The organism is Brevibacillus centrosporus, from assembly GCF_003710815.1.
In the GTDB taxonomy this organism is placed as follows: domain Bacteria; phylum Bacillota; class Bacilli; order Brevibacillales; family Brevibacillaceae; genus Brevibacillus; species Brevibacillus centrosporus.
The window spans coordinates 115,343-172,688 of the sequence record NZ_RHHP01000023.1; the positions used below are offsets into that span (position 1 = coordinate 115,343).

Sequence of the window (57,346 nt, forward strand, 5' to 3'; positions counted from 1 at the left end):
TGTCTGCGGAGGAAGCAAAAAAGATTCACGGCGAAATGATTCCTTTGCAGGCGACAGAAGGCTCAGAGAACCGTCTGGGCTTTACGATCCGCGTACCAAAGGGCGTGATCGGTGCGATTACCCCGTTCAACTACCCGCTTTTGCTTAGCACGCACAAGATCGCTCCTGCTATCGCTGCAGGAAACACTTTGGTCGTCAAACCGGCTACCGTGACGCCGATTGCCACATTCCTGCTGCTCGAGGTCTTGGAAGAGGCGGGATTGCCTAAAGGCTACATCAACATCGTGACCGGAGCGGGCAGTCAGGTAGGAGAGTGGCTGCTCGACGAAGAGCGGATCGCGATGTACACCTTTACCGGATCAGGCGAGGTTGGCCGCCATATTAAAGAGCGCAGCGGTATGCGTCCAGTAGCGCTGGAGCTGGGGAACAACTCTCCGAATATCGTTCATCTGGATGCCGATCTGGGGCTTGCTGCCCGTCAAACAGCGGCGAGAAGCTTCCACAATGCAGGGCAGGCTTGCATCGCCGTTCAGCGCATTTACGTGCACGAGTCTGTCTTCCAGGAGTTTTCCGAGCTGTACATCGCTGAGGTAAAGCAGCTGAAAGTCGGGAATCCGGAAGACCCGGACACGGATGTAGGTCCAATGATCAGTGAAAAAGAGGCAATTCGCACAGAGGAATGGGTAAACGAAGCCATCAGCGAGGGAGCGACATCACTCTTGCCAGTGAAGCGGGAAGGCGCCTTGTTCTATCCAGCGGTTCTGGTGGACACCAAGCCAGAAATGAAAGTCGTCTGCCGAGAAGTGTTTGCTCCTGTTGTAACGATCATTCCGTACAATGATCTCGAAGATGCATTTGCACAAGCCAACGACTCTGAATACGGCCTGCAGGCTGGCATTTTTACCCGCGACCTGAACATTGCGATGAAAGCTGCCCGCGTCCTGGAGTATGGCGGAGTCGTGATCAATGACGTTTCTACTTATCGCAACGACGTCATGCCGTATGGCGGTGTGAAAAACAGCGGTTTGGGCAAGGAAGGTCCTCGCTATGCAGTCGAGGAAATGACAGAAGAGAGGATGGTGGTTATCAATCTATGAACGGACAACTATTGGCAGGAAAAACCGCAGTGGTAACAGGTGCCGCATCGGGCATGGGAAAAGCGATTGCTACGCTGTTTGCCGAACAGGGAGCGAGCGTAGTACTTGCTGACTTGAACAAAGAAGCAGCAGAGAAGGTCGCGCAGGAGCTGCCAGAAGGAAAGGCTCTGCCTGTTCAAACAGATGTATCCGATGATCAGAGCGTGGCAGCGATGATTCAGGAGGCCGTTTCGACATTTGGCTCTGTGGATGTACTGGTCAACTGCGCGGGTGTACCGCAAGCTTTTACCCCGATCGAGGAGCTGAGTCTGGAGCAGTGGGATCGGACCTTGAACGTGAACACGAAATCGATCTTCCTGACTACCAGACATGCAGTTCCCCATATGAAAGCGGGCAATAAAGGAAGCATCATCAACATTGCCTCGATTGCTGGCATCCGTGCGCGTCCAGGGCTGAATGCGTACTGCGCGTCCAAAGGGGCGGCGATCATGCTGAGCAAAGCGCTGGCTATCGAGCTGGCTCCGTACAAGATTCGAGTAAATGTCATCAATCCAGGTCCTGCTGAGACACCGATGCTCGGCAAATTCATCAATGGTGACGAAGCCGAAGTCGAAGCGGGCAAAAAGGATATTTTTATCAGCAGTGTGCCGCTCGGTACGTTGATTCAACCGGAGGATATTGCGCAAGCCGCTCTGTATCTGGCTTCTGATCTGTCCAAGATCGTGACAGGTGAAGTGATGAATGTAGACGGTGGAAGAGGCATCTAGCCAAATCGATAAAATTTTCATATTATTAAATGAATTCAATGTAATAAAAATAGAGTAGACAATCAGGGGGAATTAGAGAGATGTTGCGAAAAAAATGGGGTTTTCTATTATCGGGCATGCTGTCTGTTTCGATGCTGCTGACAGCATGCGGAGGGGGCGGAGGCGGTCAAGCTGCTCAGCCTTCCGGACAAAACACCGGCGGTCAAGCAGCACCGACAGAAGCGCCGAAAAGTGATGGACAAACGTTTGTCTTTAAAGCAGGTCACTCTTTGACAGAAGACCACCCGTATAACCTGGCTCTGAAAAAGATGGCAGAAGATGTGGAGAAGCGCTCCAACGGAAAAGTGAAAATCGAAGTGTACCCGCTGAGCCAGCTGGGTGCGGAACGCGAATTGACGGAAGCGCTTACGCTTGGGACAGCAGATATGTCCATTACGTCTACGGCACCTGTAACCAACTTCTATTCGAAGCTGGGCGTGCTCGACCTGCCGTTCCTGTTTGAAAGCCGGGACCAAGCTTACAAGGTTCTGGACGGAAAAGTGGGACAGGACATTCTGAAAGACTTGAGCAGTGCAAACCTGGTTGGTCTGGCATGGGCTGAAAACGGTTTCCGCCACATCACAAATGGAACAAAAGACATCAAGACTCCTGCCGATATCCAAGGCATGAAGATTCGCACGCAGGAAAATCCGATTCACCTGGCAGCCTTTGAAGCTTTGGGAGCGAAACCGACGCCAATGGCATGGACGGAAGCACTGACTGCTCTGCAGCAAGGGGTTGTAGATGCTCAGGAAAACCCAGCCATCGTCGCACAAACGTACAAGCTGTACGATTCCAAGCAGACGCATATGTCTTTGACTGGTCATGTGTACTCCGCTGCATTAATCCTTTTTAGTAAGCCAGTGTGGGATAAGCTCCCTGCAGATGTGCAGCAGCTGATTTCCGAAGAGGCAACAAAAGCGGGTCAATATGAGCGCGAGCTGATGATCAAGATGGAAGAGGAAGCGATCAAGGATATCAAATCGAAAGGCGTGACCATCACGGAGGATGTAGACAAGCAAGCGTTCCGTGATGCGATGAAGCCAGTCTATGACAAGTTTTCCGGTCAGTTCGGCAAAGAACTGGTTGATGAGATTATGAATACGAAGTAAAGGCAGAAGGGAGACGGGCAGCAGAAGCTGCTCTTCTCCCCCGTTTTCCCTGCGAAAGGAGAAACCGTTGTGGGCACTGTTATTACCAAACTCAATAAATTGACTCGCTTCGTCGTCATTCTCATGCTGTCCGTTCTGATCGTGGCTGTTTTTCTCCAGGTACTCTTTCGGTTCTTCCTTGATCAGCCGCTCGCGTGGACAGAGGAGCTGGCGCGCTATTTGCTGATCTGGATTACTTTCCTCGGCTCAGCCTATGCAATGGCCCTCAAAGCCCATATCGGTACCGAGTATATTCAGAAGTTTTTGTCGCCGTTGATGAATAAGATCGTTTTGAGTATCGCGGCGCTGCTCAGCATTTTCTTTTTTGTGGTCATGGTTCAACAGGGATATGCTCTGGCCGCGCGAAGCATGACACAGACATCTCCCACTCTGCTCGTTCCCATGGGCTACGTCTACATGGTGATTCCGATCAGCGGTGTACTGCTCATCATGAACGTACTCCATGTCACTTGGAAAGACATCACGGGGAAGGAGTGAATCGATTGTGGGGACTGTTCTCTTTTTAACACTATTGGTTCTCCTGATCATTAATGTGCCGATTGCCGTCGCGTTAGGGCTCTCGGTAGTTGTGGCCTTTATGGTTGAGGGAAATATTCCTTTGCTGGTCGTCATTCAAAAAATGTTCAACGGGACCGACTCTTTCCCGTTGATGGCCGTTCCGTTCTTCCTGCTGGCAGGTAAGCTGATGGAGACAGGCGGGATTTCTGCGCGCCTGATCAAGTTTGCGAACACGCTCGTCGGTACTTTGCCGGGAGGATTAGCGATTGTAGCGGTTATGGGTTGTACCTTTTTTGCAGCGATATCCGGTTCCTCGGCTGCGACCACGGCAGCAGTAGGGGGCATTCTCATCCCGCACATGGTCAAAAAAGGGTATGACGTCCGTTTCTCGGCTGCTCTGCATGCAGCGGGCGGTACGATTGGGGTCATGATTCCGCCAAGCGTCCCGATGGTATTGTACGGGGTGGCAGCGAGTACTTCTATTAACGATTTGTTTATTGCCGGTATTGGACCGGGGATTCTCGTCGCTATTTCCCTGATCGCCTATTCTTTCTGGATCAGTAAGAAAAATGGTTGGGGCGGTGGAGAAAAGCATTCCCTGTTAGACGTTTGGAAAGCTTTTAAAGACGCGATTTTGGCAATATTGATGCCGGTCATTATTTTGGGCGGTATTTACGGTGGGATTTTTACCTCCACAGAAGCGGCAGTAGTAGCCGTTGTATACGGTCTGGTGGTAGGCTTGTTCGTCTACCGGGAAATCAAATGGAAAGACTTGGGTGAAATTTTTTCAAGCTCCGCTACTATGACAGCGGTCATCATGCTGATTATCGCGACAGCCAATGCATTTGGATTTATCATGACCAGGGAAAATATTCCTCAGGAAATTGCCCAATTCATGCTGGGGATTACTGATAGCGCCTTTATTACGCTGTTGATCATCAACGTTTTGCTACTCATTTTGGGTACGTTTATGGAAACAGCGGTGACCATCATCCTGATGACGCCTATTCTGTTGCCGATTACGAATGCTTTGGGGATTGATCCAGTTCTGTTCGGGGTCATCATGGTCGTCAACTCCGCGATTGGGATGCTGACGCCACCGGTGGGACTGAACCTCCTGGTAGCCGGAAATATCGCGAAGCTGTCCAACTCGGCGATTGAGCGGGCAGCCATACCGTTCCTGGTTCTCTTGTGTGTCGATTTGATGCTCATCACCTATGTACCGGAAATCAGCTTGTGGCTAGTCAACTTGAGTAAGTAAAGGGAGGAGGCATTACCGTGGATTACGTCCAACAATTAAAAGAGTGGCTGGGCAGCGAGCGAGTCACGACGAACCCGACGGTACTTGAGCACCACAGTCATGATGAATCGTACCATACACCGCACCTGCCGGATGTCGTGGTGTTTCCGCAAAGCGCCCAAGAGGTAAGTGAGATCATGAAGCTGGCAAACGAGCAGCATATAGCAGTCACACCATTTGGGCTGGGGAGCAGTCTGGAGGGCCATGCTATCCCGTATCAGGGCGGGATCAGCTTGGACTTCTCGATGATGAATCAAATTTTGGAGGTGCGGCCGCAGGATTTCCTGGTTCGCGTACAGCCGGGAGTGACGAGGACTCAGCTTAACAAGGAATTGAAAAAGCACGGGCTGTTCTTCTCTGTCGATCCTGGAGCTGATGCAACTGTAGGGGGGATGGCTGCCACCAATGCGAGTGGTACGACATCGGTACGCTATGGCGTCATGCGCGATCAAGTGCGCGATCTGGAAGTCGTGCTGGCAGATGGGCGAATCATCCACACAGGCAGCATGACCGCAAAGTCCTCATCGGGCTACCATTTGACCGGGCTGTTTGTCGGCTCGGAGGGAACGCTCGGTGCCTTCACGGAATTGACCTTGCGCGTGTACGGGATTCCGGAGGCGACGATGGCGTCACGTGCTTGCTTCCCGACCGTCCAGGATGCAGTAGATACCGTGGTTGATATTCTTTCCGCGGGTGTGCCGGTGGCGAGGATTGAGCTGGTTGATGAACGCTCGATCCGTCAGGTCAATGCATACAAAGAGACAAGCTATCCAGAATACCCTACGCTGTTCATCGAATTTCACGGCAGTGAGCAAGGGCTTGCACATGATATCGATTTCGCTCAAAGCATTGCTGGTGAGCATGGCTGCACGGAGTTTCTGTTTGAGACAGATTCCAAGGCACGTGCCCAGCTGTGGGATGTGCGGCACAACATGGCGTATGCGTTTATTCACAAGTCTCCTGGCAAGAAAATGATGGTGACAGACGTTTGCCTGCCCTTTTCCGAGCTGGCGGGAGCGGTCGTCGATGCCAGAGAGGCGATAGACCGTTCGGATTTGGACGGTGCGATCTTAGGCCATGTAGGGGACGGCAACTACCATGTCATCCTGATGATCGATTTGAACAACCCAGACGAAATTGCCCGAGCAGAAGCCTTGAACGCACATCTCGTAGAATACGCCCTGAGTCGAGGGGGAACGTGCACGGGTGAGCATGGTGTCGGTGTCGGAAAAGCGAAGTACCAGCGCATTGAGCATGGCGAAGCACTCGATGTCATGCAGTCGCTGAAGCAAGCGCTTGATCCAAGGGGAATCCTCAATCCTGGGAAAATCTTCGGAGCGTAATTTCGTTGATCTACTAAGCCTGTATTCTGTGTAACCTACAGAGTGCGGGTTTTTTCCTTTTTCCACGACAAAAGCAGCTCGGGGGACAGGAGAAGCGACTAGAATGTGGAATGTAGAAGTTGGTCATGAAACAACGAATTTACCGATTGCAGGGAGGCACGGAATGAAGCCGATTGTCGAGATTGCCAAAGCAGCAGGTATCGAAGAGCAGGATCTGGAACTGTACGGAAAGTTTAAGGCCAAATTATCGGATGAACTATGGGAAAAGGTAAAGGATCGTCCAGACGGTAAACTGATTCTCGTGACAGCAATGAATCCCAACCCGGCGGGAGCAGGAAAAACGCTCACGACGATCGGGTTGTCCCAATCGCTAAACGCTTTGGGGAAGAAAACCATCGCTGCACTGCGGGAGCCTTCTCTCGGTCCATGTATGGGAATCAAGGGGGGAGCCACCGGAGGCGGTCAGGCGCAGATTCTCCCAGCAGACGAAATCAACCTTCACTTTACGGGGGATATCCACGCGATCACTTCCGCCCACAATCTGTTGGCTGCCATGATCGATAATCATATATTCCAAGGAAATCCGCGTCGCCTGAATCCAAAGAAAATCGTATGGAAACGGGCGATGGACATGAACGACCGCGCATTGCGAAATATCGTGGTCGGTGTAGGCGATGGAAACGGTATGGTACGGGAAGATGGATTCATGATTACCACAGCCTCCGAAATCATGGCCATTTTGTGCTTGAGCGAAAATCTGGCAGATTTGCGGGAGCGTCTGAACCAGATCATCATTGGCTACGACTTTGATGATGAGCCGGTGCGTGCCGAAGAAATTCATGCCGTAGAAGCAATGTGCGTGCTTTTGAAGGAAGCTATCAAACCAAATCTCGTGCAAACTATCGAAGGAACACCCGTTTTGGTTCATGGTGGGCCTTTTGCCAATATTGCGCATGGCTGCAGCAGTGTCATCGCAACGAAAACGGCACTCAAGCTGGCGGATTACGTGGTGACAGAGGCGGGCTTCGGTGCAGACCTGGGAGCAGAGAAGTTTTTTGATATCAAGTGCAGAAAGGCCGGACTGACCCCTGCAGCAGCTGTCGTCGTGATCACCGTGAGGGCCTTGAAATACAACGGCGGAGTGAAAGTATCTGACCTGTCTGTAGCTAATTTGGAAGCGCTGGAGCGTGGGTTTGCCAACGTTCGCCGTCATATCGAGAACCTGAAAAAATTCGGAGTGCCTACCGTGGTGGCTATCAATCATTTCACGACAGACACGCAAGAAGAAATAGATGCAGTGGTGGCCTTCTGCCAACAGCTGGGCGTGGAAGCGGCACTCTCAGATGTTTGGGCTGAGGGCAGCAAAGGTGGAATCGAGCTGGCTGAAAAAGTGGCTCGTGCAGCTGAACAGCCATCGACCTTCCGTTTTCTTTATGAGGAAAACCAAACGACCAGGCAAAAGATGGAAACGGTCGTAAAAGAAATCTATCGAGGCTCGGACGTCGTTTTTTCGCCGTCTGCACTCAAGACCTTGCAAAAAATCGAGGAAATGCGTCTCACGCATTTCCCTGTCTGCATGGCAAAGACACCGTACTCTTTTACGGATCGGGCCGATATAATGGGTGCTCCTACCGATTTCACCATCTCCGTCAGTGAAATCCGCATTTCGGCAGGGGCTGGTTTCATTGTGGCACTCACGGGAAGTCTGGTTACGATGCCTGGTTTGCCGAAAAAGCCTGCAGCGGAATCGCTCTACGCCGACGAGGATGGCAACATAGTAGGACTGAGCTAAGTCAAATGAAGAGTGTGGAGAAGCTGGGGGCGCATCATGGCCTTCAGCTTTTTTGATTGGGGAGGGAAACGGGTGAGAGCCAACTGGGCAAATGGGCGAACGTCCTGTCAGCCGATATCATACGGATATGGAGTAGGGAAATTTGCAGTGAAGTGGGGCTGAAGCAGGCATGACGCTTTATCTTGATTATAAATCGCCTTCTATCCAATACTTCGATGATGTCAATCGCAACAGGCTCTTTACGAAGGATGGGCAAAACTACATTAATGTGCTATCTACACAAACGTTAAATTCCTTGGACAATGTCTCCCTTCTAGATATATTTCTAAGTCAGGGAAACGTGGTAGAGCCGCATTATCATCAGAATGCTGCGGAGCTCGTGTACTGCGTGTCAGGTGCTGCGAATGTCTCGCTCATCAATCCGTTTACGAATGAAGTATCTACTTACCACATCATGCCTGGTCAAGTGACGAACATCCCGCAAGGATGGTGGCACTGGGAGATGGCAACAGCAGATAATACGCACCTGATCGCCATCTTTAATGCTCCGATCCCTGAGGTAATCTTGGGCTCGGATATATTGCGTTTAACGCCAAGCGACGTCATGGCTCATACGTACTGTCTGAACGAAGGGCAATGGAGGGAGACAGTGTCGCCGATCCAGACATCGACTTTCATTGGGCCACCCGTGAATTGCCATCAAGGACATATTCAAGGTCAGATGCAGCAACAGCCGCAAGTATACGGTTACCAGCTTCCCTATCCCCAACCGCAGCATCAGATGATGCAGCCCCAGATGATGCAGCCTCCCTACGGACAAACGCAGGGAATGCATCCATCTGCCCAGGGATACCCCCAGCAATATTGGTAAGTTTTTGTGCAGCCGCCTGAAAACTAGGCGGCTAGTCTCTTTTCTTTTTCATGCAAAGAGTGGTAATTTAATCCATATACATATGGCGAATGTGACAGGGACGGAGGGCGAGAAGAATGGGTTTGTTTGATGGGTTGATGGGAAATGCGTCGGAAGTCAGCGTCGCAGAGGCGCAGAACGAGTTTGGGCATCTGCTTGGGAGAAATGAACGAATCGAAAAGGCCTACAAACTGATCAGGGATCTTTTTCTGTTTACGGACAAACGATTTATCCTGATCGACAAACAGGGACTTACAGGGAAAAAGGTGGAGTATCATTCCATTCCCTACAAAAGCATCACGCATTTCAGTGTGGAGACAGCAGGCAGCTTTGATCTGGATGCCGAACTTACCATATACATCTCGGGTAGCCAAATGCCGATTCAACGCCAGTTTAACAAAAACCTAAACATATTTGAGGTGCAAAGTGTCCTGGCTGATTATGTGCTGAAGTGATGGGTTTGGGTGAATTTGGCTAGTCTTGAAAAGGCAGTCTGCTATTTGCAATTTCATAAGATCCGTGTTACGATTACAGCTATGTTCTTTGTGGGGTGCTTTTGTACAATCGGGGATAAGAGGGCATGTTCCGGATCGTAAGGAATAGTGCCCTTTTTTAGTGAGATATTTATAGAAGAAGGTTTTTGAAAAAGGAGACTGAAAAGCATTGAGTACTTTTTTTGATTTTGGTTTACATCACTCTATCGTTAGAGCGTTGAGCAATATGGGATTTGAAGAAGCTACAGCCATTCAGGATCAAACCGTTCCGGTTGCTCTGCAAGGACGGGATTTGATCGGGCAAGCCCAGACTGGTACCGGGAAAACAGCCGCGTTTGGTATTCCGTTGGTCGAAAGATTGGATGAAGAAAACGGCAATATCCAAGGTGTGGTACTGACACCAACTCGTGAACTGGCTGTGCAAGTAGCTGAGGAAATCAACAAGATCGCTCAATTCAAGAAGATCACAGCTTTGCCGATCTACGGTGGTCAAGACATCACTCGTCAGATCAAGGCATTGAAAAAACGTCCACAAATCATCGTAGCTACACCAGGCCGTTTCATGGATCACATGAGAAGAAGAACGATCCGCCTGGATGCGATCGAAATCGTTGTATTGGACGAAGCAGATGAAATGCTGAACATGGGCTTCATCGATGACATCAAGGAAATTCTGAAGGAAGTGCCAGAAAACCGTCAAACGCTGTTGTTCTCGGCGACAATGCCACGTGCGATTCAAGAAATCGCGCAGCAATTCATGACGGATCCTACCCTCATTTCCGTAAAGCCGAAAGAAGTAACTGTTCCAAACATTGAGCAGCAATATATGGAAGTAGCGGAGAAGCAAAAATTTGACGTGCTCTGCCGTCTGCTCGATATCCATTCCCCTGAGCTGGCGATTATCTTTGGTCGCACCAAGCGCAGAGTGGATGAGCTCTCCGAGGCTTTGACTAAGCGTGGCTACGGAGCAGAAGGAATTCACGGCGACTTGAACCAAGCGAAGCGCGACAGTGTTCTGCGCAAATTTAAAGAAGGCACCATCGAAGTGCTGGTAGCAACAGACGTTGCTGCTCGTGGTTTGGATATCAGCGGGGTTACCCACGTATTCAACTTCGATATTCCGCAAGACTCCGAAAGCTATGTTCACCGTATTGGCAGAACGGGTCGCGCAGGGAAAACAGGCCTTGCGATCACCTTCGTTTCTCCTCGTGAAATCGACCATCTGCGTCTGATCGAGCGTGCAACAAACCGTCGCATGGAGCGTCGTTCTGTTCCATCGATGTCTGAGGCAATGGAAGGTCAACAACGCATGGCTGTGGAGAAAATGCTGGAGGCAGCAGGCAGAGAAAATCTGCAAGCCTACAAAACATTGGCTGAACAGCTGCTGGAGGACGTTGATTCCGTAACACTCGTGTCCGCAGCCCTGAAGCTCTTGACGAAGGAACCAGATATGACGCCAGTTCGCCTCACAGAAGAAGCACCGCTTCGTGTCAGCAAGAAGAAGTTCCCTCCAAAAGGAAAAGGTACTTCCGGTGGTTATGGTGCGAAGAGACCGCAACGCCCACGTACGGGAGAATCCCGCCCACGCAGCGGCGAGTTCCGCCCTCGTTCCGGTGAATCCCGTCCACGTACAGGAGATTCTCGCCCACGCAGTGACAGACAGCGCTAATTGAAAAGATGATGACAGGCAAGGCCTCCGCTAAAGCGGGGGTCTTTTTTACTGAATCAGAAAGTATAAACGACGTGAGCCATCCCTTTTCCTTCTTCTCCACCACAGCTTCACCGACCACTTAACCTAAGGACGCGGGCGCACTTCAACTTCCCGCGTTTTTTTTATTCATTTCTTCACTTGAATGGGACATCCTTTGATTTTTTCAATTAACTTTTGTCAACATTAATCGAGACAACATAGCCTTTTGATTTTGTTGTGGCGCAGATGTAAACGCTTTATATTTGAAGCAAGCAAACATACTTTTTAATTCTGTCATGAACAAATAGATTCAGGTAAAGGAGGGTCCTGTATGGGGAAAGTAGCCACAAACAATCAGGGTTCAGGTGGATTGCGAGTCTCGGTACAAAAATTTGGCCGCTTTTTGAGCGCGATGGTCATGCCGAACATTGGAGCATTTATCGCGTGGGGTCTGATTACTGCGCTCTTTATTCCGACGGGCTGGTTACCAAATGAAAGTCTGGCAAAATTGGTCGATCCGACGATCAAGTATCTCCTGCCGCTGCTGATCGGGTATACAGGCGGTAAAATGATTCACGATGTCCGAGGCGGTGTCGTCGGGGCAATTGCAACAATGGGTGTCATCGTCGGTACAGACATCCCGATGTTTATGGGAGCCATGATTATGGGTCCGATCGGCGGTTGGGTCATGAAAAAAGTGGACCAGTCGCTGGAAGGAAAGATTAAGTCCGGATTTGAAATGCTGGTCAACAACTTCTCTGCAGGGATTCTTGGAGCGCTGCTGACGCTGCTGGCCTTCCTCGCGATTGGTCCTGTCGTAGAAGGTCTGAGCAAAGCGCTCGCTGCTGGCGTACAGGTTATCGTCAATGCTGGATTGTTACCGCTTGCAAGCATTTTCATTGAACCTGCGAAAATATTGTTCTTAAATAACGCCATTAACCACGGTATTCTAAGTCCAATCGGGCTGGATGAAGCGTCAAAAGTCGGTAAATCCATCTTCTTCTTGTTGGAAACCAACCCTGGTCCAGGACTGGGTATCCTGCTCGCGTACTGGCTGGTGGGTCGGGGCAATGCGAAGCAATCTGCTCCTGGCGCTGTGATTATCCACTTCTTTGGTGGGATTCATGAGATTTACTTCCCGTACATTTTGATGAACCCACGCTTGATTTTGGCGGTAATTGGCGGCGGTATGGCTGGCGTGTTCACCTTTACTCTGCTGGGTGCAGGATTGGTAGCGCCACCATCTCCAGGTAGTATCTTCGCTCTCTCTGCCATGGCCCCACGTGGAGGATTGCTCCCTGTATGGGCAGGTGTGATCGTGGCGACCGTCGTCTCTTTTGTGATTGCCTCGGCATTGCTGAAAATGAGCAGCAAAAATGAGGACGAGGAATTGGCGAAAGCGACAGAGAAGATGCAAGAGCTGAAAGGCAAAAAACAGCAAGCAGTAGAAACCGAAGAAGTAGCTGCAACTGCAACTACAGCTCAAATCGCAGCATCTGATGTGAAAAAAGTAGTCTTCTCATGCGATGCCGGTATGGGGTCGAGCGCGATGGGAGCTGCGGCCCTGCGGAAGAAATTTAAAGCTGCCGGGCTGGAGGAAATCACGGTAATCAATACAGCGATCAACGACATTCCTGCGGATGCAGACATTGTTATTACCCATAAATCGCTGACGGAGCGCGCGGTTGCAAAGGCACCTGAAGCGGAACATATTTCGATTGATAACTTTTTGAACAGCCCGGAATACGACAATTTGGTCAAACGTCTGAGCTAAAGGGAACCAACGCTAGTGCGAGCTAGCGTTTTCCCTCTTTTCTGCGAAGGGAAGTGGAACCTTGCGGGTATCTTCACGTCAACGAGCCATCATCGAGATTTTGCTGCAAGAACAGAAGGATAGCCTGACTGTAGGGGCTGTCGCCGAGCAGATAGGAGTCAGTGCACGCACCATTCATCGGGAATTGGATGTGCTTGCAGTCTTTTTTGAACAGCATGGATTGAAACTGGTACGAAAGGCGGGCGCAGGAGTCGAGGTAGTGGGGACGCAGGAAGAGAAGCAGTCGCTGCGCATCAATATCCTGCACCAGACAACGACGGAGTACACGCCGCAGGAGAGAAAGGTCTTGATTTTGTGTGCGCTTCTGGAGGCGACGGAGCCAGTGAAGCTCATTTCGCTGGCGTTGGACTTGAAGGTGACGACGGCAACCATCAGTCACGATCTGGACGATCTGGAGCTGATGCTGTCTCAGTACGAGCTTAGCCTGTTGCGGAAAAGGGGCTATGGCGTTGAACTGAACGGTTCCGAATCCTCCAAGCGTCGTGCCATCAGCCGGCTGCTATCGGATCATTTGGACGACCATCAAGTCATCGAGATCATTCGGGATAACATTCAGAACAAGAACCTGCGGGATGTCGATTCGATCTCGGAGCGTCTTTTGGGCCTGATTGACCGGGAAAAGCTGATCAAAGTGGAAAATGCACTGAGTCATTTGGAAGAGGAGCTGCCGTACTCGCTTGCAGATAGTGCGTACATCGGTCTGGTTACCCATCTGGCTTTGGCTGTGGAGAGGGTCGAAAAAGGTGAAAACATTCATTTCGACGAGCTAACGCTAAACGAGCTGATGGGAACCTCCGAATACGAGGCTGCACAAACCATCATGGAGAGGCTGAAGCAGACGTTCGATATGGAGATTCCTGCCGCCGAGGTCGGCTACATCACGATGCATCTGCGCGGAGCCAAGCTGAGGAATTCTCAGGATGAGTCGCTGTGGCCGGAAAATGCGGAACTGTTCGTGGCCACCCAGCAGCTGATTCAGCTTTGCGAGGAGCGGTTGGGAATACCTCTTCGGGGGGATACTTCTTTGTTCCATGGGCTTTTGACACATCTGGAGCCGGCTCATTATCGGTTAAAACGAAAGATGGAAATCAGAAACCCTATCCTGGAGCAGATTAAGCAGAATTATCCCGAATTGTTCGCGGTTGCCAAGGAGGCGGCGGAGAGAATATTCCCCGACCTGCACGTGCCGGAAGAGGAAGTCGGCTATCTGGTGATGCATTTGGGTGCCGCATTGGAGAGGACAAAGCAGGAGCAGCAGCGATATCGGGCGCTTGTCGTATGCTCCAGCGGCATCGGGTCGTCCAAGATTTTGGCAACGCGGATTCGCCGGGAAATTCCGGAGATCGTCAGCCTGCAGAATCTGTCCTTGTTTGAGCTTGGTCGTGTTCCCGAGAGTGAATATGACCTGATCATTTCCACCATCCCGTTGCCAGCAAGTCCGATGGAATATGTGGTAGTCAGTCCGCTGCTGCCGCAAGAAGACATTCAAAAGATCAAGTATTACTTGCTGAATGCGGGGCAATCGCGCAAAGCAAACTGGGAAGGGACAGAGCGGCCGCTTGTAGCAAATCAGGCCAGTCAGCAATTGAAGATGTTGAGTCAATATACCCGGTATGCCACCGAATTGGTGGATGGGATGCTGGTGCGGACCTGGAATAACCGCGCGAAAACGATGGAACAGATGCTGAGCGCGATCGTGGGCGAACTGGAGAAAAGCGGCAGCGTTCACGAGGTGCATACGGTTGTGGCCCACTTGCTGGCCCGAGAAAAGCTTGGCGGTCTGGGGATACCCGGTACCTCCATGGCTTTGTTTCACGCCAAAAGCGATGCCGTCGCAAAGGTGTCGTTCACCGTTCATCTGCTTGAGGAGCCTGTCTCCTTGAGGTCGATGGACGAGGAAAACATGTCCGCTCGCATCCTGCTCATGCTGCTAAGTCCCAATGGCACGCCGCGAGAAGGGCTGGAAGTGCTGAGTGAGATCAGCTCGATGCTGATTGAGGAAGAAGCGCAGAGGTTGATGGAATCAGGAGAAGGACAGCGCATCACGGAAGAGATAGCAGGCAGGCTGTACAGCTACTGCCTGAAAAAGACAGGATTGGAGAGAGTAAAATGAGCAACGTACTGACAGCAGAAAAAATCATGATGAACGCAAAGGTAGCGAGCAAAGAAGAAGGCATCCGTCTGGCAGGAGAATTGTTGGTAAAGGGAGGACATGTCAGCGCGGCTTACATCGATAAAATGCAGGAAAGAGAAGCGCTTGCGACGACTTATATTGGTAGTGGAGTAGCCATTCCTCATGGCACGAATGAAGCGAAGCAAGAGATCCTGTCTACGGGCATTTCCATCGTGCAGGTTCCAGATGGCGTCGATTTTGGGGAAGGCAATACAGCTTATTTGCTGATCGGGATTGCAGCCATCGGCGACGAGCATCTGGAGGTTCTCTCCAATATTGCGGTGATTTGCTCGGAGGAGGAAAATGTCACTCGAGCGGTTCAAGCAAAAACGCCGGAAGAAATCATTGCCCTGTTTGCAGAAGGGGAGTGAAGATAGATGATCGCAGTTCATTTTGGAGCAGGGAATATCGGACGTGGGTTCATTGGCCAGCTGTTGAATCAGGCTGGCTATGAGGTAGTGTTTGTCGACGTCAATCAAGAGCTGGTTGACGAGCTGAACCTTCGGCAGTCGTATGAGGTGCAGCTTGCAACGGAGGGAGCGCCACTCTCACAAGTAACAGGCGTGCGTGCTATTTTGGGCAAAGATATCGAGACCGTCGCCCAAACGATTGCTCAGGCAGATTTGGTTACGACTGCTGTGGGTCCATCTATTTTGCCGCATATCGCAGGTGCGATCGCAGAAGGCATCTCCAAAAGGCTTGCGGGAGAGGCGCGTGCATTAAATGTGATCGCCTGCGAAAACATGATCGGCGGCAGCCAGCAGCTGAAAGGCTACGTCTATGGCCTTATGAGTCCAGAAGATCAAAGCAGGGCAGATGAATGGGTCGCCTTTCCAAATGCAGCTGTAGACCGGATTGTTCCCTTGCAAAAGCATGCGGACAAACTGCTTGTGACGGTTGAGCCATTTTTCGAATGGGTAGTAGATCAGTCGCAGATCAAGGGTGAGGTGCCTGCTATTGAAGGAGTCACCTATGTATTCGATTTGGCTCCGTATATCGAACGCAAGCTGTTTACTGTAAATACCGGGCATGCCGTTATCGCGTATTTAGGCTATCTGTACGGATATGGAACGATTGACGAAGCCCTGCAGGATCAAGAGATTCAGCAGGCAATCCGGGGAGCGCTCCAGGAGACCGGGGAGCTGCTTCAGAAAAAATATCACTTCGAGAAGGAAACACACGAAGCGTATGTAGAAAAGATTCTGGGAAGGTATTCCAATCGGATGCTTGCTGACCATGTCACACGGGTAGCCCGATCACCAATTCGCAAGCTGTCGCCCAATGATCGCCTGATAGGGCCAGCGACGCAATGTGTAGAGCGCGGCATTTCCGCAGAGTATCTGGGATTGGCTATTGCGGCAGCTTTGTTGTTTGACTACCCAGAGGACCCAGAAGCGATGCAGATTCAATCGGATCGTAAGCAGAACGGCTTTGCGCACGCGATGCAAAGCTATACAGGCATTTCCGAGGAAAGTCTACTAGGGGCCATCGTAATGAAGCATGCACGCTCGCTCCAAGACCGAATCATCTCAAACTAGGAAAGGAGGAGTAGGGATGTCTCATAAAATCGTAGGTGTCAAAGCTTCCGCAGGGATTGCGATAGGAAAGGTGTTTTTGCTTGCCAATCCAAAGCTCGCGATTACAACGATGTCCATCGAAGATCCACAGGCAGAAATCCAACGTTTTCAGGATGCGCTGGCAAAGGCCAAAGCGGACTTGGAAGGGATTGCCTCGCATGTGGAAAAAGAGATGGGGGCAGACAAGGCAGACATTTTCAAGGCGCATCTCCTCGTGTTGGAGGACCCGGAGCTGGTGGATACGATTCAGGGGAAAATCGAATCGGATCGCGTCAATGCAGAGAGCGCCTTGGATGAAGTTTCCCAAGGATTCATCCAGTTGTTTGAGCAAATGGACAACGAATACATGCGAGAGCGGGCTGCTGATATTCGGGATGTGACCAAACGCGTCCTCTCCTACCTGTTGGGTGTCGAGTTCGCGACTCCTGCACATTTGACAGAAGAGGTCATCGTGGTGGCAGAGGATTTAACGCCCTCGGATACAGCGCAACTAGACCGACGTTATGTGAAGGGATTTGTGACCGACATCGGTGGACGTACGTCTCATTCGGCGATTATGGCGCGTTCTCTGGAAATTCCCGCAGTCGTTGGTACGAGAGAAATCACCCGACTCACAGCTGCTTCTTCCACAGCCATTGTAGATGGTCACGAGGGTATTGTCCTCCTCGATCCAACGGACGAGGAGATTGCCTTTTATCAGCGCAGGCAGAAGGAATACGACCAGGAAAAAGCGGAACTGCTCAAGCTGGTCCACCAAAAAACAGTGACGACCGACCAACAGCATGTGGAGCTTGCCGCGAATATCGGCAGCCCGCAGGATCTGGCAGGTGTTCTCGCGAATGGGGCAGAAGGAGTGGGGCTTTTCCGCACCGAGTTCCTCTATATGGGACGAGAGAATTTCCCTACAGAAGAGGAGCAGTATCTCGCGTACCAGCAGGTGCTTGCGCAAATGGAAGGCAAACCTGTAGTCATCCGTACGCTTGATATCGGTGGAGATAAGCAGCTTTCCTATCTCGATATGCCTGAGGAATTGAATCCGTTCCTAGGGTTTCGAGCGATTCGGCTCTGCCTGGACAATCAGGAGCTGTTCAGGACTCAGCTGCGTGCCTTGCTGCGTGCAAGCGTATCGGGCAATTTGAAAATCATGTTTCCGATGATTGCGACCCTCGAGGAGTTCCGCGAGGCGAAGAGCATCCTGGAGGAAGAAAAGCGCGGGCTGCTGGAGAAGGGCATCGCTGTCTCCGAACAGATCGAAGTGGGAATCATGATTGAAATCCCTGCAGCAGCCATGATGGCGGATCAGTTCGCGAACGAAGTGGATTTCTTTAGTATTGGAACCAATGATCTGATTCAGTATACGATGGCAGCAGACCGTATGAATGAACGGGTTGCTTATCTGTACCAGCCGTATCATCCAGCGGTTCTGCGATTGATTCACCTAGTGATCAAGGCTGCTCATGAAAAAGGAAAATGGGTAGGCATGTGCGGGGAAATGGCCGGGGATCCAATCGCGATTCCGATCTTGCTGGGAATGGGATTAGACGAATTCAGCATGAGTGCCGTCAGTATTTTGCCTGCACGTGGGCAGCTTGGCCGCATGAGTAAGGAAGAAGCGGCAAAACATACTACTACCATTCTTTCGATGAGCTCGTCCCAGCAGGTGGAGGAGTTTGTCCGACGTACTTTTCATCAATTGGACAACTAAGGAGGTGCAACCAGATGGAACAGAAGAATGTTGTCGTGCAGCTATCCCAAGGCTTGCATGCTAGACCCGCAGCTACTTTTGTGAAAGTCGCGACATCCTTTTCAAGCGAGATTAAGCTCGTGAAAAAGGAAAAGAACGTCAATGGCAAAAGCATCATGGGGATCATGGCGGCGGCTATTGGAAAAGGCGAAGAAATTACTTTGATCGCAGATGGCGTGGACGAGAAGGAAGCGATCGTTGCATTGGAAAAGCTGCTGGTGGAAGGCGAATAGACGCGACAGACCCACAGCAAAGCCCCTTATGAGCAAGGGGCTTTTTTTCATGGATTCATCTTCGTATTCCATAGGTTTGCGGAGTCAAACGTTTTTGAGCGCGTTGTTCCTGTAACAATTGCCCCATCCATTGACGAACGGGCTCCGTCTGGGGAGTAGCGTAGACAGGAGAAGCCAGATTGAAGCTCTCCAGCGGGTCATCCGTCAGATTGTACAGCTCGTAATCTTCATCAGCAGAGGTGCACCCATCCCGTTCCAAACGGTCGCTATAGTAGCGAGAGTATTTCCAGATCGTTTTCTTTTGGTTATAGCGAACAGTTGCGATGACCGTCTCGATCTGGTTCGGAGGAATGACGGAATGGTAAGGCTGACCCAACAGACTGATCTGATGCTGTCCCTTTGTCACGTCGTCTTCTGTCATGAAATACAGAGGTTCTTCTAACCGCTCTGATGTGCCCGTCCCTAGAATCAGCCCAGATAGATTACGGCCAACTGGCGGTCGGACTTCCGAATGTGTCTTTTCCAGCTCGGCCAGCAGCGTTGTCGGATCGGCACCGATCAGCCCCAACAGCGTAGGGAGAAGGTCGACGTGACAGCTGAGCTGCCTGGTGGTTTGCGGGCTGGGGAACAGGAGCGGATTATGGACGATGAACGGAACGTGTAGGGCTTCCTCGTAGGCGCAGTAAAATTTTTGGTGCAAGTTTCCATGTGCCCCGAGCAAGTCGCCATGATCGGAAGTGAAGACGACGATGGTTTCCCGGTAAAAAGTCGACTGTGCCAGTGCTTGAAGGATTCGCATGACTTGCTGGTCCGCATTTTTTTGCAGTTGATAGTAGAGCCGGCGGTAGAGAGTGTTATCAGAGATGGGCTGAAAGGCCTGGGGAAACACGTCCCGATAGCTGGACTGGCAGCGAGGCTTGGTCCGAAGTGTTTCTCGCTGGGTAGGCGGCGGCTCTACATCCGGGACGGAATCGTCGACGTGAAAGCGGAAGATCGGCATGACTTGGGTAAAGTCCCCAAATAGCGTGATATCGTGTGGATTCACAAAGGAAGCGACGATCAGCCAAGGCTCGAATTCCCCAGAAGGGGATTGCTGCAGCTGCTCCTGCTCAAGCTGGTGGAGCAGGGAAATGACGTCGGTACTGTAAACGACATCCCGGCCATTGATGCCGTGCGCGGCAGAGGAGCCTGAATCGTGGGGAGCAGCTCCTGCGGGTTCGGGACCGACCCAGCCCGAAAAGCCGTAACCTTCAAGACGATCTGCCTGCAGATACAGCTGCACCAGCTCAGGATCGGGAATGCCGGTTCCGCGCTGATAGCTGGGGACAGATTGGTGTGTGCCTGGTATGTGAATGTCCGCGTTGGAAAAATGCCATTTCCCATTGTAGAAGGTGCGGTAGCCTGCCGCACGAAAGTATTCGCCTAGAGTCGGAACGGTATTTGGATCCAGCCAAAACATATCACTGTCAGCGGGTCGCTTTGCTGCACCACTGGTTTGTGTGACACCGTGCAGAGAAGGGTACTGGCCTGTGAATAAGGTGGCCCGGCTGGGACAGCAGGCTGTGGCAGAGACGTAGTGGTTGCAGAATTCCAGCCCGTGGCTGCGCAAAAAACGGTGCGCCTGCAGTTGATTCTGGCTCCAAGCTTTGATCGCAGCACCTTCATAGACAGGAGGAAAGCGCTCTTCATCGACGATGATCAACAAGATATGGGGGCGTTTCTTTAGAAGACATGTGGACATGTAACGGCCCCTCCTTTCTAGCAAATCAGACCGCTACCATCATACGAGAAGAGTGGATGTCTTAATCCAAAAAAATTCGCCGCGCGTGCGTGCCCGGCGATCTTTTGGCGATTCCTTTATTCAAAAACATTCAAAATGACCACTAGATGAGGAAAAAAGAAAGCACAGAAAGCAGTACAGACGTGATGGACATGGCGATCAGTGGTCTAGCGGCTTTCGTGCGCAGAGCTCGCAGATTGACGTTTAGTCCGAGGCCGACCATCGCCATCGTCAGAACAAATGTGGTTACGTTGGCGATGCCTGTTTGAAAGCTCTCGGAGACAGGGATGATCGAACCGAGCACGTAGCTGCCAAGCACACTCATGACGAGAAACCCGATGAGAAACCAAGGGAACTCGATTTTGGTCCCGCTTTGTACTTTTCCTGTCCGTTTCATCCAGTACATCAGGATAAAACAGAGGGGGACGAGCAGCAATACACGGCCAAGCTTTGCCAGCAGGCCCATCGCGAGTCCATCCTGCCCGGCAGGAGCGGCGGCCAGTGCGACATGTGCAATCTCATGGAGACTGATCCCCGACCACATCCCGTATTCTACAGGCGTGAGCGGCAAGTAGGGGCGCACTACCGTGTAAAGAACGGAGAAGACGGTTCCTACCAGAGCAATAATGCCTACGCCAATCGCGGTATCTTCTTCTTTGGCCTGAATGATCGGAGACACTGCAGCGATTGCAGCAGCTCCGCACACGCCCGTGCCTACTCCGAGCATGAGGGACAGAGAAGGCTCGGCTTTCAGCCATTTTGCCAAAAGCATGGTGAGCAAGATAGCAAAGGCGATAACGCCGGCATCGTAAACTAGAAGACCAAGGCCTTGATGGAGCACGACATCGATATTAAGCTTTAATCCGTACAAGATAATGGCAAGACGCAGCAGGCGTTTGGCGGAAAATTGAATACCGGAGCGGATACTTTCCGGGTAACCCCAAACCTGACGGTACGCTACGGCGATGAGAATGGCACAAGCCAGAGGACCTACTCGATCGAAGCCAGGTATTTTAGACAATCCATAGCCGAGCAAGGCAACCAAAAAGGTAAAAGCGACACCGCCCAACCACAGCGTCCGGGCAGAGAATTTTGACCTCGATTTGGCTGCCCCCATGCTGCTATCCATGGAGACGTGTTCTTTTGTATGGGTAGTCATTGCGACTCTCTCCTTTTTTCGGCGATTCCATCCTCAGCATAAGGCAAGAATGATCATAAGAAAAATAAATCATATGCATGGTTATGATAAATAAATAAGTATAATAGAAAGAAAATCGATTCGTGGAGGTTTATCATGGATCAGCAATTACGAGTCTTCGTCACAGTGGCAGACCGACAAAATTTTTCCCGGGCCGCGGCAGAGCTGCACATGACCCAGCCGGCGGTCAGTCAATACATTCAATCGCTGGAGAAAACGATCGGAACCAAGCTGCTCGAGCGCAGCAACAAATACGTCCGTCTCAATAAAGCTGGAGAGATCGTCTACCATCATGCCCGTGAAATCCTGGGTCTTCATACGCGCATGCAAAATCTGGTGGACGATTTGATGAATACGCCGAGTGGACGTTTGACCATCGGTTCGAGCTATACCTATGGGGAATACGTTTTGCCCCATGTTGTTGCACGGATGCGTGAGCACTATCCTGCGATTACGCCGACGATCACCATTCATAATTCCACCGTCATCGCGGAGCAGGTAGCCAATCGCCAGCTGGATGTCGGCATCGTTGAAGGCGAGTACGTGGACGACAAGATGTGCATCGAAGCTTTTGCGGACGACCGGATGTACATGATTGTTTCTCCGCAGCATCGACTTGCGCAAAAGGAGCAAGTGACACTTGCCGATCTGGAGGCGGAAGCGTGGATTGTTCGGGAAGAAGGCTCGGGCACGCGTGAGGCTGCTGAGAAAATGTTTCGTCAGCTGCAGATATCACCGTCCAGAAGAATGGAATTTGGCAGCACACAAGTCATCAAGGAATCGGTGGAAGCGGGTCTCGGCATCAGTCTCTTGTCGTACTGGACCTTCCGCAAAGAGAGAAAGCTAGGGACGCTTCGCACACTCAAATACCCGGGCACGCCTGTTACCAGGAGCTTTTCCTTGCTCACGAAAACAAACGAGTTTCCCACCAAGGCGTTGGATATTTTTATGGACCTCATTCGTCATTATTTGCCAGAGGGCACTCATGCATAAGGGAAAACGAAAAAAAGGAAGCAGCACGAGCGATACGTGCGGCTTCCTTTTTGCTAATTTCTGCGGTTGAAGAGTGTGAGGCAAAAGGATGTGCCTGTAGGTGAAGTAGTTATCATTTCTACGTTTCCCCCATAGGATTGGGCAAGCATGCGTGAAATCGTCAATCCCAGTCCCAGTCCATGCTTTTTCTTGCGTTTGCTGTCTCCCCGGTAATAGCGTTCGAAGATAAAAGGAATCTCGTCTTGCGGAATTCCTTTGCCGTTATCCGTTACCATCAGCTGGATGTGGTCATCTCGCGGACTCAGGCTGATATCGATGGTACTTGCCCCCGCCGATGCGCTGTTGGTGAGGAGGTTAAGCAGAATTTGCTTGAGATGAGCAGGGTCTCCGATCCACTCCATATCCTCTGACGAGCTGTGAATCTGAATCTCGATAGTGGAGAAGGCGGGGACTGTTTGCAGCTGTGCCACGATTTGCTGGATTGCCTGATAAAGAGCGATTCGAACGGATTCAGACAACATCGCTCCTGCTTCCATGGAGGTGAAATCCAGCAAATCATTTACCATGGTCTGCAAGCGCTTGGCTTCGTCCATGCTGATTTGCATGAATTCGTCTGCTTCTCTCCCCGTGACCACTCCGTCCTTGACCGCCTGAATCATGCCGCGAATCGAGGTGACGGGTGTCCGCAGCTCATGGGATACGCCAGCAAGAAGATCGGTCCGCATACGCTCAAGCTGTCCAAGCCTTTGGGTTATGTCGTCAAAGGAGTGAACAAGCTGACTGATCTCCGATTCTTTGATACTGGTCGCATCCGGTAGCTCGGGACGGTAATTGCCGTCTGATACTTGCTGTGCCGCTACAGCCAGCTGACGCAGAGGGAGAGTCAGGGAGCGGGAGAGGACGTAGACGATCGCCCAGCCGCACAGGGTGATCACGCCGATGGAACACATAATCACAATATAGGTTTGGACCAGGTCGGTATTGAGCCGGGTGCTCACATAATAGACACCGCCTACTGCTTGCTGCTGGTAGTAAGGAACGCCGACACGCAGCCAGGTTCCGTCCTGTGTTGTGAGTACTTCCCGCGTTTCCTTGGGGTTTGGGGCAGGAGTGACAGGTGCCGGCAATGTACTGATTTTCGTGTCGACTACACGGTTTGTTGAACTGATCACTTGCTTGTTGGATTCATCGTAAATTTGCACGACATGATTGAGCGGAATGGCGGGCATGACCTTCAATGTGAGAGCAGCTCTGTACGCGCTTGTCTTGGGTTCAGCAAAATCCGCTGGCGCTGGGCTGCTGGCAGCCGCCGCCGTTTCAATGGATTTGGTCGTTAATGTGGTAGGTGAAACCGTGAGCGTAGCCTTCAACTTTTCCATTGGAACAACTTGGGCTGCCTTCGCGTAAGAATCGGCAAGTAGATAGGTCCTCGCTTCGAGAATTTCGAATTGCTGCTCCATCGTATTTTCCCGAATCCAATAGATGCCGAACAGGCCGATGCCAAACAGCATGTTCAAGAGAATCATGGCATAGCGCCACGTCCAGTAACGCAGCAGAGGGACAGAGGAGGCGGGTGACTTTTGGGAGAATCGCCATTTAGTAAACACGCAAGCTGTACCCCATTCCTCGAATGGTGCTGATCTCACCCTCTGTTTCCGACCAGAGGCGCAGCGCTTTGCGAACTCGTTTTATCGCTGTATCCACAGATCGATCCCCTCCTTCAAAATCCATTCCCCACACTTGGTCGAGCAATTGATCCCGGCTAAAGCATTGATTCGGGTGCCGGGCGAGAAACGCGAGGAGCTGCCAGTCGCGGGGCATCAGGGAAACGGGTTCTTTCCCCAAGGAAGCCAGCTGTGCACTGAAGTCGATCGTCAGGCTGCCGAGCCGGATCATATCGGCTTCTGCGATATAGGTGGAGCGGCGCAGGACAGCCTGAACACGTGCGACGACTTCTTCTGGATCAAACGGCTTGGCGATATAATCGTCGGCACCGAGACTTAACCCCTGCAATTTGTCGGGAACAGAGCCCTTGGCGGTCAAAATAATGACCGGGCAGCTCCCGTATTGCCGGATACGCTCGAGGATGTCCAAGCCGTCCTGATCGGGCAGCATCAGATCGAGCAGCACCAATTCCGGCTTCCAAGTCACAAATGTATGTACCGTATTTTCATCCCCTGCGCTCCAATGTACTTCGTAACCAGCCCGTTCCAGATACACCTGGACCAGCCGGGCAATCGGCATTTCGTCTTCAATGACTAGAACTCGTTTCACTACTGGTTTACCTCATTTCTATCAAGTCGCTGCTCGTTTGCTTGCACTTATGATAGCAAGAAGAGCGGTTGCATGGTTTGGCATGATTTGTAAAGCGCATCCAACACGGCATGTGCTTGGATGAAGCCCATCTATTCAAAGCTTTGGAGACGTTCGGCAGCATCGATGTGTTCTTCAACAACGCCGGGATTATCCAAAAGCCAAGCCTTTTGGAGGATGTAGAAGAGGCTGAATTCGAACGAGTCATGTCCGTGAATGTGAAAGGGGTATTTCTCGGGTTGAAATACGTGCTTCCGGTCATGGTCAAGCAAGGTACAGGCACGACGAGTCTGGTAGTGGGCTTGCAAAAAGACATCGAAGAAACCGGCCATGTGCCTGAAATTCAATTTCCGCGCATTGGCCGCATGGCGGAGGCAGACGAAGTGGCAAACGTGGTCGCATTCCTCGCATCGCCTGGATCGAGCTATATGACAGGCTCTATCGTTACGATCGATGGTGGTTTGACTTTGTAAAATCAGTTAGTTCGTGCAAGAGAGAAAGCCCCTGGCCAAAGCGGTCAGAGGCTTTTGGTTAATTGAGAGGACGCAAGCTCACAACGGGTTGTTATTTTTGAACAGGAGTAGCAGGTACGAGTGTAGCAGCTTGCATCAGCTTGCCTTCTTTTTGCAGATTCGCGATGAGCTCTTCTACAGAGATACCTTTTTCCTTCGCCAGTTGTTCCAGGGAAAGGGCAGGCATAGTGACGAGTTGAGCTTTCACAGTATTCGTGCTGTTCACAGGCTTGCTTGGTTTCTCTGCTGCAAAAGCGGAGCCTGCCATTGCGGATACGGCGAGTGCCATTACTGCCATTGCCATGTTTTTCATTTTCATTTCTTATTCCTCCTCAAATGGGGTTGTGTAGGTTGTGTGCCTGTTTGTCGATCTCGGCTACACAACAAAGGTAACCCGGGCGTGTGTCCGTCAAATGACCGAAAAAAGGAAATAATGTGGGAGCGCTTCTTGCATTTTTGAAGGGGTCTTGTCATACTGTAAAAAAGAACCAGTTTCGATCTGAAGCAAGTCAACGCTTCCAACAAGTGAATACACAAAAGGCAAAGGTGCCATGAACATGAGGAGAATTCCTTACGTTTTGGCGCCTTTTTTGGCGTTTTCGAGCAAGGATTGGACGGAGGGGAGTGACGCAGATGGAAAAACCCATTCGGGCAACACCATTGGCTGTTCGGACGATACCGAATGTCGACTCGCAATTTGCCGAAAAGCTGAATTTGCCCGCCCGTATCCGAAGTCTAGGGCTGTTAACCTCAACCATCGATGATGTGGGCTACACCGCGATCGATGAAGCTACGAAAAAGGCTGCCGTGGAGGTCGTGTACGCCAAATCGTTTTATGCGGGCTCAGGTCATGCGTCAGGTCCGTTGTCCGGCGAGTTCATCGGAATCATCGGGGGGGCCACGCCATCAGAGGTGCAGAGCGGACTGGATGCGGCTATCGCCTTTATGGAGAGTGGAGCCTGTTTTTACTCGCTAAATGAGGAAGGCACGCACGCCTATTACGCCCATGTCGTCTCTCGCAGCGGCAGCTATCTCTCGCAAGTAGCGGGTGTTCCGGAGGGAGAGCCGCTCGCGTATTTGATCGCGCCTCCACTGGAAGCCGTGTACGGGATCGATGCTGCTCTGAAAGCGGCGGATGTGCAGATCAAGCAATTTATTGGACCGCCGACAGAGACGAACTTCGGGGGAGCGCTGCTCTCTGGAAGCCAGTCCGCTTGCCGGGCAGCCGCTGACGCCTTCGCTGATGCGGTGAGAAGCATAGCTGCCGCACCGGTCAAGCTATAACGTAGAGTATATCCCTTTGGAAAGGGGGAAATGGGAAGATGCGAGCGCATGCGTACGCACTTGGCATGATTGAAACCTTGGGGCTGCCCGCGCTGATCGCTGCCGCCGACGCTGCTGCCAAAGCTGCAAATGTGAAGGTCGTCACCTACGAAGGCGCGGATGCAGGGATCGTGACGGTTTACGTGATCGGGGATGTGTCGTCCGTGCAAGCCGCAGTTGATGCAGGAGCGGATGCAGCAAGGCGTGTGGGAAGATTGCTGCATTCCCATGTCATCCCACGCCCTGACGAGAATGTGCCGAAAATGGTGAAAAACCTGATCAGTCAGGCAAAGAACAAGGAAGAGTCGGAATCTCTCCCGGAAGAAGTGCCGGAAGGGAGAGGTGAGCTAGAGACATGACGTTGGATGCGGATTTGTACGCCATACAGGAAGTGCGTAATCATCTGACGCAGGCAAATGACGCGCAAAAAAAGCTCGCTGCGTACAGCCAGGAACAGATCGATGCGATCGTGGCAGCGATGTCGCGGGCAGGTGTAGATGCTGCAGAAAGGCTGGCGGTACTGGCCGTTGAGGAAACCGGCTTTGGTAACGTCCGGGACAAACAAATCAAAAACCAATTCGCCGCAGAGAGTGTGTACGAGTGGATCAAAAATGCACGTACAGTTGGCCTCATTCGAAAAGATGAGGGAAATAAAGTTTGGGAAGTAGCTGAGCCTGTCGGGGTCGTAGCCGGAATCATTCCTTCGACGAACCCGACATCTACTGTTATTTTCAAATCGCTGATCGCTCTCAAAGCACGGAATGCCATCGTCTTTTCCCCGCACCCGGCTGCTGCTGCCTGTACGCTTGCGGCTGCCAAGGTCATGGATGAGGCGGCTGTTCAAGCAGGTGCCCCTGCGGGCTTGATCCGCTGTATCAGCAAGCCCACTCTATCTGCTACGCATGAGCTGATGGTCCATAAGCTGACTGACCTGATACTCGCCACGGGCGGCTCTGCGATGGTCAAGGCAGCGTACAGCTCGGGGAAGCCTGCTTATGGAGTAGGGCCGGGAAATGTGCCGGTCTACATACATCACAGTGCGGACCTGCCTGCCACGGCCAAGCGAATTGTCCAGAGCAAATCGTTTGATTACGGAACGATATGCGCGTCTGAGCAGGCCTTGGTTATCGAGGAGTCGATCAAGCGTCCGTTCCTCGCAGCATTGAAACGGGAAGGTGCCTATTTCCTGAACGATTTGGAGCGGGAAAAGATAGCAGCTCTCCTCATGGTCAATGGCTCCCTTAATCCCAAGATCGTGGGTCGATCTCCCGAAGCTATCGCCCAAATGGCGGGTATCCTGATTCCCCAGGAGACAACTGTGCTGATAGCAGAAGAGAAGAATGTAGGAAAAGCCTATCCACTGTCGATCGAAAAGCTTGCCCCGATCCTCGCAATGTACACGGTTCATGATCAGCAGGAGGGCTTTGCCCGTTGCCATGAACTGCTTACCCTGGGAGGGCTCGGTCACACCGCAGGGATTCATTCGCAGGACGACGCCGTCATTGCCGCGTACGGCCTTGCGATGCCTGCATCGCGAATCACCGTGAATACAGGAACGACGTTTGGTGGTATCGGCGCGACAACCGGGATTCAGCCGTCCTTGACGCTGGGCTGTGGATCTTTTGGCAACAACATTACGTCGGACAACATCGGTCCCGAGCATCTGATGAATATCAAGAGAGTTGCGTTTGGTATCCGGGAGATGCAAAAAACGGCGGCAGCAGAACCTAAGCCGCAAACGCTCGTCGAGGGAACGGAGTGGGGCATTGGCCTTAGCCGCGAAGAGATCAAAACCATCATCAAGTCTGTCTTGACGGAAATGACGTCTTAAACCACCACAAATTTGTCTATACATGTAAGGAGGAATGGAAATGGCAGGAGAAATGTCCGCATTGGGAATGGTGGAAACAAAAGGACTGGTAGGAGCAGTGGAAGCGGCTGACGCCATGGTAAAGGCCGCAAATGTGAAGCTGATCGGAAAAGTCCACGTAGGTGGCGGTCTGGTGACTGTCATGGTTCGCGGAGATGTAGGCGCTGTCAAAGCTTCCACGGACGCAGGTGCCGCTGCTGCCGAAAAAGTGGGAGAGCTCATATCCGTACACGTGATTCCACGCCCGCATGGAGATATTGAATTGATTTTGCCAAAGCTCGAAGGATAGTCCCGTATGGCAGTCATCACGGAAGCATCCCTCAGAGCCATGCATAAAACAGGAATACCGAACCCCTTTTATCTGGGGAGAGGGGACAAAATAACCCCCGCAGCGGCAGATTACTTGAAGGGAAGAGGGATACAAGTGAGTGCATTTGAAGAAAAACAGCAGCCTTCCACCGATCAAGCTGCCGAGGCGATCTCGGAGATTCCCATCGGCGTATCCAATCGTCATGTGCACTTATCGCCGGAGGATGTAGAGAGGCTTTTCGGGGAAGGACATCAGCTGACCCCGATGCGCGAGCTGTCGCAGCCAGGCCAGTTTGCCAGCCAGGAGACCGTGACGCTGGTCGGTCCAAAAGGAAGCATCCACGGGGTCCGCATTCTGGGGCCAGCCCGTGGTGCGACGCAGGTAGAGATTTCCCGTACAGATGGTTTTGCTCTGGGTGTTCACGCGCCTGTGAGAATGTCTGGTGATATTGAAGGCACTCCCGGAATGGTGCTGGTAACAGCAAAAGGAACCGTTGTGCTGACGAAAGGTGTGATCGTAGCCAAAAGACACGTTCATATGTCGGAGGACGAAGCGCGGCTTTTTCAAGTAAAGGATGGGGATACGCTCATTCTGGAGACGCAGACGGATCGCCCGATTTTATATCCGGATGTCGTTGTTCGCGTCAGTCCGCGATTTGCGCTTGATTTCCACGTAGATTTGGATGAAGGCAATGCTGCCAATCTGAAGACAGGTGATCGGGTAAAAGTCATCGGAAAAAACGGTCAGCTTTACCCGGGGTATCGGAGGTGAGACTTGGTGGACGTCCGAGAGATGGTCGCATCCATTACCAAAGAAATTCTGCAATCGCTGCAGCAGGAAAAGGTCAAGCAAGCTCGCCGCGTGCTGTATGTTTTTTGCGACAGCCAGGCGCACGAAGCCTTTCTTGATCATTTTATCCATTTGAAGAAAAACGGAATTTGCCACGACCTTTTGTTCCTGGATGGCGAGACGTCCTCCTGGCTGGGCATGCACAAAATCGAATGTGGAGGAGCGGGAAAAATCTTGGCGGCGGATGAGTTCGCCCCCGCTCCTCTGGAAGTGCCGAAAGATTACGACGGTATCGTCATTCCGGAGCTGGATCTCGACAATGCTGCACGTATCGCAGCAGGGCTCAAAGGCACGATCAAGGCAGAAATCGTTTTTGCTGCACTGGTTACGGGGAAATTCGTGATTGCGGGATCGGATGTGCCCGGTATCAAGCGTGCAGATCGGCGTACCATACAGGCTTTGACATTGCCACCTGCGTATGAAAGGCTGTTCCAGCGCCATGTGCAAGAGCTGACAGAGCTGGGTATCGAGTTTGCCCCACAGAAACGTTTGGCAGAGCGTGTCGTCTCCAAGCTGAGGTCGCAGCTGCCAAAGGAAGGGGAGCAGGCTGCCAAGCCGACAGCGACCGCTTTGGACGAGACGGAAGCTGTATTTTCCGGCAAGCTGCTGACCGCCGACTGGATCTGCTCACAGCCGCAGCTTCGCAATACGACGCTGCATGTGAAGCAGGGAGCGATTGTCTCCCCGTTGGCGCAAGATAGCATGCGAGAGAGAGGAATAACCGTCAGCTACATAGGGAGAGGGTGAGCTGCACATGTTTTTAGGGAAGGTCATAGGGAGTGTGTGGGCGACCCAGAAGGAAGCTGGCATGGAGAATCTGAAGCTGATGGTCGTTCAGCCCATCGATTGGCGCGGCACAGATGCCGGGCAGACCGTTATCGCAGCGGATCGAATTGGCGCGGGGATAGGCGAGCAGGTCATCGTCTCGCGAGGTACGCCGGCACGCATCCTGTTTTCAAACCAGAACGTCCCGATCGATGCGGTGATTGTAGGGATCGTCGACTCGTATGAGGTACCTGGAGCCTCGGGAGGTGCAGATTAGCATGGAGCAGGAGCGTTCGCGGGTCATACAGGAATTCGTGCCGGGAAAACAGGTCACGCTGGCGCACGTGATCGCCAATCCGGATGAAATGCTTTATACCAAGCTCGGTATCAAAGAGGCGGGGGCGATCGGTATTTTGACGCTAACTCCCACCGAGACCGCTATTATTGCGGCAGATATCGCGACGAAGGCTGCCAGTGTGGAGCTGGGCTTTCTCGACCGTTTTACAGGCTCGCTAATCGTAGTCGGCGATGTCTCGGCAGTCGAGATGGCAGTAGAGGCTGTCAATACAGTGCTCAGCCAAAAGCTGAAATTTACGCCGGCGCTGGTGACCAAGTCATGAGAAAAAGGGTGATGGTGATTGGAGCGATCGAAGCGGGAAAGTCGACGCTGGCACAAGCGCTGTTCAACGACGAGCAGCCAGCCAGAAAGACACAAGCGCTGGAATACCGGGACTGGCTGATCGATACGCCGGGAGAGTACAGCGAAAACCCGATGTTTTATCGAACGCTGATGGCCACTGCTTTGGAAGCGAGCCTGATCGTCATGGTGCAGGACGCTACTCGTGAGCGCAATGCCTTTCCGCCTGGTTTTTCGCTTGGATTTGCCCAGCCCTGCATCGGCGTCATTACCAAAACGGATCATCCGGCTGCCGATCTAATGAGGGCAGAGGCTTGCTTGCGGCAGGCGTTGGGGGACGGGCTGATCTTTCCTACCTCCTCGCGTACAGGGGATGGAGTAGGTGAGCTGAAAGCTTTTTTAACGTGTAAGAATTTATAAGCGTAATGCTTATGAATTCTGGAGCGCATGAAAACTTTCCGCTAAAAAGCGTTCGCTCCTCCTTGAGGTGGCCTCGATAGAGGTTTTTTTACAAGCCCACAGGAGTAAATAGTGCTCTTTTCTCTTGAGGTTTATTGTAGGAAAATTAAGACAATAAAAAGCGAGCTGGTGAAAAGAGGTACGTATGCGAAAGGTATGGGAACTTTGTAGACAGGCTACCTCCATACGAGAGGAAGATATCCCGATCATTGCGGATTTGGCTTCCAAGCTCCAGATCTTTGCGGATTTGTCCCAAGCAGACATGTTCATCGATTGCCTGGCGAAGGATAAAAGCACCGCACTGGTGATCGCGCAGGCGTCACCGAAGACGGCACGGTCCCTCTACAGCGGCTCCGTCGTAGGGCAGCTGGCGACGGCGGTGAACGAGCCTGCGGTCATGTATTGTCTGACGACGGGCAAGGCAGTGATTGGATCGCGTGGCGTTTCCCAGGAGCAGTTCGTCATGCGGCAAAGTGTCGTGCCGATTACCAATGGCAAGGGGGAAACGATCGGCACTCTCATTACGGAACAGGATATTTCCAAACAGGTCGAGCAGGAACGAAATGTAGAAATGCTCAAGGAAACGACGGAGCAGCTAAGTGAGACACTGATCCAGTTTGCCGTTCCAGACATGCCGATTTCATCGCTGATGCATGAGGGGATGATTCTGTTTGACCAGAGCGGGATCATCACCTATGCCAACAGCCGTGCCGAGAAGCTGCTTTCCTTGATCGGTTTGGAGGAGCCAGCAAAAGGCGAGAGCATCGAGCGTATTTTTTCTTGGCGAGTTTCCCCGGAAAACTTTGTACGGCATGGTGGGTACATTCAGGAGGAGCTGTCGAGAGGGAAGCATTTTCTGCTGATGAAAGCTGTCTCGGCTGTACGCAAGCCCGACATTATCGGGGGAATCATCCTGCTGCGGGATATTTCCGACATACGGGAAAAGGAAAAGCAGCTGATGATCAAGTCGGCTGTCATTAAAGAAATTCACCACCGCGTCAAAAACAATCTGCAGACGATTTCGAGTCTCTTGCGTTTGCAAATGAGGCGCTCGTCCGCCAGCGAGCTTGAAAAGGTGTACAGGGAAAGCATCAACCGGATCAACAGCATCGCGATCATACATGAATACCTGGCGCAGGACGGACTGGCACAGATCGATTTCCAGGAGATTTTGACCAAAGTATCGAAAATGATCGTCTCCTCCATGCGGCCCTCCGAACAGGCCATACAAGTCGTCGTGAAGGGAGAATCCGTCTATCTGCCGTCAGATAAAGCGACTTCTTTTGCCCTGATTGTCACCGAGCTCGTCCAAAACTGCATGATTCACGGGTTTCGTGATCGGAAGGAAGGGAGAATCACGCTGACACTCGTGACCAAGGATGATTTTATCAGCCTGTCGGTCACAGACGACGGAGTGGGACTGGCGGGCGGAGAGACGGTGCAGCAGAAAGGGCATTTGGGACTGAAAATCGTGGATACTTTGGTCAAGGAAGACCTGGAAGGCACGATACATTTTCGCAATACGGGAGAGGGTACCGAGGTGACGATCCTGTATCCAGTCCCAAAGGAGGGTGACGATGACACAGCCGAAGATTATCGTAGTGGATGATGAACCCATCATTCGCATGGATTTGCGGGAGATGCTCGAAAAAGAAGGGTACCTGGTAGTGGCTGAAGCGAAAAATGGGGAGGAAGCTGTCTCTCTCGCTCACCGTCACAAGCCTGATCTGATCATTATGGATGTGAAGATGCCTGTTTTGAACGGGATCAAAGCGAGTGGCATCATCCGCGGCTTTTCCGACAGCTCGATCCTGCTTTTGACTGCCTACAGCCAGAGGGAACTGGTTCAGGATGCGTGCAAGGCTGGGGTGACCGCCTATCTGGTGAAGCCCATCACGGAGGAAGACCTGATACCGGCTGTAGAAATTGCATTGAGCCAAAGGGTGAGGGTAGCTTCGCTCAAACAGGATGTTCACACGCTCAAGCAAAAAATCGAGGATCGGAAAATCATCGAAAAGGCAAAAGGCAAGCTGATGAGCACCATGTCGCTCGAGGAAGAGGCCGCGTATAAATGGCTTCAGCAAACAAGCATGCAACGGCGCATGCCGCTTGCCAGGCTGGCAGAGGAAATCTTGTCCAAAGAGCAGCTCATCGATCATGGAGCCAAGTGAAGTGAATAGGATGCGAGCAAAGGCGCTTGAACGAGTTCGGCAGCAACATACCGACTGTTCAGGCGCTTTTTAGGTCAAGGGTCAGAGGAGGTTTTGTATGGATGAGCAATGGATCCAAAGCGTTGGCATCGACGTGGGAACCAGCACGACAAAAATGATCGTCAGCCGTCTGCGCCTGGGGCGAATGTCCAGTACGTTTTCCCTGCCCCGTTATCAGATTGTGGAGCGTCAGCTGCTTTATGCCAGTGCCGTTCATCCCACCCCTCTTATCGGCGCTGACGAAATAGACGCAGAAGGAATCGGTGCGATTCTGGCAGCGGAGTACGAGAGGGCAAAGATCAGCCTCTCCGCCATTAAATCAGGAGCGGTCATTATCACGGGAGAGACAGCTAGCAAGAAAAACGCGGAGCAGATTGTGCATCTGTTAGCAGAGCGATCGGGTGACTTCGTCGTGGCGACAGCGGGTGCAGACCTGGAAGGCGTGCTTGCCGGGAAGGGAGCCGGTGCGCAAAAACGGTCTCTGTCCATCCAAGGAACAGTTGTGAATGTGGATATAGGAGGGGGCACTGCGAACGCAGCTTATTTTTACCGGGGAAAAGCCATCGCTACCGTCACCTTTCACGTAGGAGGGCGCCTGATACGGCTGGATAAACGAGGTATGGTTCAGTACGTGTCACCCAATATCAAGTCTTGGCTGATGGCTAAGAAGCTGCAAGTCCAGCCCGGTATACAGCTCACAGTGGAGGAGATCGGGGAAATTGCCGGGGAAATGGTGCGGGATATGCTGGACTATGTAACGGGACGAGACAGGCAAGAGTCTGGGCTGCTGGTCCTTGGTCATCAACTGCGAGAAAGGATACCCGTCGAGGAGTTGTCCGTATCAGGAGGGGTGGGCCAGTTGATGACGGATCGTCCTGTTCATACGATGGCCCAGGTCAGCGAATACGGAGATTTTGGACCCATGCTTGGGTATGTTCTGCAGCAGGAGAGGAAAAAGGGGACTTACCTACTGCGATGGATCGACCCGGAACAGACTGTCAGAGCGACTGTGATTGGTGCAGGCATGCAGAGTACAAAGATCAGCGGTTCTACGGTACATATCAAGCCTGAACTTTTGCCGATCCGCAATATCCCGATTCTCAAGCTGGAGCTGACAGCTGAGCATTTGCATGATTCCAGCAGGCTGCATTCAGAGGTAGCGGCTGTGTACGACATGGGTCAGCGTTTGTTTGAGAGAACGACAGAGATCCCGTTTGCCCTTTCCTTATCTGGCATCCGCTATTGTTCCTATCAGCAGCTTCAACGGATCGCAGACGAGCTGACGCTTCCATACCGTCATCAGTTTGCTGACAGTCCAACCATGGTTGTCCTCTGTGAGTTGGATATGGCAAAAGCACTCGGGCAAGCTTTGGAGCTGCGATGCAAGGGAAAACCGCACATCATTTGTATCGATCAGGTACGCGTCGAGTACGGCGACTACATCGACTTGGGCGAACCTATCTCCGGCACGATTATCCCGGTCGTCGTCAAAACGCTAGCCTTTGATGAACACACTTCGATAAAGGGGGGGACGAGATGATCACGAAAACAACGGTACTCGGGCAGACCTATCAATTCCGCGACCTCAAAGAAATCTTCGCCAAGGCGAACGAGGATAAATCGGGGGATCAGCTGGCGGGTATAGCCGCCGAGGACTCACGTGAGCGTGTAGCAGCCAAACAGGTGCTGGCCGATCTGACGTTGGCGGATATCCGCAACCATCCGCTGCTGCCGCCAGAGGAGGACGAGGTCTCGCGCGTGATTGAGGCTGGCATCAACGAGAAGATCTACAACGAAATCAAGAACTGGAGCGTGTCAGAGCTTCGTGAGTACTTACTGAGCCATCAGGCGGGAGAAAGTGAGATCCGGCGAATCAGCCGGGGGCTGTCCAGCGAAATGATCGCAGCCACAACCAAGCTGATGAGCAATCTCGACCTGATTACGGCTGCGGCAAAAATACGAAACATTACGCACTGCAACACAGCGATCGGACAGCAAGGAGTGCTGGCATCACGTGTTCAGCCCAACCATCCCTCCGACAGCATCCAAGGCATCAAGGCTGCCCTGTACGAAGGGCTCAGCTACGGGATTGGCGATGCCGTCATCGGGGTCAACCCGGTCATCGATACGTCCGATAGCGTAAAAGACATCTTGCTGATGACGAAAGAAGTGATAAACAAGTGGGAGATCCCCACCCAAAATTGTGTGCTCGCCCATGTCTCTACCCAAATGCGTGCCATCCGCCAAGGCGCGCCAGCTGATCTGATTTTCCAGAGCCTTGCGGGAAGTGAAGCGGGCAACCAGGCATTCGGGATCGACGTTGCCCTTCTGGATGAGGCCGATGAGCTGATGCGAAAGGAAGGCACTTCTACAGGTCCGAATATTTGGTACTTCGAGACGGGGCAGGGCTCTGAGCTGTCCTCTGAGGCTCACTTCGGCATCGACCAGCTGACGATGGAAGCCCGCTGCTATGGGCTTGCCCGCAAGTATCAGCCTTTCATCGTCAATACGGTCGTGGGTTTTATTGGCCCTGAATATTTGTATGACAGCAGACAAGTCATCCGGGCAGGGCTGGAGGATCACTTTATGGGCAAGCTCCACGGTCTGCCGATGGGCTGTGACGTGTGCTACACCAACCATATGAAGGTCGACCAGAACGATATGGACAATCTGGGCATCCTGCTCTCGGCTGCAGGAGTAAATTTTGTCATCGGAGTAGCTATGGCAGATGATGTCATGCTCAATTATCAATCAACGAGCTTTCATGATATCGCCGCTTTCCGGGAGGTGCTCGGTTTGCGTCCAGCCCCGGCGTTTGAGAAGTGGCTGGAGAAGATGGGGATCATGGAACATGGCAAGCTGACGGCGATCGCGGGAGATCCAACGATTTTTATGTAACCTAGGAGGTGTTCGGTTGATGGAGCAGCAGTTGGAATATTTGGTCGACAAGGTCGTGGCAGAGCTGCAGAAAAAGCTGAGTGAAAGGGCGAGGAACGGTTCGGCGAAAGCTTTGGGAGCATTCGATGGTTCCGAGTCTCCTGTCCACGTAGTTGAAGAGGAGCGAGGGGCGAATGTCCCGAATCCGAAATGGCAGGAAGGCATGCAGGAGCTCTTGGACAGCACGCCTGCCCGGATCGGTGTGTGGCGTACGGGTGTCCGTCCCTTGACCCGGACCATGCTTCAGCTCCGGCGTGACCATGCAGCGGCGGTCGATGCTGTGTATGGCGAAGTGCAGCAGTCGCTGCTCGACGAGTTTTCCCTGTTTACCGTGGAGACGCAGTACGACAATACCGAGAATTACTTGAAGCGGCCGGATATGGGACGAATCCTCAACGAAGAAGGGGTGCGGCTGCTCCTGGAGCGCTGCCAAAAGAAGCCGCAGGTGCAAATTGTCGTCTCCGATGGGCTGAGTGCCAGCGCCGTTGATGCCAATCTGCGAGATGTCCTGCCTGCATTGCTGGACTCGTTAACCAGCTATGGATTGAGCTGCGGCACACCGTTTTTCGTCAGAGGAGGACGTGTCGCGAGCATGGATCACATCGGAGAACTGCTGCAGCCGGAAGTGCTGGTGCTTCTCATTGGAGAGCGCCCTGGTCTGGTGACTGCCCACTCGATGAGCGCCTACATGTGCTATCGCCCGCGCAAAGGCATGGTGGAATCGGAACGCACTGTCATTTCCAACATCCATCGTCAGGGAACGTCGCCCATCGAGGCAGGCGCTCATATCGGGACTATTTTGAGCAAAATGCTGGAACAAAAGGCGAGCGGGGTCAAGCTGGTGCTCTAGTAATTGAAGTGGTTATTATTATCTTCTTTGTCTTCACTCCCGTATAAATGTTCTGAAAACAGTCAACGCTACTAGGGAGAGGAGAGGTGGATATGTTTGGTAGGAAACGAAAGAGTAGTCGAAACGAAAAGAAGCCTGAAGTCAGACTTCTAAGAGAGTTCAAAGTAGGAGATACAGTTGAAGTATCAGTTTATCAAATGAGTCGTTCCTATAAGCCTGATTTACCTTCGAATAGAGAGCAGCAAGGAAAAAAATAAAATAGTCAAACCCTCTACACCTTTCAGTTCTTTCCTGTAAAATAAAGGAATAGTTGGATCGGGTAGGGGGATTTTTGTCTGATGATTCAAAAAACATTCACATTGTTAAGAGAAAAATTATACGGGGTGTTTGTGGCTGGGGTGCTACTTGTCATCGGGAGTTTAGTTGGTGAGTTAAAGGAAGTATACAGTACGATCATTCTTCCTTTTGTATCCATGGCAAACTTACTGGAATCCTATCAAGATGCTAATAATTTCACCAAGCTATTGTTTAGTGCTATTTGTATTATGATTTATTTGGCGGTTGTTAGCTATATCCCCTTGCTGATTGCAAAAGATCGTAAACAAATAGAAAAATCTTCCCCTGCACCTGAGATCATGCTTTATACGGAGGAAATCTCTGCTGCAATGGAAGTCATAGAAAAACCAGGCGTCCAAGAAATCGAAATTACGAATACAGTTGATCATTTAATGAGAAGGATTGGGATGCAAGCCATGAGTATCTTCCCAGGGTTAGATCACCGGTTTGTGAGGGCATCGTTTTTAGTGACCAATTTAGAAGGGAACATCATGGTTGTTAGTCTTGGCCGGCATTTTGGACTTACAGAACTTGATATGAAAATGGTTGATGAAATCTTGGGCATGCCAGATAATCCCTATTTAAAAGGGAACGTACGGGAGTTATTTCCTGCAAATGACATGGAGGCTATAGGGTTTATACGTAATCAAGGTCCTAATTTTCGATTTGGGTACGTAATTATGCTGCCTAGCAAAGAAATGATTACTATGGAAACGGAAGCCCACTTCAAGGCTGCGGCAGTGGCCGTACAGCATATCGTCTACATGGACAAGTTATGGAAACTTATGGTATCCTATAGTCAAAATCTTGATGGAGGTGGAAGCGATGGAAGTAGTAGATCAAGAGCGTAAAGGTATAACGACGAACGGGACTGAATTCAGTGTTGCAGTCTATCGCCCAACGAAAAAGATCCTTCCAGCTGAGAGAGTCTCCTTTTCAGACGATCACACCGCCATCCTGAAAGAAATCCTACAGGGGCAGGGTGAAATAGCCGCAGGTACTGAAAAATCAAAAGCAAAATCGACAGGTTTGATTCAGTCGATTAAAGATTATTTTCATAAATAGCATTACGAGGAGACCCCAGCGGTTTCCTTTTCTATTTGTGCCCCCCGTTTTTAAGAGGCATAATAGATTTGAGGATCAAGTCGAAAGGGATGGGACAAACATGAAGCTGATTGAGAACAGCAAGGGAATCCTGACGAGCTGCATGGCTTTGAAACCGGGCGAATCTTTTCTAGTTGTCGCCGACGACATAAAACGTGAGCTGGGGCAAGCCCTGTGGGAGGCTGGCAGAGAACTGGGAGCCGAGTCCGTCCTGATGGTGATGCAGGAGCGCGAGAAAAGCGGACAGGAACCGCCGGCAATCGTAGCAGAAGCGATGAAAAACGCAGATGTAGTTGTCTGTGTAACAGAGCATTCGTTGACGCATACCAAGGCGCGCAAAGAGGCGGCTGCCAACGGGACACGACTCGCGACCATGCCTGGCATTACAGAGGATATGTTTTTAGAAGGGGCAATCGCTGCTGACTATACTCAAGTGAAGAGCTTGACGGAGAAAGTAACGGAAATGCTCAGTGCAGCAAGTACCGTACGAATTGAAAAAGAAGGCAAGAGCCTCCAGTTCTCCATCGCGAGCCGTCCCGGTGTTCCGAGTACGGGTATGTATGTGAATCCAGGCGAATCAGGCAATCTTCCTTCTGGGGAAGCCTACATCGCACCTGTAGAGGGCTCGGCGCATGGCCAGATTGTGGTCGACGGCTCCATTTCCGGAATCGGAAAAGTGGACAGCCCGGCGCTGCTGACTGTGGAAAATGGCCGTATCACTTCTACAGAAGGAGCTGCCGGCGAGAGACTGTTGCAGATTTTGGGCGAGCAGGACGGGCGCATGCTGGGTGAATTCGGGATCGGCACCAATGACAAGGCTCGCATTACCGGAGTCGTTTTGGAGGACGAAAAAGTCTACGGGACGATTCACGTAGCATTTGGCAGCAACAACACCTTTGGTGGAACCATCGTCGCGGGTGTTCATATCGATTGTGTCGTCAAAGAACCAGACGTGTATTTGGACGATCGTCTGATCATGAAAAAAGGTCAGCTGCTGGACCTGGTATAAACGAAGGACAGAGCAGCAGGCAAAACGAAAGCCCCTCCCGTTTAGAGAGGGGCTATTCCATGTAGAAAAAGCAAGAAAGTTTTACTTAAACGAAGCGTAGCCTTCGTCGACCATGACCACGCTGCCGTTGATTGCGCTTGCTTCCGGAAGAGACAGCAGATAAACCGAGTCCGCGATTTGCTCGGGCTGAGTCAATTTGTTGTCCATGACTTTCGTTTTCATTGAGTCAAGCATACCGGAATCCTTGTAGCCTTGAATGATAGGCGTATCCACTGCACCAGGTGCGACCCCTACCACACGAATGCCGTAAGCAGCCAGCTCCAGAGCAGCTGATTTTGTCATCATGATCACGGCACCTTTTGTGGCGTGATAAGCAAAAGTACCTGGAGAAGCCAAGAACCCGAAAACGGAAGCCATGTTGATAATCACACCTTTGATGCCAAGCTCCCGCATTTTTTTGCCGGCGGCCATAATGCCATGAGCGACCCCATGCTGATTGACGTTGATGACAGCGTGGTAATGGCTCCATTCCAAATCAGGGACAGGCGTTAGGCGACCGATTCCTGCATTGTTGAACATGACATCCATTCGACCGAAAGTGGCTACAGATTTATCCACTAAAGCCTCGACGTCCTCGTATTTCGAAGCTGTCAGCCAAGCCATATCCATACTGGAAGCGGAACTGGGGCTTGTCATCTTTACTCGTTCACGGGGAAAGGGCGCCATGTCCACTCCGGAGGGAAAAGTGATCATTTCCAAGGCGCAGGAAAATCCTGTTAAAGGTAGGGCTGAGGCAACCGCCTATAGCAGTATCGTGAGCGGCGAGCTGCGCATCGCGACGATTCCGGGGCCGATGCATTTACTACCAGATCCGTGCGCACATCCAGAGTCTGGAGGCAAACTATGGGCAATTCGATATCCTGTTTACTTCGAATAATGTGCAGGCGATACAAAATGCGGTCTTATCGGCGATAGGAGTAACCGTCGGCCTGCACTATTCCTTTTCCAAGCATGTGTCTACAGGCAGCCAGGATATCATCGCGATAGAGCTGGATCGACCTGACGAGAAGCCTATCTACTATGGCTGGGCGATGCGTAAGGGAAAGCAGTCCTCGCTAATCGCCAAGAAGTTCATCCAACGACTCGACCTCGGCTGAGGTTATGGGCTTGCTGCTCGTGCGCTGGCTGGCAGAGATGAAACTTGGATGGAAATGGTGTAAAATGGGAGAATCATGAAGGTGGATGTGGGGTAATGCTGTTGCTCGAACAAATCGTCGCGGTCATCTCGATCGGCAATGTCATGTTGGCCGCTGTCCTGATCTTTATGGAGCGGCGCAATATCGCAGCTACCTGGGCGTGGTTGATGGTGCTGCTGTTTTTACCAGGAATCGGTTTTATCGTTTATTTGATATTCGGTCAAAAGCTGAGCAAAAAGAAGCTGTATCGTCTGAAGGAGGGGGAGTTTTCTCACTTCCGGACAGCTGTTGATAAGCAGAAGTACTTGCTGGAAAACGGGAAAATGGAAGTGAATGACCCTGCGATGGAGCGGCATCGCGACATGATTTACATGAATGTGGTCAGTGATGGGGCGTATTATACGCAAGATAATGCGATTAAGGTGTTTCTGGAAGGAAACAGCCTGTTTGCCGACATGTTCGGACAGATTGAAAAAGCGCAGGAGCATATCCATTTGCTGTACTATACGATTCGAAACGATGAGCTGGGCAGCGAGCTGATGAACATCCTCGTCAAAAAGGCATCGGAAGGCGTGCAAGTCCGGCTCCTGTATGACGCAGTAGGATCAGCAGGGATTCCGTCTCGGTTTTTCAAGCCTTTGCTGGCAGCTGGAGGAGAAGCGGTCCCGTTTTTCCCAGCATCGTTTTCCTTCATCAATTTCCGGGTGAACTTTCGCAACCATAGGAAGCTGACGATCGTTGACGGGAAGGTCGGATATTTGGGTGGCTTCAACATCGGAGACGAGTACGTAGGCAAGAAAAAGCTGGGGTATTGGCGAGACACGCATTTGCGGATTGAGGGAAAAGCGGTGTACATGCTGCAAGCGCGCTTTTTCCTCGACTGGAACCTGTCTTCTCCCAAGCGCATGGCAGAGGCGATCACGTATTTCCCGGAGACGCACGGGCCAGCAGATGGGATTGGCGTGCAGATCGTGTCCAGTGGCCCCAATTCGGAAAAGCATCAAATCCTGCATGCGAACCTGAAAATGATCTACAAGGCACGACAGACGATTTACTTGCAAACCCCTTATTTCATACCGGATGAAAGTATTTTGACTGCGCTAAAAATGGCGGTGATGTCAGGTGTCGATGTCCGTGTGATGGTACCGGGAAAGCCGGATCATCTGATGGTTTTTTGGGCGACTCATTCCTATCTGGGGGAGCTGTTGAAAAGTGGTGTGCGCTGCTACCTGTATGAAAAGGGCTTTATGCATGCGAAAACTATGGTAGTGGACACCCAAATTTCATCGGTCGGTACAGCCAATATCGATATTCGCAGCTTCAAGCTGAACTTTGAGACAAATGCCTACCTGTATGACACGCGGATGGCGGAAAAGCTGGAGGCACTGTTTATCGCCGATATGGCCGATTGCCGGGAACTGACGATTGAGGAGTACATGAACCGCCCGTTGCGTTCGCGAATTCAGGAATCACTGACGAGGCTACTGTCCCCGATTTTTTAGGCCAGCGAATAGAAGACCCACTCATCCATTGCCGTTGCGGCAAGGAGAGCGGGTCTTTTTGCTGTGCGATGGACTTTGTAAGCTAGCTTAGGCTGTACCCAGCTTCACGCCTTTTTGCTCGGCATGCAGCATGTGCTGGCCATGGACTTGTATATTGCTCCTATTATTATTGCTGGCTTGCTGACCATGGACGCTTCGAGTACATCCTTTTTCATTCAAATGTGTTTTCTGGCAACGGGAATTGGAACGTTGATTCAGACTGGATTTGGTCTGCGCTTGCCTGTTGTGCAAGGCCCTTCCTATGTACCGATTGGAGCTTTGGCTGCGATCGGTGGCAAGCTCGGCTTGAACGCGATGATCGGGAGCTTGATTCCGGGTGCTTTGCTGATGGCGCTGATGGGCTTTCCGCTGAAATGGTTTGCCAAAGCTGTGCGTACACCGCTCGTTGGAGGAACGGTTATTATCATCGTAGGTATCGCCCTCATGCCGATTGGAATGGGCAATATCTATCACGCACCTGGCGCTATTTGGACCAACGTATTCATTGCTGCTGTTTCTGCGGGTGTGCTGATGACTTGTATGCTGCTGGGAAAAAGAGCAAAAGTGGCAGGCACCTTTTTCCGCCTCGTGTCTGTCCTGATCGCGATTGCAGTCGGAACAATCACCGCTGCGTATTTTGGTACGGTAGACTTCAGCCCGGTAAAAGAGGCAAGCTGGCTATCGTTGCCGAGGTTCTTCCCTTATGGCGCTCCTGTGTTTGATCTCAGCGCCGTACTGACTATGCTGTTTGTTTACATGATCATCATGATCGAAACGACTGGTACCTGGTTTGTAGTATCTACGGTTACAGATAGTGAATTGACGGAAAAACGTTTGAATCGTGCAGCAGTAGGGGAAGGGATTGGCTGCTTTATTGGGGCCTTGTTCGGAGGTACGCCTACGACCGGGTATTCATCGAATGCGGGTTTGATCGCGGTAACAGGTGTAGGCAGCCGCATGGCAATCATGGCAGGTGGCATTATTCTGGTGGCGCTCGGCCTGGTGCCGAAGCTGTCGACGGCGATTACTTGCATTCCTGAGCCGGTTATTAACGGTATCTTCGGTATCGTTTGTGTAGCGATTGTCGCCAACGGGATTAAAGTGATTCAGCACATTTCGATCGACGACCGCAACATGATGGTCATCGGATTGCCGATCCTCTGCACCATCGCGGTAACCGTGCTGCCGAAAGAGGCGCTGAACGGTGTGCCTGATTTCGTGAACTACATTCTTTCCTCCGGGATCACAGTAGGGGCTTTGGCTACTGTAATCCTAAACGTAGTCATTCCCGAGAGCAAAGAGAAAAAGCAGGCTGTGAAGCAGCAAGTGGCCTAAAGACAACGAAAACCCGCTTCAGAGCAGGGGGGCAGTCCCCATGCAACTGAAGCGGGTTTCTTTCTAGGATACGAGTTCAAACGAATCCGTGATTACGATACTATCCCGAACCGATTGAACCATCGGACAATTTTTATGAGAGGTTTCAATCGCCTTTTTTACTTTTTCCTCTTGAAGATTTTCTCCGCTGATTATGAAGTGAAGGTGAATTTTTTCAATTCGATTCGCCTTTTCTTCGTTTCGCACGACCTCGGCTGTCACCTTCATGTCACTGCACGGCATTCTCATTTTATCCAGAACTTTGCGCAGAACGCCGCTGCTGCATACGGCGATAGACGATACCATGAGCTGGTAGGGACGAAAGCCGTATTGCTCGTCGCCGGATACATGCAGGTCTCCATAAGACAAATGGCTCACAAATCCATTTTCCTTGGCCTCAAATTGCATAGCGATAGCCCTCCTCGTAGACGGTTTTCCCCCATTATACCCCAGTCGCTATTTCAACAGAGAGTGAATGCAACGCGGCAGCATGTCGCGAAGTGTATCGAATGCATAATCTACATCCAGACGCTCGGTCCACTGATGGGCATCGCGTCCGACCGGGCCGAGGTTCATGACAGGGACATCAAAGGCTTCCAGCGCCTGCAAGGGAATCGAGTAGCCTTGATCCCACAGCGGCATGTTTGCGACAAGCGGTTGCATGGAGGCAGCTGGATATTGCAAGCCTGCGTAGCTCAAATCGGAAATACCGCCGAAGTAGTTTTGCTGAAGCAGTGTGACCTGGTGCTGTTCCGCTGCATAGGCTTCCATTACCGCAGTCGTGCGCTGGATGAGCGGGTGACGACGCGAGCTGACCGCTGGGTAGAATGGGGGAGCGAAAAACAAGATGATCATCGGTGACAACTCCTTGCACAAGATCGCCAGCTGATCGACGAGCTCGATGGTCATGTCCCGGTCATCCTTGTCGCCGCGATTTGCCACAGCCTCCGCTTGAAGCTGGCTCAAGCGCTCTTCCCCATAGGTCTTGACCGCGTAGGCGTGAAGCTCCTCATAGCTCATGACACGAATGGAAAGATCCCGCGGGGTAAATGGCGCTGTCTTGGCAAATAGGCTCGCTTGTCGAGCATAGGATTGGCTGATTTGATCCGCTACCTGCCTCGCGGTTTGCAGCAGAGGCTCTACGATGTCCTCCATCTTTTTCTCCAGCAAAAACAGATTAAACAAAGTGACGGCACGGTGCGGTATTTGCACCGAGTACTCTTTTTTCAGGTCCTTCTGAATCAGATTGGTAGGGGGAGGAGAGATTTCCCCTTCGACTACCTCGCAAAATGACGTGTTCAGCTCAAGCGCGCAGGTGATCTGGGAAGCCATGAGGTTCCCGTTGAGACCAGCAAAAGGCTCACCGACGTGCGTTTCTTTCCCGTAGCAAAGAAAGCCGGGGAGTACCTTTCCGATGGAGCCTGTGTACAAATACTTGTTGTGATCGCCAGGAAAACGGGTGAACATCGGCTCGGAGTTCAGCACGGTCTTGTAGTTTAGATCAAATTCCTCCGCGAGGGCGAGCAGAGCTGGAACAGCAGCGCGCATACCGACTGAGTTGACCTCTTCGTCTGGCACTGTCAAAAGCAGGATGTTTCCCTCAAATTCGCCCTCGCATGCCCGCTCGATCATCGACATGTGCAGAGCAAGACCGCATTTCATGTCCATTGTTCCGCGACCGAATAGCCAGTTTCCCGAATTCAGATCTTCCTGTACTGCAGCTGGCATATCCGTGGCATTCGCATGAAACAGCGGAGTGAGCGCCTTTGGATCAAACGCATGCTTGCGCCATTCCCCGTAATCCTCTACATCGACGACGTCGAAATGGCTGACGAGTATGACGGTGTCCCGGACGCCTTCCTTTTTGACGAGCGCTGTGACGAAATGACGATCATCTTCCGTCGGGTTGGCACGTACGTGATCGGGATGGGCTTGAAAATAGGGAAGGCTGCTCAGCTGTTCCACGAGATAACCAGGTACCTGTTTTTCTGCGGGAGAACCGGTGATGCTCGGGATACTGACGAGATTGCACAATAGATCGACCAACTGTTCCTTCGTTTGCCATTTGCCCATGTGAGATGCCTCCGTTTTCCATTATGTGAAATAAGTTTCCGTATCGTGGATAAAAAAATTAGGCGAGACCGCCGATTCGATGCTGAATGTCGCTTGCTGCTTGCTTGGCCTTTTCAATCAGAAAAGCTAAGCGGTCCTCGTTGATTCGGTAGCTGGGTACGCCGATGCTGAGTGCGCCGACGACCTGGTGGTTGTAGCCGATGATCGGTACTGCGATGGAGGCTGTGCCCTCCGTTTTTTCACCGTAGCTGATGGCATAGCCATTTTGCTTGATAGCTGGCAGCCGCTTCAGGAGCTCCTGCTGCGCTTCCGGTTCCGTGATGAGCTCTTCTACCATGTCCTTTGCGTCTGCAGGATCCATGTTGGCCAGAATGGTTTTGTTGGGCGCACCGATGTGCAGCGGAATTCGCTCTCCCAGGTTGTCAATAATCCGTACACTGGTAGGACTCTCGACCCGTTCGAGGACGATCGAGCTCGTACCGTGAGGAAAGCTCAAATACACGGTTTCCTGCACTTCAGCAGCCAGCTTCTCCATTACCGAGCGGGCAACTGCACGTGTATCGATTTTGTCCACAATGCCCAGCCCGATCTCCATCCAGGTGTAGCCGAGCTTGTACTGCTTGGTCTCAGGAATCTGCATGATCAGTCCATGCTGCATCATGGTGCTGATCAAACGATGAACGGTGCTGAGAGGGAGAGCAGTCTGGTCCGCTATCTCCGAAATCGACCAATGCGCCTTGCTATCGTCAGAGACCAGAACCGAAATGATGCTCATCGCTCGGTCAATCGACTGTACCAACGTATTTCCCCCTCTGATTTAACTCGAAGAATGCTTCGAATGTTTTTCAATCCCTACTATTTTCAATCTATCAGAATTTTTTGCGTATATCAACAAAAGTGATGCGAGCTATGTGCGCACGGGAACACCAAAAAGCTCGGACAAGTACGGATTGAGGAAAAGGCCATCGGGATCCATGTGAGTGCGAAGGGCGAGAAAATCTTCGAGGCGGGGGATGGCCTCTATCCTTTGAAAATAGGGCTGATAGGGCATTCCTTTGTACATATGAACGGCGATGTAGGCACTGTCACGCCCATAAGCAGGGCTGAGCCAGGTATCGTCTTGCTTCACCTGGGTGAGTTCTGTCGTTTCATCCATGAATTTGACCTGGGCGGTATCGGAGTAGGGAGACTTCAACGGTACGTTCCGCAGGATCCACCGCGTACAGACCTGTGAGACGATCAAGCGAAAGCAGGCAGTCGTCCGTTTGGGCGATGGGGGTAAAGGAGTGACCCGAGCCGACCACGCGGATTGCAGTCGCGGACGATGGACACGACATCCTCCAATGAGTCTGGTACAGCGACTTGCAGAGGCTGACTCTTGACGTTGCCGGCCCAGTTTGACCAGCGCTTGGTATCGAGCTTTACAGTGTGCACAAACCGTCCCCCCTGTACGTAGTGACTTCTCGAACGATCTTTCCGCCTGACACGCAGTACAGTCGTGAAAAGCGTTCGCATAGCTCTCCTGCCTTTGCGTGGCGAAAGAATACTGGATCCCCCAGCTGCAAGGTTTCCGTTCCCCGGTAGAGAATCGGAGTCTGGACCTCGCCCGCCCCTTCGTTGGGAAGCAGCTTTACCTTTTGGGGCAGGTAGGGAAGGGGGAGTCTGTCTTTTCCTGCTGCACCAGAGGCGATGTAGCCACCGCCTGCGCAGGTGTAGATGCTTGCGGCAGGCTGACGAACAATTTCCAAAGCAAACCCGGCTGCGGGATGAAATCGGAAGTCCTGATAGTAATCAAACAAAGCGGGCGAATAAAAACCGGAGCCGGCAGTCAGTTCGGTGACCGCCTCTTCCTTCCCAGTCAGGTGCAGGCTTCCGGTGCCGCCTCCATTCACAAAGCGGGGTGATAGCCCCAGCTTTTGAAGCTCGCTTGCCAGCATCGCACGGCGCTCGGCTATTTCCCGTGCGGAATGCTGCTTCAAGAGGCGGATGACAGTATTTTTGAAAAAGCGGCGAGGATATCGATCACCTACACCTGCAATCTGCGTTTCATAGCCCATGATGCCGTCCAGGTACAGATGATCGGAGGCGGCAATGCGGCGTACGACATCTCGGGCAGCCTCGAGGGAACGAATCGGGGAGCGCCAGACGCCAAAGTGCAGACCAAAAAGATCCGAAGACATGTCCACATCCAGGCAGACAGGCAGACGAACCCCCGTGCGGCGGGCGAGCTGTTCTACATGCTCCACATGCAAGAGAGAGTCGATCATCAGTGTAATGCTGCGGCCGTTTTTTACCTCGCCCGCAATCGCTTCCAGCCAGCTCTTTTCCCAAATCGGATAGCCCAGCAGCAGTTGGTCCATGCCGTGGGCGCACAAATGGAGCACTTCCGGTCCCGAGTAGCACATGAGCCCGGTAAAGCACTCGTCCAATTGCAAAAGATGCTGGAGAATGGCGACGCTGCGTATCGATTTGCTCGCGATCCGGATCTGCTTTCCGTTGCTCTGAAGTCGCACTTGCTGGGCATTTTCCTCCAGCATATCCAGATCGATGAAGGCAAAAGGCTTCGGAATTCCGGAAAAAAGAGACTGATAATAGCGATAATCCCGCATGTGCTTAGCCTCACCCTTTTTATCAGCTTGTAATGACTATATGAGTGGTAAATTTCTACCTATTCCTACTTTTTCTGTAGTTTCCTGCCGAACGGTGGAGAATGATTTGCAAGAAAAAACGAACGTTCGGAATTAATGTTCGGATTTTAGGTCTTTTATCGTGATTTTTTGTGCCTAATGGATGCTAATTTTTTGTAAACACGAATAAATGGGCGTACTCTTATTGACATGATTCACAGTAGCCGTTATGATACAAATTGTTGATAGCACATAACTGGTTTTGATGAATCTAACAATTCGTATATCCTCAGAAATATGGTTTGAGGGTTTCTACAGGGAACCGTAAATTCCCGGCTACGAATGGGGTTGTTCTTGACATACCCTATTCGTCGGCCGGGAATTTTTTGCATGCTCACAAGGGGGAAACGAACATGAAGAAGTATGATGTGATCGTGGTAGGAGCAGGTCCAGCAGGGATTTTTACCTGTTATGAGATGACTCGCAAATGGCCAAAAGCCAAGGTCTTGCTGATCGACAAAGGGCATGACATCTACAGCAGACGCTGCCCCATTTTGGAGGAAAAAATCAAGCTCTGTCCGCCGCCTGCAGGGAAAAAGGATTTTTCCGGATGCTTGCCAGCCTGTTCGATTACGAGTGGGTTCGGTGGAGCCGGTGCCTACAGCGATGGGAAATTTAATATTACGACAGAGTTCGGCGGTTGGATGACCGATTACCTGAGTCCTTCCACTGTCCTGAACCTGATTCAATACGTAGACTCGATCAACCTGGAGCACGGAGCGACAGAGATGATTACCGATCCGACGACTGAGACGATCAAAAGCATCGAGCAACGCGGCTATGCAGCGGGATTGAAGCTTTTGCGCGCTCAGGTGCGTCACTTGGGAACCGAGCAAAACCTGCAAATTTTGCAATCGATTTTTGAATTCCTGAAGGACCGGATCGACATGATGTTTAAGACGGAAGTAGAAGACATTATTACGGTCAAGGTAGAAACGGGGCATCAGGTAAAAGGGGTCGTCCTGAAAAACGGGGAGGAGTTCGAAAGCGATTTTGTCGTGATTGGACCTGGACGAGATGGCTCGGCTTGGCTGACGAGCATCCTGAAAAAGCGCCGTTTGAAAATGTACAACAATCAGGTGGACGTTGGGGTGCGCGTCGAGACCTCTGACGTCGTGATGCGCGAAATCAACGAGCATTTGTACGAAGGGAAATTTATTTTCAATACGTCCGTAGGCACACGTGTCCGCACGTTCTGCAGCAATCCATCGGGGCACGTCGTGGTAGAGAACCACAGCGGAGTGATGGCGGCCAATGGACATTCGTACAAAGACCCGGCTCTCGGCTCGACCAACACCAACTTTGCTCTCTTGGTGTCCCACACCTTTACGGAGCCCTTTGATAAACCAAACGAATACGCTCGGGAAATCTGCAAGCGGGCAAATGACCTGTCCAACGGCGGCGTGATCGTCCAAAAGTTTGGCGATATTATGCGCGGTCGCCGCTCGACAGAATCCCGCATTCGCGAAGGCTTCCTGGAACCGACCCTGAAGGAGGCTGTACCGGGTGACCTCGGGTTGGTGCTCCCGTACAATACGATGAAGAGCTTGGTTGAAATGGTCGAGGCGCTGGATAAAGTGACTCCGGGGATCGCCTCCGAGCACACCTTGTTCTATGGGGTAGAAGCGAAATTCTACTCGGCTCGTCCAAAGCTTACGGAGGAATTCGAAACCGAAATTCAAGGCTTGTTCTGCGGCGGGGACGGTGCGGGTATTACACGCGGTCTGGCGCAAGCAGGTGCTGCCGGGGTATGGATGGCGCGCAACATGATCAAGCGCATGCAATAGCAATCAGCATTTCAAATGAACAAGGCTTCTCCTCCTGCATGTACGTCACTTACGGAAGGGAAGCCTTGTTACTTTAAGAGATCGCAGAATCCTGTTCCGATTCGGATTCAGCAAGCTGCAGATTGTTGAGATTGTCGTTCATTTTTTGCAGGATGCGGTTAAACGTAGCTAAATCTTCCTCGGGAATGTCGCGCAGGGCAGCCTTCTCCAACTGAATGGCGGCATCGAGCCACTCGGGGAACTTGGCTTGGGCTTGGGGGGAGAGGGATACGTAACGCTCCCGTTTGTCTTCCCCTTCTGCACGAATGACCCAGCCCATTTCCTCCAGGCGAGTCAACGTCCTAGTAATCGTTGGGGCTTCTACGTCCAGGTAATTGCTGATCTGTACCTGCGTCAACGTACTCCGATAGTGCAGGCACATGAGGATTCCCCACTGGGAGCTGTAGAGCCCCATAGGGGAGAGTACGTTATTGAGTTTTTTGCTGAAAACTCTGGCAGTTTTGCTGATTTTATGTCCGTAATATTGCATGAGTATCCTTCCTCCATAAAAGCGGGTCCGATAATCCATACACTTGCTTAAGTAAATATGTACATTTTACATAGTAACAGTTCCCATCATATAAGTAAATACTTATTTGTTTATTGAGTAGTAGGATAAGCCTCACTCGTCCACAGTTCTGCCATAAAGAAAGCTGACGACTGTTTTCCAGCGCATCAGCTCGCCTTCGTTTCGATTCTTTCCTAACTCGCTGCCAAAATACTAAGTGGCCCATCCTCTTTGATGATCGGCTCCAAATCGTACACGGAGATGGGAAACATGGGGAATCCGACATAGTACGGCGTGATTTCGTAAAGCTGAAAATAGATGACCAAGGTTTTGTCCGCGAGATAAAAGTCCTGGTCGGGCTTGATCGTTGTAAAATCGCTCAGCGTCGGGATTTGTCTCTGCTTGATTTGGGCTTTGATCATGGTGGACAGGACTTTAATATAGTCACTGCCCGGTTTGAAGAGGTCCCGCAAGGCATACAGCTTTCCGGTGTCGACATCTGCCGAGACGGATCCGAGGAAGGTCATCCCATGTGCCATTTGCGGGGTGTAGGCGTAGTTGTTCATCGTTGCACTGAAGATGCCGCGCTGGTTATTTTTGATCTCGTAGCTGCCCTGCATCTGGGTGTTTCCTTGGACCTGTACTCTTTGCTGTTCGTGAATCAGGCCTTGGACGGTTTGCAGCAAGGCTCGGTTAATTTGTGTTTCGGCCTGCTGATTGGCAAGACCTGTCAGCTGCGGGTAGTAGATGGATGTACCCGGTCGCGTGATGGTGCGCGTCAAAACGGTAACGGGAAGTCGGTTCAAATCCACTTTTTTTAGTCCTTTCTTCTCTCATATAGGTATCTGTCATAACAGCCTATTCGGATAGGGGGAAAGTGGTTTCTAGCGTTCGCATTTTTTTCACATCCACTGGAACAATCCACCATCTATAATGGAGGGGAAATACCAATCGAAAAGTAAGGAGGGACATTGATGATTCAGTTAATACGGAATACCTTGACGAACAAAGAAGGCTTTATGATCTTTGTTTTGTGGAATCATTTATGGATGGCCGGACTGATCGCCTTCCAGGAAAACGTCAATTTCTGGATGGTCAGTTCGTTAGGTTTGCTGGTGACCCTGATCGTATCGCCCTATTATTTCATTCGTAGGAACAGCACGGTTATCCGTTATCTCGTCGCGATTGGACTCATGTTTTATGCTATTTCATTTGATCACTTTAGCTCAGAGCAGGAAGTTGCCTTTCTCGCCTTTATCGTAATGGGCTTTTTGGCTGCTTACCTGGACTGGAAGCTGGTGGTGTTTGCTGGGATTACGCAGATCATCGCCACGCTCGTGGGCTTCTACACAGGCACCTATCAGATTTTTACCGGTGATTATACCGAGATCAACCTCGCTGTACGGATTGTTGCTATCTTGATGATGATGGCAGCTGTGACGTACCTGTGTCTGGCTGGACAAGCATCGCTGCAGAGAGCGAACGCTGCCCGAAAGGAAGCAGAAGAGAAAGAACAGCGTTTGAAAGAAATGCTCGAACACATCGAAGTGATGACCGAGCAGCTGGATCGCACGACGGAGCACGTACATGTGCATGCAGAAGGAACCAAACGCAATACGGATGACATGATGCTCGCCTTTAAAGAGGTTGCAACGGGTATGGAGTCGCAGGCTCATTCGACGGTGAAGATCGAGGAGGAAGTCCAGTCGATCGACCAGGAAATCGTGGGTGTCACGACGCAGACGAATGCTATGAAGGCAGAGTCTGACCAGAACAATCTGCGGCTGACGGAAAGTGTGAGCATGATGAATGAGCTGTCCAAGCAGATGGATCAGATCGTGGAGGCTGTAAATGTGGCCGCCTCAACTATTCATCAGCTCAATCGTCAGGCCAATAAAGTTGAGGAAATCGTAGGGGCCATTAACCAGATCGCGACGCAAACCAACCTATTGGCACTGAATGCGGCGATCGAATCTGCCCGTGCAGGAGAGCATGGCAGAGGCTTTGCTGTAGTCGCAGATGAAGTGCGGAAGCTGGCTGAACAAAGTGCGACGGCCACACAGGAAATCACGGAGATTTTGAAGTCGCTCCATCAGGAAAGCGAGAATGCGGTCCTCCATATTGGAAACGGGGAAACCTCTGTATCTAAAGGAAAAGAGCTAGCAGTTAAAACGGTTGAATCGATTGAAGCCGTGCGGGCAGGAATGGTTCACTTCCTGGCAGCTGCAGAGCATGTGCGTTCCAGCATGGACCGGGTCAAGCTGCGCTCGAGTGAAGTAGCGATGGAAATGTCGACGATCACCGCAGTCACCGAAGAATCGGTAGCCAATCTGGAGGAGCTGTTTGCCACCGCAGAGAATCAGCATCAAAGGGTACGGGAAATCACCGAAGAGCTGGGTGAGCTCAACACTTTGTCGCATCGGCTCCAGCAGACATTTCACAAGCAGTAAAAAGATTTGAAATAATCATTGCACTTTTGAAAAATTCTGCTAAAATATATCTGACTATAATCCTATAGATTTACTGCCTTATCTAGAGCGGCGGAGGGACTGGCCCGATGAAGCCCGGCAACCACTGTACCTTGTACAGACTGGTGCCAATTCCTACAAGACAGGTAAATGTCTTGGAAGATGAGGAAGAGGACCGTTCAGGACGCAAACTCTTCCTCAAGGGAAGAGTTTTTTTTGTACTTCTAAACGTTTTATCTTATTTACGAACATTAACTGTAATTTTTGATGAAATGTACGTAATTATTGTTGATTTTTTGGCGTAAAAACCGTACATTACATAAGTAGATAGATAAGAACGAATATAAACGCTCCAGGTAGAGAGGGGAACACCATGAAGAAATTATTGTTGGCTTTGACCACATTCGCCGTTTTGGCAGCAGGATGCTCGGCAGGAGGCAGCAGCGCTCCAGCAGATAAAGCAGAAGGACAAGCAGCGGGACAAGAGGGAGCGGCGAAAAAACGCATTGCCCTGATCCTGCCAGAGAAAATCGGGGTGAACCCGTTCTTCCAGCAAATGGACGAAGGCGCTAAGAAAGCAGGCGAAGAGTTTGGTGCAGAAGTAAAAAGCATCGAATCCACTGACCATGGCGCGATTGAAGAAAACCTGCGCGTAGCTGTGGCGGAAAACTACGATTTGATTATCACGTCTTCGTTTGAATCTGAAGATGCCTTGAAAAAAGTAGCTGCCGAAAATCCGGATAAAAACTTCGCGATCATCGATACTGTTGTTGATTTGCCAAACGTACGCAGCGTTACCTTCCGCGAGCAGGAAGCGGCTTACCTGATGGGAGCAGCGGCTGGACTGGCAACGAAAACAAACAAAGTGGGCATGGTTGTCGCCATGGATATTCCTCTTCTGAAAAAATGGACAGGCGGTTTCCAGGAAGGGATGAAAGCGACCAACCCAAATGCAGAATTCCTCGTAAACTACGTGGGCAGCTTCTCTGACCCGGCAAAAGCGAAAGAGCTTGCTTTGCTCCAGGCGTCCAAAGGCGCTGACTTCATTAACGGCGCTGCAGCTGTAGGGGATCTGGGTGTTTTTGAAGCAGCGAAAGAAAAAGGCTTCTTCACTTCCGGACAGGACGTTGACCGTACCACGATTGACCCTGAGCACATCGTTTTGTCCCAGTTGAAAGGTACAGATGCGGCTGCTTACGAGACCGTGAAGTCTTTCGTTGAAGGCAGCTTCAAGCCAGGCGTAGTGACCTACGGATTGAAAGAAAAAGGCGTGGGCGTAACCTATGTGACCCACGAAAGCAAAACGCCGCTGAACGCTTTCATCGGCCAGGAAGTAATCGACAAAGTGAAGGCTATCAATGACGAGATCGTAGCAGGTACGCGAAAAGTTCCTGACTCGTTCGAATAGCTGGCAGCATTCGTGCATTTAGGTGACCGACTACAGCTGTGTAGTCGGTCGCTTGTGTATTTCGGCTGCATCAAGAGGAGAAGGAGGAGCACGAATGACACATCGCTTGGAAATGAAGCAGATGACCAAGAAGTACGGAGAATTTACGGCCAACGATCAAGTGTCGCTCACCTTGGAGGCGGGCGAGGTGCATGCGATCGTCGGGGAAAATGGCGCTGGGAAAACCACGCTCATGCGAATGCTGTACGGGATGGAGCAGCCAACGGCAGGAGAGATCCTTCTCAACGGGAAACCGGTATCCTTTCGCGGTCCCAACGACGCGATTCGAAACGGGATTGGCATGGTACATCAGCACTTCATGCTTTTCGGAGAGTTTAGTGTGGCGGAAAATATCGTGATTGGCTACGAGCCCAAGCAGGCAGGTTTTTTCCGACGCAAGGAAGCTGTGGAGAAAGTAAGTGCTTTAAGCGAGCAATACCGCATTCCGATCAACCCACAGGCACGGGTCTCCACCTGCTCGGTCGGTGAGCAGCAAAGAGTCGAGATTCTCAAGGTGCTGTATCAGGGGGCGGATATCATCGTGCTCGACGAACCAACGGCTGTATTGACGCCGTTGGAGGTAAAAGACCTGCTGCAGACGATTCGGAATTTGGCGGCAAGTGGAAAAAGCGTCATTCTGATTACCCATAAGCTACAGGAGGTTATGGAGGTATCCGATCGTATTACCGTACTTCGCGGAGGCCGTGTGACCGGGACCGTTTCCCGGCACGAGACGAATGTCGACGATCTGGCGAGGCTGATGGTAGGCAGAGAGCTGGAAGAGCTGAGCCAGCGCATCCCTTTGGAGGGGAAACGACTGCTGCATGTAGATCAAGTGACTGTGCGAGAGAAGCAAACCCTGCTGGATAACGTGAGCTTCGCCGTTCATCACGGTGAAATCGTAGGAATCGCAGGTGTATCCGGCAACGGACAGTCTGAGCTGCTGCAAGTGATCAGTGGATTGAGGCCTGTGCAGGCAGGGAAGATCCATTTGGCGGGTGCCGATGTGACCAATAAGTCCGTAGAGTCGATCCGTCAGGCAGGACTGGCGCACATTCCAGAAGACCGCTATATGTGGGGAACCGCGAAGCAGGAAAGTGTCGAGGAAAACGCGTTGATGGGCTATCAGCGCAAGCCTGATTACTACCGGCGCGGCGTCATCCTGCGCGATGCGTTCCGCCAGGTGGTTCGCGGATGGGTAGACCGCTTTGCGATAAAAACCGGCTCCAGGCAGCTGCAAGAGCTGGCGGGCAATCTTTCTGGCGGGAATTTGCAAAAGCTGATCGTCGCAAGAGAGCTGGGGCAGGAAACCCCCTTGCTGGTTGCAGCTGAACCGACTCGCGGCGTGGATATTGGCGCGATGGAATACATTCATCAAGCCCTTATCGAAAAGCGAAACAGCGGAGACGGCATCTTGCTCGTCTCGTCTGAGCTGTCCGAAATTCTCGCGTTGTCAGACCGCATTTTGGTGATGTACAAAGGGCGGATCGCGGGAGAGCTGGCACGATCAGAAGCAACAGAAGAAAAAATCAGCGTGTTGATGGCAGGAGGAAACGTTCATGGCAGCGATCAGAGAGCTGTGTAAGTCATTGGTTCAGCCGATACTCGCCGTCATGATCGGGCTTTTGACCGGAGCGATCGTGATTGCGGCGGTAGGCGAATCGGTCATCGGGACGTATCAGGAAATGTGGAAGGGGGCCTTTGGCAGCTTTTATTTCTTCACTTCCACGCTGGCACGTGCGACACCGATCATGCTGATTGCGCTCGGGCTCGCTTTGGCCTTCCGCGCAGGCGTGTTTAACCTGGGAGCAGAGGGACAGATGGTGCTTGGTGCCATCAGTGCGACACTCGTCGCGATCTATTTGCCAGCCCCAGGAATCGTGAAAATGCTGGCAGGACTCATGGTAGGGATTGCAGTGGGCGGGTTGTGGTCGCTTTTGGCCGGATTTATGGAGGCGAGGTTCCGCATTCCGCTGCTCATTTCTACGCTTTTGTTCAACTATATTGCCGTGCTGTTCGCCAGCTACCTGGTGACCGAACCGTTTCAGGATCGGACAGGCTCGGCGGCTCTTGCGCAGACATTGATGCTGGATAAAAGCGCATGGCTT

At 51.6% G+C, this 57,346-nt stretch carries 57 protein-coding genes, 2 pseudogenes and 2 riboswitches (2 of these 61 cut by a window edge); of the genes and pseudogenes, 44 read left to right on the forward strand and 15 right to left on the reverse strand.

All coding sequences use genetic code 11. The annotated features are described in order from the left end of the window. From EDM55_RS18470 to EDM55_RS18545, 16 genes are all read left to right on the forward strand, one after another. Positions 1-1,097, forward strand: partial view of an aldehyde dehydrogenase family protein gene (locus tag EDM55_RS18470; protein WP_122961018.1) — the 3' portion only. 328 nt of this gene lie to the left of the window's left edge; 1,097 of the gene's 1,425 nt are visible here — the last part of the coding sequence; the start codon falls outside the window, past its left edge; the stop codon is at positions 1,095-1,097. Continuing rightward, positions 1,094-1,864 carry an SDR family oxidoreductase gene (locus EDM55_RS18475; protein WP_092268426.1) on the forward strand — a complete coding sequence of 257 codons (771 nt, stop codon included), beginning with the start codon at positions 1,094-1,096 and terminating at the stop codon, positions 1,862-1,864. The genes EDM55_RS18470 and EDM55_RS18475 overlap by 4 nt, the downstream gene beginning before the upstream one ends. Before the next feature lie 80 nt (positions 1,865-1,944). Further along, positions 1,945-3,015 (forward strand): TRAP transporter substrate-binding protein, encoded by a 1,071-nt coding sequence (locus EDM55_RS18480; RefSeq protein ID WP_122961019.1) that lies wholly within the window; start codon positions 1,945-1,947, stop codon positions 3,013-3,015. 69 nt (positions 3,016-3,084) lie between these two features. Continuing rightward, a complete protein-coding gene (locus tag EDM55_RS18485; protein WP_092268424.1) occupies positions 3,085-3,552 on the forward strand; it encodes a TRAP transporter small permease in 468 nt (155 codons plus the stop codon). 7 nt (positions 3,553-3,559) lie between these two features. Continuing rightward, entirely contained in the window at positions 3,560-4,834 is a 1,275-nt protein-coding gene (locus EDM55_RS18490) for a TRAP transporter large permease (protein WP_092268423.1), read from the forward strand. Positions 4,835-4,851: 17 nt separating this feature from the next. After that, complete coding sequence (locus EDM55_RS18495; protein ID WP_092268422.1) at positions 4,852-6,216, forward strand: FAD-binding oxidoreductase; 1,365 nt, start codon at positions 4,852-4,854, stop codon at positions 6,214-6,216. 163 nt (positions 6,217-6,379) lie between these two features. Beyond that, positions 6,380-8,008 carry a formate--tetrahydrofolate ligase gene (locus EDM55_RS18500; protein ID WP_246070851.1) on the forward strand — a complete coding sequence of 543 codons (1,629 nt, stop codon included), beginning with the start codon at positions 6,380-6,382 and terminating at the stop codon, positions 8,006-8,008. Positions 8,009-8,177: 169 nt separating this feature from the next. Continuing rightward, complete coding sequence (locus tag EDM55_RS18505; protein ID WP_122961021.1) at positions 8,178-8,879, forward strand: cupin domain-containing protein; 702 nt, start codon at positions 8,178-8,180, stop codon at positions 8,877-8,879. A 116-nt stretch (positions 8,880-8,995) separates the two neighbouring features. Continuing rightward, positions 8,996-9,373, forward strand: coding sequence for a PH domain-containing protein (locus tag EDM55_RS18510; RefSeq protein ID WP_092268419.1), 378 nt, complete (start codon positions 8,996-8,998; stop codon positions 9,371-9,373). 208 nt (positions 9,374-9,581) lie between these two features. Beyond that, positions 9,582-11,081, forward strand: a complete 1,500-nt coding sequence (gene cshA, locus EDM55_RS18515; protein ID WP_092268418.1) for a degradosome RNA helicase CshA — start codon at positions 9,582-9,584, stop codon at positions 11,079-11,081. A 352-nt stretch (positions 11,082-11,433) separates the two neighbouring features. Next, positions 11,434-12,876, forward strand: coding sequence for a PTS mannitol transporter subunit IIBC (locus tag EDM55_RS18520; protein ID WP_092268417.1), 1,443 nt, complete (start codon positions 11,434-11,436; stop codon positions 12,874-12,876). A 61-nt stretch (positions 12,877-12,937) separates the two neighbouring features. Then, positions 12,938-15,049: a BglG family transcription antiterminator gene (locus tag EDM55_RS18525; RefSeq protein WP_122961022.1), complete on the forward strand. Its 2,112-nt coding sequence runs from the start codon at positions 12,938-12,940 to the stop codon at positions 15,047-15,049. After that, on the forward strand, positions 15,046-15,480 hold the full coding sequence (locus EDM55_RS18530) for a PTS mannitol transporter subunit IIA (RefSeq protein ID WP_092268415.1): 435 nt from the start codon (positions 15,046-15,048) through the stop codon (positions 15,478-15,480). Before EDM55_RS18525 ends, EDM55_RS18530 begins: the two co-directional genes overlap by 4 nt. 6 nt (positions 15,481-15,486) lie before the next feature. After that, positions 15,487-16,647: a mannitol-1-phosphate 5-dehydrogenase gene (locus EDM55_RS18535; RefSeq protein ID WP_122961023.1), complete on the forward strand. Its 1,161-nt coding sequence runs from the start codon at positions 15,487-15,489 to the stop codon at positions 16,645-16,647. A 16-nt stretch (positions 16,648-16,663) separates the two neighbouring features. Further along, complete coding sequence (gene ptsP, locus EDM55_RS18540; RefSeq protein ID WP_122961024.1) at positions 16,664-18,391, forward strand: phosphoenolpyruvate--protein phosphotransferase; 1,728 nt, start codon at positions 16,664-16,666, stop codon at positions 18,389-18,391. A gap of 14 nt (positions 18,392-18,405) precedes the next feature. Beyond that, complete coding sequence (locus EDM55_RS18545) at positions 18,406-18,663, forward strand: HPr family phosphocarrier protein (protein WP_092268412.1); 258 nt, start codon at positions 18,406-18,408, stop codon at positions 18,661-18,663. Between the two features lie 55 nt (positions 18,664-18,718). Here the strand turns inward: EDM55_RS18545 and EDM55_RS18550 are convergent, their stop codons facing one another. Both EDM55_RS18550 and EDM55_RS18555 read right to left on the reverse strand, forming a co-directional pair. Further along, a complete protein-coding gene (locus tag EDM55_RS18550; protein ID WP_122961025.1) occupies positions 18,719-20,404 on the reverse strand; it encodes a sulfatase-like hydrolase/transferase in 1,686 nt (561 codons plus the stop codon). 142 nt (positions 20,405-20,546) lie between these two features. Further along, positions 20,547-21,572: a YeiH family protein gene (locus tag EDM55_RS18555; RefSeq protein ID WP_246070850.1), complete on the reverse strand. Its 1,026-nt coding sequence runs from the start codon at positions 21,570-21,572 to the stop codon at positions 20,547-20,549. A gap of 165 nt (positions 21,573-21,737) precedes the next feature. On the opposite strand from EDM55_RS18555, the gene EDM55_RS18560 reads away from it, so the two are divergent. Further along, on the forward strand, positions 21,738-22,634 hold the full coding sequence (locus EDM55_RS18560; protein WP_092268409.1) for a LysR family transcriptional regulator: 897 nt from the start codon (positions 21,738-21,740) through the stop codon (positions 22,632-22,634). 53 nt (positions 22,635-22,687) lie between these two features. Here the strand turns inward: EDM55_RS18560 and EDM55_RS18565 are convergent, their stop codons facing one another. After that, positions 22,688-24,241 (reverse strand): sensor histidine kinase, encoded by a 1,554-nt coding sequence (locus tag EDM55_RS18565; protein WP_246070845.1) that lies wholly within the window; start codon positions 24,239-24,241, stop codon positions 22,688-22,690. Beyond that, positions 24,231-24,908, reverse strand: coding sequence for a response regulator transcription factor (locus EDM55_RS18570; protein WP_122961028.1), 678 nt, complete (start codon positions 24,906-24,908; stop codon positions 24,231-24,233). The genes EDM55_RS18565 and EDM55_RS18570 overlap by 11 nt, the downstream gene beginning before the upstream one ends. 116 nt (positions 24,909-25,024) lie before the next feature. Here EDM55_RS18570 and EDM55_RS18575 point away from each other — a divergent pair, with 116 nt between their 5' ends. Further along, a complete protein-coding gene (locus tag EDM55_RS18575; RefSeq protein WP_246070844.1) occupies positions 25,025-25,420 on the forward strand; it encodes an SDR family NAD(P)-dependent oxidoreductase in 396 nt (131 codons plus the stop codon). A 91-nt stretch (positions 25,421-25,511) separates the two neighbouring features. Here the strand turns inward: EDM55_RS18575 and EDM55_RS18580 are convergent, their stop codons facing one another. After that, entirely contained in the window at positions 25,512-25,778 is a 267-nt protein-coding gene (locus tag EDM55_RS18580; RefSeq protein ID WP_122961029.1) for a hypothetical protein, read from the reverse strand. Between the two features lie 314 nt (positions 25,779-26,092). On the opposite strand from EDM55_RS18580, the gene eutL reads away from it, so the two are divergent. The 17 genes from eutL to EDM55_RS18665 all read left to right on the forward strand — a co-directional run bounded on the left by eutL (position 26,093) and on the right by EDM55_RS18665 (position 40,118). Next, positions 26,093-26,743: an ethanolamine utilization microcompartment protein EutL gene (gene eutL, locus EDM55_RS18585; protein ID WP_122961030.1), complete on the forward strand. Its 651-nt coding sequence runs from the start codon at positions 26,093-26,095 to the stop codon at positions 26,741-26,743. A gap of 38 nt (positions 26,744-26,781) precedes the next feature. After that, the gene (locus EDM55_RS18590; protein WP_092268404.1) at positions 26,782-27,141 is read left to right on the forward strand and encodes a BMC domain-containing protein; all 360 of its coding nucleotides are present in this window, start codon (positions 26,782-26,784) and stop codon (positions 27,139-27,141) included. Then, positions 27,138-28,613 (forward strand): acetaldehyde dehydrogenase (acetylating), encoded by a 1,476-nt coding sequence (locus EDM55_RS18595; protein ID WP_122961031.1) that lies wholly within the window; start codon positions 27,138-27,140, stop codon positions 28,611-28,613. Before EDM55_RS18590 ends, EDM55_RS18595 begins: the two co-directional genes overlap by 4 nt. Positions 28,614-28,653: 40 nt before the next feature. Further along, positions 28,654-28,941: an ethanolamine utilization microcompartment protein EutM gene (eutM, locus tag EDM55_RS18600; protein ID WP_092268402.1), complete on the forward strand. Its 288-nt coding sequence runs from the start codon at positions 28,654-28,656 to the stop codon at positions 28,939-28,941. A 6-nt stretch (positions 28,942-28,947) separates the two neighbouring features. Continuing rightward, on the forward strand, positions 28,948-29,733 hold the full coding sequence (gene pduL, locus EDM55_RS18605; RefSeq protein WP_122961032.1) for a phosphate propanoyltransferase: 786 nt from the start codon (positions 28,948-28,950) through the stop codon (positions 29,731-29,733). Between the two features lie 6 nt (positions 29,734-29,739). Then, a complete protein-coding gene (locus EDM55_RS18610) occupies positions 29,740-30,558 on the forward strand; it encodes a hypothetical protein (protein WP_122961033.1) in 819 nt (272 codons plus the stop codon). 7 nt (positions 30,559-30,565) lie between these two features. Next, a complete protein-coding gene (locus tag EDM55_RS18615) occupies positions 30,566-30,853 on the forward strand; it encodes a EutN/CcmL family microcompartment protein (RefSeq protein WP_092268399.1) in 288 nt (95 codons plus the stop codon). A 1-nt stretch (position 30,854) separates the two neighbouring features. Beyond that, a complete protein-coding gene (eutS, locus tag EDM55_RS18620) occupies positions 30,855-31,196 on the forward strand; it encodes an ethanolamine utilization microcompartment protein EutS (RefSeq protein ID WP_092268398.1) in 342 nt (113 codons plus the stop codon). Beyond that, positions 31,193-31,633 (forward strand): EutP/PduV family microcompartment system protein, encoded by a 441-nt coding sequence (locus EDM55_RS18625; protein WP_092268397.1) that lies wholly within the window; start codon positions 31,193-31,195, stop codon positions 31,631-31,633. Before eutS ends, EDM55_RS18625 begins: the two co-directional genes overlap by 4 nt. Before the next feature lie 184 nt (positions 31,634-31,817). Beyond that, a complete protein-coding gene (locus tag EDM55_RS18630) occupies positions 31,818-33,281 on the forward strand; it encodes a GAF domain-containing sensor histidine kinase (RefSeq protein ID WP_122961034.1) in 1,464 nt (487 codons plus the stop codon). After that, positions 33,250-33,843 carry an ANTAR domain-containing response regulator gene (locus EDM55_RS18635; RefSeq protein ID WP_122961035.1) on the forward strand — a complete coding sequence of 198 codons (594 nt, stop codon included), beginning with the start codon at positions 33,250-33,252 and terminating at the stop codon, positions 33,841-33,843. Before EDM55_RS18630 ends, EDM55_RS18635 begins: the two co-directional genes overlap by 32 nt. Before the next feature lie 97 nt (positions 33,844-33,940). Next, positions 33,941-35,422: an ethanolamine ammonia-lyase reactivating factor EutA gene (locus tag EDM55_RS18640; protein ID WP_122961036.1), complete on the forward strand. Its 1,482-nt coding sequence runs from the start codon at positions 33,941-33,943 to the stop codon at positions 35,420-35,422. Then, entirely contained in the window at positions 35,419-36,780 is a 1,362-nt protein-coding gene (locus EDM55_RS18645; protein WP_122961037.1) for an ethanolamine ammonia-lyase subunit EutB, read from the forward strand. Before EDM55_RS18640 ends, EDM55_RS18645 begins: the two co-directional genes overlap by 4 nt. 19 nt (positions 36,781-36,799) lie before the next feature. Beyond that, complete coding sequence (gene eutC, locus EDM55_RS18650; protein ID WP_092268392.1) at positions 36,800-37,669, forward strand: ethanolamine ammonia-lyase subunit EutC; 870 nt, start codon at positions 36,800-36,802, stop codon at positions 37,667-37,669. 338 nt (positions 37,670-38,007) lie between these two features. Next, positions 38,008-38,856, forward strand: a complete 849-nt coding sequence (locus EDM55_RS18655; RefSeq protein WP_122961038.1) for a hypothetical protein — start codon at positions 38,008-38,010, stop codon at positions 38,854-38,856. Further along, complete coding sequence (locus tag EDM55_RS18660; protein WP_092268390.1) at positions 38,831-39,070, forward strand: hypothetical protein; 240 nt, start codon at positions 38,831-38,833, stop codon at positions 39,068-39,070. Before EDM55_RS18655 ends, EDM55_RS18660 begins: the two co-directional genes overlap by 26 nt. Positions 39,071-39,170: 100 nt before the next feature. Continuing rightward, positions 39,171-40,118, forward strand: a complete 948-nt coding sequence (locus EDM55_RS18665) for an aminopeptidase (RefSeq protein WP_092268389.1) — start codon at positions 39,171-39,173, stop codon at positions 40,116-40,118. An 81-nt stretch (positions 40,119-40,199) separates the two neighbouring features. Here EDM55_RS18665 and EDM55_RS18670 read toward each other — a convergent pair whose 3' ends face one another. After that, positions 40,200-40,814: an SDR family NAD(P)-dependent oxidoreductase gene (locus tag EDM55_RS18670; RefSeq protein WP_246070843.1), complete on the reverse strand. Its 615-nt coding sequence runs from the start codon at positions 40,812-40,814 to the stop codon at positions 40,200-40,202. A 28-nt stretch (positions 40,815-40,842) separates the two neighbouring features. On the opposite strand from EDM55_RS18670, the gene EDM55_RS30355 reads away from it, so the two are divergent. The 4 genes and pseudogenes from EDM55_RS30355 to EDM55_RS18685 form a co-directional block, all read left to right on the forward strand. Then, the gene (locus tag EDM55_RS30355) at positions 40,843-41,055 is read left to right on the forward strand and encodes a hypothetical protein (RefSeq protein ID WP_170184332.1); all 213 of its coding nucleotides are present in this window, start codon (positions 40,843-40,845) and stop codon (positions 41,053-41,055) included. Position 41,056: 1 nt separating this feature from the next. Continuing rightward, a complete protein-coding gene (locus EDM55_RS29975; protein ID WP_139228080.1) occupies positions 41,057-41,275 on the forward strand; it encodes a hypothetical protein in 219 nt (72 codons plus the stop codon). Between the two features lie 95 nt (positions 41,276-41,370). Further along, on the forward strand, positions 41,371-42,816 hold the full coding sequence (cls, locus tag EDM55_RS18680) for a cardiolipin synthase (protein WP_092268388.1): 1,446 nt from the start codon (positions 41,371-41,373) through the stop codon (positions 42,814-42,816). 108 nt (positions 42,817-42,924) lie between these two features. Beyond that, positions 42,925-44,190: pseudogene (locus EDM55_RS18685) on the forward strand (nucleobase:cation symporter-2 family protein); the annotation flags it as partial. A gap of 63 nt (positions 44,191-44,253) precedes the next feature. Here the strand turns inward: EDM55_RS18685 and EDM55_RS18690 are convergent. The 7 genes and pseudogenes from EDM55_RS18690 to EDM55_RS18715 form a co-directional block, all read right to left on the reverse strand. Next, positions 44,254-44,637 (reverse strand): OsmC family protein, encoded by a 384-nt coding sequence (locus EDM55_RS18690; RefSeq protein WP_122961042.1) that lies wholly within the window; start codon positions 44,635-44,637, stop codon positions 44,254-44,256. Positions 44,638-44,685: 48 nt separating this feature from the next. Then, a complete protein-coding gene (locus EDM55_RS18695) occupies positions 44,686-46,302 on the reverse strand; it encodes a M20/M25/M40 family metallo-hydrolase (RefSeq protein WP_122961043.1) in 1,617 nt (538 codons plus the stop codon). Between the two features lie 58 nt (positions 46,303-46,360). Continuing rightward, positions 46,361-47,101, reverse strand: a complete 741-nt coding sequence (locus tag EDM55_RS18700; RefSeq protein ID WP_122961044.1) for an IclR family transcriptional regulator — start codon at positions 47,099-47,101, stop codon at positions 46,361-46,363. A gap of 108 nt (positions 47,102-47,209) precedes the next feature. Further along, positions 47,210-47,443, reverse strand: a pseudogene (locus EDM55_RS18705) (D-arabinono-1,4-lactone oxidase); the annotation flags it as partial. A 7-nt stretch (positions 47,444-47,450) separates the two neighbouring features. After that, positions 47,451-47,606, reverse strand: a complete 156-nt coding sequence (locus tag EDM55_RS31470; RefSeq protein ID WP_326244997.1) for a hypothetical protein — start codon at positions 47,604-47,606, stop codon at positions 47,451-47,453. After that, positions 47,542-47,736 carry a hypothetical protein gene (locus EDM55_RS30630; protein ID WP_220388413.1) on the reverse strand — a complete coding sequence of 65 codons (195 nt, stop codon included), beginning with the start codon at positions 47,734-47,736 and terminating at the stop codon, positions 47,542-47,544. Before EDM55_RS30630 ends, EDM55_RS31470 begins: the two co-directional genes overlap by 65 nt. Then, positions 47,724-48,911, reverse strand: coding sequence for an amino acid deaminase/aldolase (locus EDM55_RS18715; RefSeq protein ID WP_122961047.1), 1,188 nt, complete (start codon positions 48,909-48,911; stop codon positions 47,724-47,726). Before EDM55_RS18715 ends, EDM55_RS30630 begins: the two co-directional genes overlap by 13 nt. A 277-nt stretch (positions 48,912-49,188) precedes the next feature. Then, positions 49,189-49,288, forward strand: a riboswitch (purine riboswitch). A gap of 54 nt (positions 49,289-49,342) precedes the next feature. Here EDM55_RS18715 and EDM55_RS18720 point away from each other — a divergent pair. Beyond that, positions 49,343-50,776: an NAD(P)/FAD-dependent oxidoreductase gene (locus tag EDM55_RS18720; RefSeq protein WP_092268382.1), complete on the forward strand. Its 1,434-nt coding sequence runs from the start codon at positions 49,343-49,345 to the stop codon at positions 50,774-50,776. 73 nt (positions 50,777-50,849) lie between these two features. Here EDM55_RS18720 and EDM55_RS18725 read toward each other — a convergent pair whose 3' ends face one another. After that, entirely contained in the window at positions 50,850-51,305 is a 456-nt protein-coding gene (locus EDM55_RS18725; protein WP_092268381.1) for a MarR family winged helix-turn-helix transcriptional regulator, read from the reverse strand. 212 nt (positions 51,306-51,517) lie between these two features. Continuing rightward, complete coding sequence (locus EDM55_RS18730) at positions 51,518-52,135, reverse strand: PdaC/RsiV family protein (RefSeq protein WP_092268380.1); 618 nt, start codon at positions 52,133-52,135, stop codon at positions 51,518-51,520. Between the two features lie 162 nt (positions 52,136-52,297). On the opposite strand from EDM55_RS18730, the gene EDM55_RS18735 reads away from it, so the two are divergent. The 4 genes from EDM55_RS18735 to EDM55_RS18750 form a co-directional block, all read left to right on the forward strand. Further along, positions 52,298-53,773 (forward strand): methyl-accepting chemotaxis protein, encoded by a 1,476-nt coding sequence (locus tag EDM55_RS18735; RefSeq protein WP_092268379.1) that lies wholly within the window; start codon positions 52,298-52,300, stop codon positions 53,771-53,773. Between the two features lie 75 nt (positions 53,774-53,848). Further along, positions 53,849-53,960, forward strand: a riboswitch (SAM riboswitch). Between the two features lie 204 nt (positions 53,961-54,164). Continuing rightward, complete coding sequence (locus tag EDM55_RS18740) at positions 54,165-55,199, forward strand: BMP family lipoprotein (RefSeq protein WP_092268378.1); 1,035 nt, start codon at positions 54,165-54,167, stop codon at positions 55,197-55,199. A gap of 94 nt (positions 55,200-55,293) precedes the next feature. After that, a complete protein-coding gene (locus EDM55_RS18745) occupies positions 55,294-56,823 on the forward strand; it encodes an ABC transporter ATP-binding protein (RefSeq protein ID WP_092268377.1) in 1,530 nt (509 codons plus the stop codon). Continuing rightward, positions 56,798-57,346 carry the 5' portion of an ABC transporter permease gene (locus EDM55_RS18750; protein ID WP_092268376.1) on the forward strand. Its footprint extends 522 nt past the window's final position, so the window shows 549 of its 1,071 coding nt (coding positions 1-549); it begins with the start codon at positions 56,798-56,800; its stop codon lies beyond the right edge, outside the window. Before EDM55_RS18745 ends, EDM55_RS18750 begins: the two co-directional genes overlap by 26 nt.

What these genes read in the sequence shown, in the direction of transcription:
- EDM55_RS18510 (WP_092268419.1), top strand. Translation starts at nt 8,996, where the DNA reads ATGGGTTTGTTTGATGGGTTGATGGGAAATGCGTCGGAAGTCAGCGTC.
- ptsP (WP_122961024.1), top strand. Translation starts at nt 16,664, where the DNA reads ATGTCTCATAAAATCGTAGGTGTCAAAGCTTCCGCAGGGATTGCGATA.
- eutC (WP_092268392.1), top strand. Translation starts at nt 36,800, where the DNA reads ATGGAGCAGCAGTTGGAATATTTGGTCGACAAGGTCGTGGCAGAGCTG.
- EDM55_RS18545 (WP_092268412.1), top strand. Translation starts at nt 18,406, where the DNA reads ATGGAACAGAAGAATGTTGTCGTGCAGCTATCCCAAGGCTTGCATGCT.
- EDM55_RS18580 (WP_122961029.1), bottom strand. Translation starts at nt 25,778, where the DNA reads ATGAAAATGAAAAACATGGCAATGGCAGTAATGGCACTCGCCGTATCC.
- eutL (WP_122961030.1), top strand. Translation starts at nt 26,093, where the DNA reads ATGGAAAAACCCATTCGGGCAACACCATTGGCTGTTCGGACGATACCG.
- EDM55_RS18665 (WP_092268389.1), top strand. Translation starts at nt 39,171, where the DNA reads ATGAAGCTGATTGAGAACAGCAAGGGAATCCTGACGAGCTGCATGGCT.
- EDM55_RS18505 (WP_122961021.1), top strand. Translation starts at nt 8,178, where the DNA reads ATGACGCTTTATCTTGATTATAAATCGCCTTCTATCCAATACTTCGAT.
- EDM55_RS18560 (WP_092268409.1), top strand. Translation starts at nt 21,738, where the DNA reads ATGGATCAGCAATTACGAGTCTTCGTCACAGTGGCAGACCGACAAAAT.
- EDM55_RS18590 (WP_092268404.1), top strand. Translation starts at nt 26,782, where the DNA reads ATGCGAGCGCATGCGTACGCACTTGGCATGATTGAAACCTTGGGGCTG.
- EDM55_RS18630 (WP_122961034.1), top strand. Translation starts at nt 31,818, where the DNA reads ATGCGAAAGGTATGGGAACTTTGTAGACAGGCTACCTCCATACGAGAG.
- EDM55_RS18595 (WP_122961031.1), top strand. Translation starts at nt 27,138, where the DNA reads ATGACGTTGGATGCGGATTTGTACGCCATACAGGAAGTGCGTAATCAT.
- EDM55_RS18655 (WP_122961038.1), top strand. Translation starts at nt 38,008, where the DNA reads ATGATTCAAAAAACATTCACATTGTTAAGAGAAAAATTATACGGGGTG.
- EDM55_RS18625 (WP_092268397.1), top strand. Translation starts at nt 31,193, where the DNA reads ATGAGAAAAAGGGTGATGGTGATTGGAGCGATCGAAGCGGGAAAGTCG.
- EDM55_RS18500 (WP_246070851.1), top strand. Translation starts at nt 6,380, where the DNA reads ATGAAGCCGATTGTCGAGATTGCCAAAGCAGCAGGTATCGAAGAGCAG.
- EDM55_RS18645 (WP_122961037.1), top strand. Translation starts at nt 35,419, where the DNA reads ATGATCACGAAAACAACGGTACTCGGGCAGACCTATCAATTCCGCGAC.
- cls (WP_092268388.1), top strand. Translation starts at nt 41,371, where the DNA reads ATGCTGTTGCTCGAACAAATCGTCGCGGTCATCTCGATCGGCAATGTC.
- eutS (WP_092268398.1), top strand. Translation starts at nt 30,855, where the DNA reads ATGGAGCAGGAGCGTTCGCGGGTCATACAGGAATTCGTGCCGGGAAAA.
- EDM55_RS18555 (WP_246070850.1), bottom strand. Translation starts at nt 21,572, where the DNA reads ATGGATAGCAGCATGGGGGCAGCCAAATCGAGGTCAAAATTCTCTGCC.
- pduL (WP_122961032.1), top strand. Translation starts at nt 28,948, where the DNA reads ATGGCAGTCATCACGGAAGCATCCCTCAGAGCCATGCATAAAACAGGA.
- EDM55_RS18635 (WP_122961035.1), top strand. Translation starts at nt 33,250, where the DNA reads ATGACACAGCCGAAGATTATCGTAGTGGATGATGAACCCATCATTCGC.
- EDM55_RS18745 (WP_092268377.1), top strand. Translation starts at nt 55,294, where the DNA reads ATGACACATCGCTTGGAAATGAAGCAGATGACCAAGAAGTACGGAGAA.
- EDM55_RS30355 (WP_170184332.1), top strand. Translation starts at nt 40,843, where the DNA reads ATGTCCACTCCGGAGGGAAAAGTGATCATTTCCAAGGCGCAGGAAAAT.
- EDM55_RS18535 (WP_122961023.1), top strand. Translation starts at nt 15,487, where the DNA reads ATGATCGCAGTTCATTTTGGAGCAGGGAATATCGGACGTGGGTTCATT.
- EDM55_RS18660 (WP_092268390.1), top strand. Translation starts at nt 38,831, where the DNA reads ATGGAAGTAGTAGATCAAGAGCGTAAAGGTATAACGACGAACGGGACT.
- EDM55_RS18475 (WP_092268426.1), top strand. Translation starts at nt 1,094, where the DNA reads ATGAACGGACAACTATTGGCAGGAAAAACCGCAGTGGTAACAGGTGCC.
- EDM55_RS18715 (WP_122961047.1), bottom strand. Translation starts at nt 48,911, where the DNA reads ATGCGGGATTATCGCTATTATCAGTCTCTTTTTTCCGGAATTCCGAAG.
- EDM55_RS18725 (WP_092268381.1), bottom strand. Translation starts at nt 51,305, where the DNA reads ATGCAATATTACGGACATAAAATCAGCAAAACTGCCAGAGTTTTCAGC.
- EDM55_RS18550 (WP_122961025.1), bottom strand. Translation starts at nt 20,404, where the DNA reads ATGTCCACATGTCTTCTAAAGAAACGCCCCCATATCTTGTTGATCATC.
- EDM55_RS18670 (WP_246070843.1), bottom strand. Translation starts at nt 40,814, where the DNA reads ATGACAAGCCCCAGTTCCGCTTCCAGTATGGATATGGCTTGGCTGACA.
- EDM55_RS18520 (WP_092268417.1), top strand. Translation starts at nt 11,434, where the DNA reads ATGGGGAAAGTAGCCACAAACAATCAGGGTTCAGGTGGATTGCGAGTC.
- EDM55_RS18740 (WP_092268378.1), top strand. Translation starts at nt 54,165, where the DNA reads ATGAAGAAATTATTGTTGGCTTTGACCACATTCGCCGTTTTGGCAGCA.
- EDM55_RS18695 (WP_122961043.1), bottom strand. Translation starts at nt 46,302, where the DNA reads ATGGGCAAATGGCAAACGAAGGAACAGTTGGTCGATCTATTGTGCAAT.
- EDM55_RS18640 (WP_122961036.1), top strand. Translation starts at nt 33,941, where the DNA reads ATGGATGAGCAATGGATCCAAAGCGTTGGCATCGACGTGGGAACCAGC.
- EDM55_RS18530 (WP_092268415.1), top strand. Translation starts at nt 15,046, where the DNA reads ATGAGCAACGTACTGACAGCAGAAAAAATCATGATGAACGCAAAGGTA.
- EDM55_RS18735 (WP_092268379.1), top strand. Translation starts at nt 52,298, where the DNA reads ATGATTCAGTTAATACGGAATACCTTGACGAACAAAGAAGGCTTTATG.
- EDM55_RS18480 (WP_122961019.1), top strand. Translation starts at nt 1,945, where the DNA reads ATGTTGCGAAAAAAATGGGGTTTTCTATTATCGGGCATGCTGTCTGTT.
- EDM55_RS18690 (WP_122961042.1), bottom strand. Translation starts at nt 44,637, where the DNA reads ATGCAATTTGAGGCCAAGGAAAATGGATTTGTGAGCCATTTGTCTTAT.
- EDM55_RS18720 (WP_092268382.1), top strand. Translation starts at nt 49,343, where the DNA reads ATGAAGAAGTATGATGTGATCGTGGTAGGAGCAGGTCCAGCAGGGATT.
- EDM55_RS18615 (WP_092268399.1), top strand. Translation starts at nt 30,566, where the DNA reads ATGTTTTTAGGGAAGGTCATAGGGAGTGTGTGGGCGACCCAGAAGGAA.
- eutM (WP_092268402.1), top strand. Translation starts at nt 28,654, where the DNA reads ATGGCAGGAGAAATGTCCGCATTGGGAATGGTGGAAACAAAAGGACTG.